Raw genomic sequence first — 54355 nt, forward strand, 5'->3', positions numbered from 1 at the left:
AAGGCATGAGCCAGGCCCTGGCGCTCGAAGCGGCCCCGCACGGCATCCGCGTCACCGTGATCGAACCGGGCATGTTCGCCACCCGCTACGGCACGTCGATGACCGAGGCGCGCCAGCGCGTCCCCGCCTACGACGGGACCAACCGGGAGATGCTCGAAGGGGCCCGGGGCCTCGCGGACAACCCCGGGACCGGCCGCCCCGGGGACTTCGCGGCGCGGGTCCTCGACATCGTCGGCGCCGAGGCCCCCACGCCCCTGCGGATCCCGGTCGGCGACGACGCGTACGGCTACCTGGACGTGGCCGAGCAGGCGTCCCGGGAGGAGTACGCCGCCGCCCGGCTCCTCGCGCAGGGCCCGCCCCCGGCTTCGCAGGGGTCCGGGACGGGCCAGTAGACCTCACGGACGTAACGCTTGTCGCCGGCCTTCCGCCTGACGTACGCGGCAGCCGACTCCGCGTCCATACCGCCGTGCGCGGCCACGATCGCGTGCGGGGCCCCGTCCACGTCCTTGGCCATCCGGCCGGCGTCGCCGCAGACGGAGAAGTGGGCGCCGTCCTGCAACCACCGCCACGGGCGCGGCCCGTGCTGTCTCCCGTCAGCGGGCCGCCAGCGTCTTCTGGAGCCAGTCGAAGACGACCTCGCAGTGCAACTGCGGGGCCATCGGGGAGCAGTGGAGCTGCGCGCCCTGCGCCGCCGTCAGCTTCACATAGTCCTTGGGCGAGGTGAGCTGGTCGTACAGCCGGCGCGCCTGGCCCGGGTAGAACTGCTCGTCCTCGTAGTCCAGGACCAGGGTGGGCGCCTTGATACGGCCGACGACGGAGGTGATCGTCAGCGCCTGGATGCGGGTCGCGGGGGTGTAGAAGTCGGTGAAGAGCTTGCCCTGGCGGGCTTCGAGCATGGCCGGGACGGAGAAGGGCTCGAAGCGCTTCTTCATGACGGCGGCGGCCTCGGCGGGCAGGTGCGGTGCGACTTCCTTGTTCCAGATGGTGTTCGTCTCCTCCTTGGTGGGAGTGAGGATCTGGCGGATCTCGGGCGGGAAGCCGAGCCAGGGTTCGACGCAGCCGGGCATGGCGACCAGTGCGGCGATCCGCGGCTCGAAGGCGCCGGCCCGGGGCACGAGGTCGCCCGCCATGCTCAGCCCGGTCAGGGCGATCTTTCCGGTGTCCACCTCGGGGCGGGCGGACAGCCAGTCGATGAGGGGAGCGACGACCTTCTCCCAGGTGGGAGTGAAGACGACCCGGTCGACGAAGAGCAGCTGGCCCTGGCCCGGACCGTCGTAGACGAGGGCGTTCCAGCCGCGTTCCAGTGCGGCCGGGACGCCATAGGTCCACATGTCGACGTTCTGGCCGTCACTGCCGTTGGTCAGGATCACGGTGGGCCGGGGCGTGTTCGACTCGTCGGGGCGGAAGAACCACACCGGCAACGGCGTCGTGCCGTAGGGGACGGTGGCCTTGACCGCGGCGGGCTCGCACAGGTCGCAGAAGGTGTCCCAGGCGCCGCGTCCGGCCTTGTACAGCTGCTCCTCGCTGCCCGGGGTGTCGGAGCCGAGGACGAAGAACAGCGCCTGACCGTAGTACTGGGCGGCGCGCAGCGACCGGAACCGCTTGGTCTGGTCGTCGGCCTGTGGGCCCGGGGGCGGCTTCAGGAGCTGGTCGCCGAGGTTCCGGAAGGTCTCGACGTACGTCTGCGCGGAGAGACCGGCCTTGTTGATCGCGTTCACGGCCGTGAGTACTTCGCCGACCTCGGCGGCGCCTGCGCCGGCGGCGCCGAGCGCGAGGAGGGCGTTGAAGTTGTAGCCCGGGTTCTTGAAGAGCGTCATGGCGCCGGGCGTGGGGTCGCCCGCGGCCTGGCTGGACGAGGCGGAGCCGCTGGCGGTGGGCGCGGGCGCGGCGGGCACTGCGGCGGGAGCGCAGCCAGAGGCGAGCGCCGCCCCCGCACCGGCGACGAGCAGGGCGCGGCGGCTGGGGCCGGACTCGGGGTCGTTCGGTACGCACGTCATACCGGTCGAAGCTAGCCCCGGCCCGGTACGTCGACATCTCGGCTGCTCCGAACGGCCTACGCGCCCCTCGCGTGCGCGGGTGGATCAGGGGTGCAGCAGGCGCGTCCAGTCCTGCGGGACCCGGCCGGCCGGTCCCGGCGTCGGCTGGTCCGCCGGGTGGTCGCCCGGAGGGGCCAGCTCGGGTCCGGAGTCGAGGAGCTCGCCGGTGCCGTAGTGCCAGAACCATTCCTCGCCCGGTTCGAAGCTCTGGACCACGGGGTGGCCGGTGGCCTTCCAGTGGGCGGTGGCGTGCTGGGCGGGCGAGGAGTCGCAGCAGCCGATGTGGCCGCACTGGGCGCAGCGTCGCAGGTGGAACCACCAGCCGCCCGACGCGTCGCAACCGGCGCAGCCGGTGCCGGTGGGCGGGGCGCTCGGGTCGATGCCGTCGATCTCGGTCATACGGACTCCTCGGTGGTCTCGGTTCCGGGTGCGGTCCCGCTTCCCGGCGCGCTTTCGGGTGCGGTGTCGGTCCCGGGTGCGGTGTCGGTCCCGGGTCCGGACCCGGCGTCGGATTCCGGGGCCGTCAGGGGCAGCAGCACCTGGAAGCGGGTGTCGCCCGGTACGGACTCGACCTGGAGGGTGCCGTGGTGCTTGTTGACGATGATCCGCCAGGAGATGTCCAGGCCGAGCCCGGTGCCCTCGCCGACCGGCTTGGTGGTGAAGAAGGGATCGAAGATGCGGCCGCGGATGTCCTCCGGGACGCCGGGTCCGGTGTCCCGGAACTCCACCAGAAGCCGGTCCCCCTGGCGTGCCGTGCGGACCGTCAGCGTGCCGTCGTGGCCGGTGCTCCCGATGGCGGAGACGGCGTTGTCGATGAGGTTGGTCCACACCTGGTTGAGTTCCGCCGGGTAGGCGGGCACGTCCGGCACGGAGCGGTCGTAGTCCTTGACCACCCGGATGCGGGAACCGGTCTTGCCGGACAGCATCAGCAGGGTGCTGTCGAGCAGTTCGTGGACGTCGACGACGCGGAAGGAGGCGCGGTCGAGCTGCGAGTACTGCTTGGCGGCGTCGACGAGGTGGGAGATGCGGGTGGTGGAGTCGCCGATCTCGTCCATCAGCAGCTCGGTCTCGACCGTGTAGTTCAGCCAGCCGATCGCCCCCGGCAGTACGTCCTCGGCCACGACCGCCGCGACGTGCTCCAGCCAGTCCGTGTCCAGTCCGGCCTGCACGAAGGTCGGTGCGATCCGCCAGCCCTCCGGGATGCCGTGGCCGTCGAGCCAGTCGGCGAGCTCGTCCTCGCGGTCGGAGGCCTCCAGGGGACTGAGCACCGGCGCCTTGGCGACGCGTTCGGCGGTGCGCTCCTGGATCTCGATGAGGTCGGCGAGTGCCTCGCGGGAGTAGGGGCCCCGGGTGATGACGGCGAGCTTGTGCCGCATCTTGCCCACCCGCTCCCGCAGCGTGGCGGTGGCCCGGACGGCCGCCGCGGCCGGGTTGTTGAGCTCGTGGGTGAGACCGGCGGACAGTGATCCGAGGGCGAGGAGCCGTTCGCGCTGTCCGATGGCCTGCTGGGCGTTCTTCGAGCCGAAGAAAAGCCCTTCCAGCAGGTGCGCCGCCATCGGGAACCATTCCTGCATGACGTCGGCGAAGGACTGCGCGGGCAGGACGAAGAACCGGGTCGGCTCGGTGACGCGCATGGAGTTGTTGTACACCTGCGGCACCCGGTCGCCCAGGTACGCCTGCATGGCCCCGGAGTACACCCCGCGCTGCGAGGTCCGGCTCACCTCCACGTCGTCGCCGCCGACGCGGCGGGACAGCACGACGGTGCCCTCGATCATCACGTAGAAGCAGGTGGCCGGTTCGCCCTCGGTGTAGACGGGGCCGGGCTCGAACCGTTCGACCCGTCCTTCGCCGCACAGCCGTCCGAGCTGCTCGGGCGAAAGCTTCTCGAACAGGAACAGCGAGGCGACCTCCTGCGGGCTGCAGGGCATGGTCCGCCCGCTCACGACTGCTCCAGGTACCGGTGGACGAGCATGACGGCCATGGCTCCCTCTCCTACGGCGGACGCGACGCGCTTCGCGGACTGGGCGCGTGCGTCGCCCGCCACGAACACGCCGGGAACGTTGGTCTCCAGGTGGTAGGGCGCCCGGTCCAGCTCCCACTCGGCCGGCGGTCGCCCGTCCGGCGTGAGGTCCGGTCCCGCCAGGATGAAGCCGTGCTCGTCGCGCAGTACCGTGCCGTCCAGCCAGTCGGTCAGCGGGGCCGCCCCGATGAACACGAACATCCACTGGGCGTCGACGAGTTCGGTGGCGCCGCTGTCCACGTCCCGCAGCGTCAGCTGTTCGAGGTGCCCCTGGCCGTGCGCCGCCTCGACGGCCGTCCGGGTCCGGACCGTGATGTTCGGCGCCTCCTCGATCTGCTGGACCAGGTAGTGCGACATCGACGCCGTCAGGGACGCGCCGCGCACCAGCAGGGTCACCGACTTGGCGCCCCGCGCCAGGTACATGGCGGCCTGCCCGGCGGAGTTGGCGCCGCCCACGATGTAGACGTCCTGCTCCAGGCAGGAGGACGCCTCGGTGAGCGAGGAGCCGTAGTAGACCCCGCAGCCGGTCAGGTCGTCGCAGCCCGGGGCCTGGAGCTGCCGGTAGGACACGCCGGTCGCCAGGATGACGCTGTGCGCGGCGACCGCCGAGCCGTCGGAGAAGCGGACGACGCGCGCCGCGCCGTTGACCTCCAGCCCCGTCACCTCGCGCGCGGTGAGGATCTCGGCCCCGAACCTGCCGGCCTGGCGGCGGGCCCGGTCCGTGAGCTGCGCGCCGGACACGCCGTCGGGGAAGCCGAGGTAGTTCTCGATGCGGGAGCTCTGACCGGCCTGCCCGCCGGTCGCCGACCGCTCGACCAGTACGGTACGCAGCCCCTCGGAGGCGCCGTACACGGCCGCGCCGAGCCCGGCCGGGCCGCCGCCGATGACGACCAGGTCGTAGAAGTCGGCGGTCGGTGTCGTGGCGAGCCCCACGTGGGCGGCGAGTTCGGTCGCCTCGGGCTCGATCAGTACGGTGCCCTCCGGAGTGATCACCAGGGGCAGCCGCTGCCCGTCGGCCCCGGCGGCCTCCAGGAGTCGTCGCCCTTCGGGCTCGTCGCAGGAGTACCAGCGGTAGGGCACCTGGTTGCGGGCCAGGAACTCCCGGACCTTCGATGAGCGTGCCGACCAGCGGTGCCCGACGACCTTGGTGGCGGGCACCGGCCGGTGGTCGCTGGAACGCCAGGCCGTCAGCAGGTCGTCCACGACCGGGTAGAGCTTCTCCTCCGGCGGGTCCCAGGGTTTGAGCAGGTAGTGGTCGAGGTCGACGACGTTGATCGCGTCGATGGCCGCGTTGGTGTCGGCGTACGCGGTCAGCAGCACGCGCCGCGCGCCCGGATACACGGCCAGGGCCTGTTCGAGGAATTCGATGCCGTTCATCAGGGGCATCCGGTAGTCGGCCAGGATCACGGCCACCAGGTCGCCCCGCAGCTTCAGCTCGCGCAGGGCCTCCAGCGCCGACTCGCCTGACTCGGCGCGCACGATCCGGTAGGTGGCCCCGTAGCGGCGCCGCAGGTCGCGGGCGATGGCACGGGAGACTCCCGGATCGTCGTCCACGGTCAGGATGACGGTCCGCGATGCCTCGGCGACCTCTGCCATACCTCTCCCGCCCCGAGTGGCCCGGCCTGCCGCGCGGCAGGCCGCCCGCACCGGTTACCGCCCATCGTATGTTCGATCCCCCGGCTTCGCTCCGGGGCGCCGCGGAGGCCGCCGGCGAGCAGGTCACCGACGGGCCTGCCCTGCGCTGACCGGACCCGGGCGCCCGGTCGCGGGCCGGGCTGATCGTTGGCCACCTGCTGGGGCCGGGCGCCTGCTCGGTTCTGCTGTGCAGTACAGGGCAGGGCACTGCAGTCGTGTGCAGCGATCCGCTCAGCGCGGGCCGGGGCATCACTGGGCATTGCGTGCGTTTTGTCCCGTCTATGGCGTTCGCTGTCGCTGTTCTCGGGGTAGGGCGCCAGGATGAGCTACGTGAGCGCAGGCAAGGGGTACTCCCGCGACAGCCGGTACCTCACCACCCGGATCACCGCCGACGGGCGCGACGGTTTCCCGGTGGAGGCCGGACGCTACCGCCTGGTGGTGAGCCGCGCCTGCCCCTGGGCCGGCCGCGCCGTCATCGTGCGACGCCTCCTCGGACTGGAGCGGGCCCTGCCCATGGCGGTCGCCGGACCGACGCACGACGAGCGCAGCTGGAGATTCGACCTCGATCCGCAGGGCCGCGATCCGGTACTCGGGATCGAGCGGCTCCAGGAGGCGTACTTCGCCCGCGAACCCGGCTACGACCGGGGGATCACCGTCCCGGCCATCGTGGACGTGCCCACCGGCAAGGTGGTGACCAACGACTTCCCGCAGATGACGATCGACATGTCGCTGGAGTGGACGGCCCACCACCGCGACGGTGCGCCCGCGCTGTACCCTCCCGCCCTGCGGTCGGAGATCGACGCGGTGGACGAGGTGGTCTACAAGGACGTGAACAACGGCGTGTACCGCGCCGGGTTCGCGGGGTCGCAGGAGGCGTACGGGGAGGCCTACGGCCGCCTGTTCGCCCGGCTCGATTGGCTCTCCGAACGGCTCGAGCGGTCCCGTTACCTCGTCGGCGACACCGTCACCGAGGCGGATGTGCGGCTGTTCACCACGCTCGTGCGCTTCGACGCCGTCTACCACGGGCACTTCAAGTGCAACCGGCAGAAGCTCTCGGAGATGCCCGTGCTGTGGGCCTACGCCCGGGACCTCTTCCAGACCCCCGGCTTCGGCGACACGGTGGACTTCGAGCACATCAAGAGGCACTACTACCTCGTGCACGACGACATCAACCCGACGGGGATCGTCCCCGCCGGCCCGGACCTGTCGGGCTGGCTCGAACCGCACGGGCGCGAGGCCCTGGGCGGCCGCCCCTTCGGCGACGGCACGCCGCCCGGGCCCGTCAGCCAGGCGGAGACCGTCCCGCCCGGCCACACGCCGCCGACCCGCTGAGACGTGGTGGTCCGGGCCGGGCGAGGTGTGCTCCTCGGCCCACGCCGGTGAGGTGGCGGGCGGGAGCTCAACCGGAGACGAGTGTGTCCCACTGATCCCGGGTCGGTCCGTCGTGCTGTGGTGAGAAGTCCGGGTGGGCCGCCAGCCAGGCGATGAGGTGTCGGTCCACTTCGTCGGTGCCGTAGGCGTCGTGGGCCGGCCGCAGGAGATGGCGTACCTGTGCTCGGGCCCTCATGATGACGGGATCGTCGAAGGCGCAGGCGGCCAGGGCGGCAGCCCGCCGGTCCGAGAGCGGTGAACTCTCCGCAAGCCGCTGCTCGTTGGTGCGGTCGGCCGTCACCTGTGCGTCGAACCAGGGGCGGAGGGCGTGTGCAGTCCAGGCGTGGTAACCGCTGGGGTCCGCGGCGATCTGGTCGACATGGGCGGCGAGGTACTGGGCGGCGCGCAGACCGAGGGCGGCCCCGTGGCCCAGGGTGGGGTTGGTGTGGATGAGGCTGTCCCCGGCGTTGACCAGGCCGGTGACGACGGGTCCGGCGCCGTCGGCGAGGGCGGTCCAGCGGTTGTCCAGTCCGGCCATCGCCAGCACGGCTGACTGCGGTTCGGGCGCCAGGTCGAGCCAGGCGGCGGTGGCGGGGAAGCGGCGGGCGGCGGCCTCGAACACGGCGGGGTCGGTGAGCGCGCCACGGGTCGGATCACCCGTGGAGAGCACCAGGTTCACCGCGAAGGCGTCGTTGTCGGAAGGGAAGACGCCGGCGAGCGCGAAGGGTGCGGCCGAGCCGGTCTTCACCCGTCCTGGGTCCCGGGGCCCGTCGGCGCGCAAGCGGTACCAGCGGCACAGATAGGCGAGCCCGGTGCGATGGCTGTCGACCACGGGCGGGCGGCAGCCGGCCGCGATCAGCCACGCGGGAACCGGCGAGCGCCGGCCGGACGCATCGATGACGAGGTCCGCCCGGTGCGTGTCCGCGCCCACCTGCACGCCGGTGACCCGGGCGGGGCTGACCCGGGCGGGCCGGCCCTTCTCCATGCCGAGGGCGCGCACCCGGCAGCCTCGCCGTACATTCACGGTGCGTTCCCGCCGCACGGCAGCGACCAGGGCGGCCTCCAGCACGATGCGGCGGGTGCGCAGGGTCACCAGGTCCTCATCGCCGGCCCGGTGCGTCGGATGTTCCCCGAACCAGTCGAACTCGTGGTACTCCCGGGCTCCGCGCGCCAGCAGGTCCGCGTAGACATCGGGGGTCTCGGCGCGCAGCACGGTGCGCACGGGCGCGAGGAGCGAGTGGGGCTGGACGGCCTGCGGGACCCGGGCCCTGCCCCAGTGGTAGAAGTCCCGGTCCAGGTCCTCCCCGGCCTGCCGCGCCTCCTGCTCGAACAACGTGACCGTGTGGCCCCGCCGGCCCAGCATGAGCGCCGTCCCGAGCCCGCTGATACCCCCGCCGATGACCGCAACCCGCGCCACTGTGCTCCCCTTCGCGTCGTGTTGCGGGACGAGCCTACTGCTTGGCGATCTCCGGTCGAGATGCGGCATCGCCGTCGGCCGTCGCCTTGCGCGGTGTCACCGCGAACGCCGTCACGGCCTCGGCGGGCAACACCGTCAGCCGCGCGGCGGTGTTCCCTTCGTCCCGCCGGGGCTCGACGTCGCGCCGTGGGCCAGGCGGCTGGGCCACCATGCGCGGGGGCCGATGTCGATCACTGCGGCGGGGACGAGCAGGGAGCGGACGACGAGCGTGTCGAGGAGCACGCCGAAGGCCACGATGAAGGCGATCTGGACGAGGAAGGCGAGGGGGATCACCATCAGGGCGGCGAAGGTGGCCGCGAGGACGATGCCGGCCGAGGTGATGACGCCGCCGGTGGTGGTGAGCCCGCGCAGGACGCCTGCGCGGACGCCGTGTCCGGCGGTCTCCTCGCGCACCCGTGACATGAGGAAGATGTTGTAGTCGACGCCGAGCGCGACGAGGAACACGAACCCGTAGAGCGGGACCGAGGCGTCCGTTCCGCTGAAGCCGAGCAGGTGCTCGAAGACCAGGGCCGAAACGCCCAGCGTCGCCAGGTAGTTCAGCCCCACCGTCACCACGAGCAGGACCGGCAGCAGGACCGAGCGCAGGAGGAGGACGAGGATCAGCAGGATGATGCCGAGCACGATGGGCACGATCAGGGCCCGGTCACGTGCCGCGGTCTGCTGGGTGTCGTACTGCTGGGCCGTGTAGCCGCCGACCAGCGCATCGGCTCCCGGTACCGCGTGGACGCGTTCCCGCAGGTGCTTGATCGCATCCTTGGCGGCGTCGCTGTCGGCGGCCGCGTCGAGGGTGGCGTCGATACGGACACGGCCCCCGATCTCCAGCGGGGGCCCGCCGCCCGGCCGCCCTGAGGCGGTCCTGGCCGCGGCGGACGCCACGCCGTCGGTGTCCTCGGCCGCTGCCCGCACCTCGTCGGCCCGCCGGGCGTCGGTGATGATCACCGCGGGCTGGCCGGAACCTCCGGGAAAGTGCCGGCCGAGGGTCTGCTGCGCGCTGACGGAGGGGGCGTCGTTGACGAAGATCTCGTCGAGCGGCACACCCGTGGAGGAGAGTGCCGGTGAGAACCCGGCCAGGACCAGCAGCAGGAGGGAAGTGGAGACCCACACCCGCCGGGGGGCCCGGTCGATCAGTGCCGCGACCCGGTGCCACACCCCGCGGTCCTGCGCCGGGTCCGCCGGCTTCGGCGCGGCGGGCCAGAACGCGGTCCGGCCGAGCAGGGCGAGGACGGCAGGCAGGAACGTCAGGGTACTCAGCACCGCGCAGACGATGCCGATCGCACCGACGGGCCCCAGCGCCCGGTTGTTGGTCAGGTCACTGGCCAGGAGGGCGAGCAGTCCCAGTGCCACCGTGGCGGCGCTCGCCGTGATGGCTCCGGCCGAGCGGCGTGCGGCCGCCACGGCCGCGCCCCGGCGATCGCCGCGAGCGGCGAGCTCCTCCCGGAAACGCGAGGTGAGCAGCAGGGCGTAGTCGGTGGCCGCGCCGATCACCAGGATCGACAGGATGCCCTGGACCTGGCCGTCGACGCGCACGAGATCGTGTTCCGCCAGCGCGTACACCACCGCGCACGCGAGTCCCAGGGCGAACACCGCGCTGATGATGATCACCAGCGGGAGGAGCAGGCTGCGGTAGACCAGGAGCAGGATGAGCAGGACCGCGCCCAGCGCGACGCCGAGCAGCAGCCCGTCGATACCGGAGAAGGCGTCGGAAAGATCGGCCTGCGTGGCCGCCGGCCCGGCGATCCGTACCGCCATACCGGGCAGCCGGGCTGCCCCGCGCACCTCGTCCAAGACGGCCGGCAGTTCGTCCCCCAGGTCGGGTGCGAGGGGTACGACGGCCTGCAGAGCGAGGCCGTCGTCCGAGACCAGGACCGCGGACGGCGGTTGGGCCGCCGTGCCCGGGCGGCCCGAGAGCCCGGCGACGGCCCTCGTGGCGGCCTCCTGCTGCGCGCTCGTCACACGGCCCGCGGGCTCGGCCGTCCAGATGACGATCGCCGGTACGGACTTCGACCGGTCGAACGCCGCTCCGGCCTCCAGGGCCTTGGTGGACTCCGCGCGCTGCGGAAGGAACGCGGCCCGGTCGTTCGTGGCCACCTCGCCCAGTTTGCCGGCATACGGGCCGAGGATGCCCCCGATGGCCAGCCAGACCACCACGAGCGCCAGCGGCAGCAGCGAACGCGCCCAGCGCGATGTGTTTCTCATGTCCGATCCCTTGCCCGTTCCCATTCACTCAACGCTGAAGTATCTCAATCATCGAGAGATATTACGATGGGGCCATGCGCAGCAACGGCACCCCCCAACCGACCCCGTCGGCCGACGACCCGATCGGGCTCCCGTCCTTCGCCGTGCTGCTGCGCCGGATGAACGCGGAGTTCAACCGCATCGCCCAGGAGTTCGCGCAGGCTCAGGGTCTGCACCTCACCGACGTCCAGGCGCTCATCGCGGTGCTGGACGCCGACCACGACGAGGCGGGCCCCATGACACCGGGCCGCCTCCGCGCGCGGATGAACCTGACGTCCGGGGCGGTCACCGCGTGCCTCGACCGGCTGGAGAAGGCCGGACACATCCGGCGGGTCAGGGCGCTCGACGACCGCCGTGTCGTGCACCTCCACTACGCAGCGGGGGCCAGGAAGCTGGCACGTGAGTACTTCCAGCCCCTCGCCCGCGGCACGGACGCCGCACGCGCCCGCTTCACCCCCGACGAACTGCACGTCGTGGTCCGCTTCCTGAGCGAAATGAACCAGGAGCTCTCACAACTCCGCCGCTGACCGGGCCGCCGCTCCGCATGCCACCGCCGGGGGCTTGCCTCCGGGACGACGGCGGGGCGGGGGCGGGATGATCCGGCCGGCTAGTCGGGATCGGTGACGGTGGGGTAGGAGAGGCCGGCGTAGACCTGGTTCAGGACGGTGGGCAGCAGGGCGATGGCCGTGGCCTTCGCGTCGAGGGAGACCGTCAGGTTCGTCCAGATGACGAGGGTGACGTCGTTCTGCGGATCGTGGCCGATGAAGCTGTTGAAGCCGGGGAGTTCACCGCCGTGGTAGTACATGGCGGCTTTCGGGGTGAACCGCTGGTGGGCGATGCCGTACCCGTACTTCTGGGCTTCGGGGGCGGCCGGGTCCTCGGCCTGCGGGCTGCGCAGCCACTGCTGCTGCCAGGCGGATCCCAGGACCTTGCCCGTCACCAGGGCCTTGATCCAGGTGGCCATGTCGTCCGCGGTGGAGACGACGCCTCCGGCGGCGGTGGCGTAGGACGGGTTCTGGTGGGTGTAGTCCAGCGGCTTGAGCTTCCCCGTGCGGGCCGCGGCCCGTACGCCCGCGGGGTAGGGCTCGTCGACCATCGCGTGGGCCGTTCCGCCGTACATGTAGCCGTGTGCATAGGGGGTGGGAAGGGACACGTCGTGGATGCCGGGCAGGGAGGTCCCGGCCAGAGCGGCCGGAGTGAACAGCCGGTCGCGGAACTGCTCGGCCAGCGGGCGGCCGCCCGCCTTCTCGGCGACGAGCCCCAGCAGCACGTAATTGGTGTTGCAGTACTCGTAGGAGGCGCCGGGCGCGAAGTTCGGCGGTCGCCGGAAGGCGATGTCGAGCATCTCCTGCGGTGTCCGCGCCTTGGCGGGTTCGGCGTCCAGGGATGCGGAGAATTCGGGAGCGTCGGTGTAGTTGTACAGACCGCTGCGCATCTTCAGCAGCTGGGCGATGGTGATGCCCGCACCGTTGGGTACGCCGGGGACGTAGTCGGAGACCGGGTCCCCGAGCCGGAGCTTGCCGTCCTGGGCGAGGAGCATGATCAGCGCCGAGGTCATGGTCTTGGTGTTGGAGGCGATCCTGAAGTGGTCGGCCGTGGTGGGTGCGTCGGCCGTGCCCAGCTCGGCCGTGCCGACGGTCGTACGGAAGGTTCCCTGCGGGGTGCGCAGGAGGACCACCGCGCCGGGCACCATCAGCTTCTGCACGGCCCGCTCCACCGCGGACCGCAGAGCGGCAGGGTCGATGGGCTTCAGGGCGGAAGTCGACGCCGAGGCCGACGGCGACGCCGACGGACCCTCCGGGGACGGGCTGGGGTCGGCGGCCTTCGCGGCTGCGGTGGGCGTGGCCGACGCGGCGGGGGCCACGAGGGGCGTGCCGCAGACCGCGATCAGCAGCGCCGCGCCCGGGGCCAGCGCCGCGGTCCGACTGCGGCTCCTGCGTGGGCGGTCTTCGCGAGCGGGGGTGGTCCTCATGCCGGCATCACAGCCCTCGTGCTCGGCGGCCTGCGCCGCGCCACGAGTGACGGGGAGGTGGCGCGGCACGGCCGAAGAGGTCGAAGCGACAGGGTCGCCACAAACCATACGATTTTACCATTCACTCTTCGGGTGTGACCGGCTCCGGGTCGGCGCGGTCGGCTCAGCTCCCCGTCTGCCACCGGTGCCCGGGCAGGTAGCGGACGTCGAAGGCCTCCTCGGCGGCGCGGAACTTCTCGGGCGTGGGGACGACCGGCTGCCGGGGCAGGCCGACTTCCTCGGTGGGGGCGCCGAGGTTCTCGAAGAACCGCTCGAAAGTGGCCCCGGGGCCTGCGGCCACCCCGACCACACGGCTGTGATGGCGCTCGATGCGGTAGGCGTGCGGGCAGTTCTTCGGTACGAAGCCGAAGTCGCCGCTGGTGAGCAGCCGTTCGTGCCGACCGCCCCGGAGGTCCTCGACGAAGAGGCGCACCGCGCCGTCGGTGACGTAGAAGACCTCGTAGGTGTCCGCATGGACGTGGGTCGGGATGATCTCGCCCTTCGGGCCCTCGACGGTGAAGAAGTTGAAGGTGTTCTCGGTCTGCTCGCCGCCGGCGTAGACCGTGACGAGGTCGGTGATCAGGTGGGCGCGGTCACCCATGCCCTTCTCCACGAAGTACGGCACGCCCGGTTCGGCGGGGATGTGCGAGCGCGAGCGGTAGGGGGTGGCGAACTCCATGGTCACGGGAAACCTCCGGGGCGGGGGACGAGTCTATCGTCAGGCTACCTGACGATAGGCGGTCCGGTGGCCCGGCTCGGCCGGTGGCTATGCTCAAGGCCCCCTGATCCCCGAGGAACCATGAGCCAGCCCGTTGTGAGCCAGCCCGCCCCGAACCTTCCCCAGTTGCTCACCCAGGCCAAGCGCTGGTTCGAGGACGCGCTCCTCGCCGGCATGCGGTCCGCGGACGAACAACCGGTGAGCGCCGCCCAGGCGGCCGTCTTCGCCACGCTCGACGATGGGGGCACCTCGATCGCCGAGCTCGCCCGCCGGATCGGCGTCACCCGGCAGACCGCCCACCAGGCCGTGCACAGCCTGGTGGGCCTGGGCCTGCTGGAGCAGGTGCCGGACCCGGCTTCCGCGCGCAGCACACTGGTCCGCGTCACCGTCGAGGGGGCGCGCGTCCATCGGCGCGCACTGGCGACGATCACCGTCATCGAGGACGTGCTCGCCGACCGCATCGGCGCCGCCGCCACCGAGGCCCTGCGGAGCGCACTGACCCAGCCCTGGGGGGAGCCGCCACTGGTCACCGCGCCCGACGTCAGGCCCGACGCCACGCCGGGCGTCAGGCCCGACATCGCGCCGGGCGTCAGACCCGACGCCACGCCCGGCGTCAGGCCCGACGCCACGCCCGGCGTCACGCCCGGCGTCGCTCCGGCCGAAGACCCCCGGTAGGCGCCGGCCCCCGGGGCGTGCCGGCCGCCTCGACGGAGCCGCCGGTGTCCTGGGTCACCAGGAGCACGCGGGGCCGGGCGGCCTCACTTCCACGGGTCGCTGAACGAGCGGCCCGGTACCGGCTTGGCGATGAGCGCCACCGCGATGAAGAAGTTGACCTGCCCGATGGCAAACATCAAGGTGGCGAGCGCCTTGGACTCGTAGTGCTCCGCCGCCTCGGCGTACAGCTCGTCGGGAACCCGCTCCCCCCGGGTGGACGGCTGGAGCACGGCTTCCACGAGTGCGAGCGCGGCGCGCTCGGCGCCGGAAAAATAGGGCGAGTCCTGCCAGGAAGCCACCGAGGTGATGCGTTCCTGCGACTCCCCCGCCTTGCGCAGGAAGCCCGTGTGCAGAACGGTCAGGTACGTGCTGCCGACGATCTGTCCCGCACGCAGTTGCAGCAGGCTGATCGTGGAGCGCGGAACCGACCGGTTGCCGGTGACCTTGAACAGCGCCGCCGACACCGCCGCCAGCTCGGGCACCAGCTCGGCCGGGTCCTCGGTCATCCGCGGAACCATCGGGACCTCGGCCGTGATCGAACGCGTTCCCATGACTGTCTCCTCAAGACGTGCTCGTTGCTGTCACCGACCTGACGGATCGCGACGCGGAAATGTGACCGGTGGGAGGAAGTCGTTCACGTCCGACCGGCGGAAGGTCCGGGGCCGCCTCGCCGCTACCGCGTCGCACGCCGTCCGTCCGGCGGACGTTTGGAACTGCCGCGACCGCGCATACGAGCCTTGACACAAGCCTTATATCGAGAGGTAGGAGACGCATCATGGGCATCATCGCCTGGATCCTCATCGGGTTGCTGGCCGGCCTCATCGCGAAGGCTCTGATGCCGGGCAAGGACCCGGGCGGCATCATCATCACCATGCTCATCGGCATCGCGGGCGGCCTGCTCGGCGGCTGGCTCGGCAAGGTCATCTTCGGCGTCGACTCCATCGACGGCTTCTTCGACCTCTCCACCTGGATCGCCGCCATCATCGGCTCCATGATCCTGCTCGCCGTCTACCGACTGGTCACCGGCAACAAGCGTCACCACCGCCACGCCTGACCGCGGCCCCGGCCGCCGCGCAGGACGCGGCGCAAAACGAACGGCTCCCTCCAGCTGGGGGAGCCGTTCGTTTTGCGTTCCCGTCACCCGGGAACCGCCATGGGGGGTCCGAGCCACGGAGCAGACGTCCCCGGCCACCCGCCGGCGGACCCGTCACGGCGACCGGGGCGGCTGCGGGGCTCGCGCGCCCTCGGCGCCGACGCCGCGTCGTGCGCACGGTGGCTCTCGCCGGCCGGGGAGCCGACGGGAGACGCGCGGGCCCGCGTCAACGGCCCCCGCGTCTCCCCGGTGTCAGCCGAGCGGCTTGTCCAGAACCGCCTTGAGGTGACTGAAGGTCGCCAGCGAGTAACGGCCGTGGTAGTTGCCCGTGCCGCTCTCCCCCACGCCGCCGAACGGCAGGTCGCTGACGGTCAGATGGGCCACCGGCAGCCCGAACGCGAGACCGCCCGAGGACGTCTCCCGCGTGAGGCGCTCGCGCGTGGTGTCCGATTCCGTGAAGGCGTAGAGGGCCAGCGGCTTGTCCCGGTCGTTGATGAAGGCGATCGCCTCGTCCAGCCCGGCCACCTCGACCACGGGCAGGATGGGGCCGAAGATCTCCTCGCGCATCACCGGAGAGTCCGGCGCCACCTCGGCGAGCACCGTGGGGGCCACATAGCGCCGGGCGCGGTCGTGAGCGCCTCCGACCACCGTGCGGCCGGAGTCGAGCAGCCCGGTGAGGCGGTCGAAGTGCCGTGTGTTGATGATGCGCCCGTACGAGGGGGACGTCGCCGGGTCGTCGCCGTACAGCCCGTGCACCGCCTCGGCCAGCGCCTTCTCCAGCTCGCGGGCGGTCTCGGGGTCGGTCAGGACGTAGTCGGGAGCGACGCAGGTCTGGCCCGCGTTCATGAACTTGGTCGACGCCAGCCGGGCGGCCACGACGGCCAGATCGGTGCCGCGGTCGACGAAAGCGGGCGACTTGCCGCCCAGTTCCAGCGTCACGGGAGTGAGGTGCTCGGCGGCGGCCTGCATGACGACGCGGCCGACCGTGCCGTTCCCGGTGTAGAAGATGTGGTCGAAGCGCTGGGCCAGGAGCTCGGTCGTCTCCGGGACGCCGCCCTCGACGACGACGACGGCGTCCGTGTCCAGGTACACGGGCAGGAGGTCCGCCACGGTCTTGGAGGTGGCGGGTGCCATCTCGCTCGGCTTGGCGACGACGCAGTTCCCCGCGGCGAGCGCGCCGACCACCGGAGCCAGCAGCAGCTGGAGCGGGTAATTCCAGGGGGCGATGACCAGCACCACGCCCAGCGGGTCCAGCACGGTGTGGGCGGTCGCCGGGCTCAGGCGCTCCGGGACCTCGGCCGGCTGCGGGCGGAGCCACTCGGCGAGGTTCTCCAGGGTGTGGTCGATCTCGCGCACCACGAAGTCGATCTCCGTGCGGTAGGCCTCGTCGCGGTTCTTGCCGAGGTCGGTGTCGAGCGCGGCGGCCAGTTCGTCACCCCGCTCGGTCAGCAGCGACCGCACGGCGTGCAGCTGCTGCGTGCGCCAGGAGAGCGGCTTGGTGCGGCCGGTCGCGAAGGTGGCGCGCAGCCGGGCGACGGCGTCCGCGGGCTGTTCCGAGGGGTGGTGCGACATGTGTACTCCAGAGGGGAACGACGGGGCGCCGACAGCAGTGCACCCCCGTCGAGAACGGCGGGGCGGGCCACTGCCGCGGCATTCGATGTATATAGCAACCAGTCTGGCCGGATTATTCCGCCCCAAACGCATCGACCGGCACGGCGCCCTGTGCGAAGACGGCGTCGTGGCCCACCGGGTCGAGCCGGCATGGGGTCAGGCGGAGCCGGCGGCGCCCGGCCCGCCCGCCGTGGCCGCGGTGGCCGCGTCGAGATCCGGGTGGATGGTGAAGACCTGGTCCAGGCCGACGATGTGGAGGATGCGGGCGGTGTTCTCGGGGACCGCGGCCAGGGCGAGCTCGGCGCGGGCGGCGAGGGCGCGGTTGCGGGCCAGGATGAGGGCGGTGATGCCGCTGGAGTCGCAGAACTGGATGCCGGAGAGGTCGAGCACGAGCCGCTGGCCCGGTTCCAGGCTGAGGGCTTCCAGGTACTGGCGGAGCCTGGGGGCCTGGTCGTAGTCGAGGTCGCCGGCGATCGTCAGTACGGGACCGGTGAGGGCGTCCCGGGCGGTGATCGTCAGGGTGTTCATGTCAGATCGTGCTCTCGCGGAGCAAGGAGGGACCGGGGCACGCCGAGGGCGAGAAGCGCGGTGTCGTCGTCCAGACCGTCGCCGAAGCTGTCGAGGAGTTCGGTCAGGGAAGTGACCAGTTCGTGCGCTCCGCGATGGGTGAGTCCGGCGGCGAAGGAGCGCAGGGCGTCATCGCCGTAGAGCTCGCGCTCGGCGCCGATACGGGCCTCGGTCAGGCCGTCGGTGTAGAGCAGGAGGGTGTCCCCCGGCCCGAGCGTGGTCTCGGCGGCGGTGAAATGGGGATCCGGCAGGACCCCGACGAGGAGACCGCCGGGGGTCGGGAGGTAGTCGGCGGCGCCGTCGGCGCGCACGATCAGGGCGGGGGGATGGCCGCCGGACGCCACGCGCACGGTGACCGTGCCGGCGTCGGTGCCGGGCTCCATGACACCGAAGATCGTGGTGCAGTAGCGCGGATCGCCGCTCGTGAACCGCTCGTGCAGCACGGTGTTCAGGGTGGTCAGCGCGGCGACGGGGTTCGGATCGTGGAGCGCGGCGGCGCGCAGGGTGTGGCGGGTCAGTGAGGTCACGGCGGCGGCCTGGGGGCCCTTGCCGCAGACGTCGCCGAGGAAGAACGCCCAGCGTGTGTCGTCGAGCGGGAACAGGTCGTAGAAGTCTCCGCCGAGCCGGTCGACGGAGGCCGTGTGGTAGTACGAGGCCGCCTCCATGCCCGGCACGGTCGGCAGGGCCGGGGGCAGCAGGCTCTGCTGGAGCACCGCGAGTGCCTCCCGCAGCCGCTCCCGGTCGGCCTCGGCCTGTCGGCGGGCCTCCTCCGCGACCCGGCGCTCGCGGAGCAGTTCGCCTTCGTAGGCGCGGCGCTGACGGGCGTCGAAGACGGTGGTGCGGATCAGCATCGGCTCGCCGTCGCCGCTGGTCTTCAGGGTGGAGGAGACGAGGACCGGGAGCCGTCTGCCGTCCGACGCCTTCAGTTCCAGCGCGATCTCGCCGATCTTGCCCTGCATCCGCAGCAGCGGCGCGAAGTGGGTCTCGTGGTAGAGCTTGCCGCCGACGGTGAGCAGGTCGGTGAAGCGCCTGCGGCCCACGACCTGCTCGCGGGTGAGGCCGAGCCAGTCCAGCAGCGTCCCGTTGATCTTGGCGATGGTGCCGTCCATCAGGGTGGACAGGTAGCCGCACGGCGCCGATTCGTAGAGTTCCTCGGCGGTGTCCTCCAGCAAGGAGGAGAACACCGCGTCGGTCACCGCCTCTTCACCCTCGGGCCGCTCGGGGTTCTGGGCGGTGCGGCACATCACCGCAGTTCCCGCAGGAACGTGCGGATGGCCGATGTGGTGGCTTCGGGGGCGCTGAGCTGGGGGCAGTGCCCCGTCGCGTCCAGGGTGACCAGCCGGCTTCCGGGGATGGCGGCGTGGACGTAGGCGCCGACCTCCCGCGGGGCGATGACGTCCTGGGAGCATTCGAGCACCAGCGTCGGCACGCCCACCGACTTCAGGTCGTCGCGGCTGTCCGAGAGGAAGGTGGTGCGGGCGAAGACGCGGGCCATGGCCGGGTCGGTGGCGCAGAAGCTGTTGGTCAGCTCGTCCCCCAGCTCCGGGCGGTCCGGGTTGCCCATGATCACCGGGGCCATGGCGGCCGACCAGCCGAGGTAGTTGGATTCGAGCGACTCGAGCAGTTCCTCGATGTCCTCGGAGCTGAAGCCGCCGCGGTAGGTGGCGTCGTCGATGTAGCACGGCGAGGGCCCGACCATGACCAGGGAGGAAATCCGGTCGGGGGCGGCCGCCGCCGCGAGGACACCGATCATCGCGCTGACGGAGTGCCCGATGAAGGCCACGTCCCGCAGGTCCAGGGCCTCGCAGACCTCGACGACGTCGCGGGCGTACCCCTCCAGCGACGCGTACCGCTCGTCGCTCCAGGCGGACGGATCGGAGCCGCCCGATCCGACGTAGTCGAACAGGACGACCTGGAATTCACCGGCCAGTGCGGGAACCGCGAGGCGCCACATGTTCTGGTCGCAGCCGAAGCCGTGCGCCAGCATGACCACGGGCTTGCCGGGCGTACCGGTGACGTTCACGTTGTTCCTGCGCAGGATGTCCATCCGGCCATCCTGCCACCTGCCCGGAGGCGCTCACGCCGCCGTGGGCCGCGGCCGTCCGGGGCCGGGTGCCCGCGCCCGGCCGGCGCCGCGCGCCTCCGAGCCGGGCGGGGACGGCGGATCCGGCGGACGGGGGCATGCCGGTGCCCGGCCGCCGCGCGGATCGCGGGACGAACCCGAATGTGACAGAAAACATGGTCACGCCGTCCAGCACTATCTCACCTGGCCGGCATAGATTTCCGTCTTCCTCTCGGTAATATTCCGGGGTCCGCGGGTTGACGGGTGGTGAACCGGGGCACAACGCCCGGGTCGAACAGGGACGGGAATGACGAGCGAGGAACCAGGAGCGGGCGGATGGACATGATGAGCGCCGAGGTCCCGCCCCTCCGTCCGGCCCCTTCCCTCGCCGACGCGCGCCGGACCACCCGGGCCTTCCTCGCCGCGCTCTCGCGGCCGGCGGTCACCCCGGAGCAGGCCGACACCGTCGTCCTGGTCGTGTCGGAACTCGTCACCAACGCCTTGCGGCACGGTGGCGGCGCCTACACGCTCCACCTGGCCGCGCATCCCGGCACCATCGAGGTCGCGGTCGAGGACCCCAGCCCGGACGCGCCCCGGCTGCGCACCCCGGACCTCACCGGCGGCACCGGAGGGTTCGGCTGGCAGATGGTCAACGACCTCGCCCGCGCCACCATCGTCACGCCGGGGCTCGGAGGCGGCAAGACCGTACGCGCCCTGCTCCCCCGGTAGCCCCGCGCTGTCGGTTCACGGCCTCGGGCTTCCCTGCTCCGGGTCGTCCGCCGGCGTCTGCCAGGAGTCCTGTCGCGGCTGCGGCCGGTCGGCGGGGGTCGCGGACGGCCGGCGGCGGCGGGACACACGGCGGCTCCCCCACCAGAATCCACCGAGGAGGAGGGCCGCGACGACCACCCCCACGATGATCAGAAACATCGGCCCGGTCTCCTTGTCGCCGGCCGCCAGGATATTGAAGATCATGCGATGTCCACCATTCCCGATCATGTCTTTCTCGTCCATCTGCCCCGCCCGGCGGGGATGGTGATGAACCGGCTGTGCCGCGGATACCCCGCGCCCTCGCGGCCACCCCGCCGGCCTGGATCTTCGGAGGATCAGACAAACCCCTTTCGGCGGCGCCGGCCACCGCCCGGCGACGCGGTGCCGCGCGCCTTCCCGGGGGCCGGGACACGGGGGGGGCACGCCCCGAGCACCGTGCGGTGCGCGCCGCCCGACGGGCGCCGCCCGACGTGCGCGTACCGGCGACCGTCGTGAGACTGGAGCGGCACAGGGCGCCGTGCCGGGCCGCCCTTCGTATGGGAGGAGACGGGCATGGAGGGGCAGACAGCTCAGCGGGCCTCCGCGGACCCGGCGGGCCGCAGCGCCGCCGTACGCGTGGCGTCCGTGCCCGCCGGGCACGTGTACGTCCGGCACTGCTCGGCGCCCGGCGCCGACGACGGGATCGTCCGGCTCACCGACCCGCGCCCCCTCGGTGCGCCCAGCACCTCCCAGCGCTGGTGGCCCCCGGTCATGCTCGACCCCGACTGGGTGAACTCCCACCACCGGGACTTCGACGTCTTCCACCTGCACTTCGGCTTCGACGCCGAGCACCCGCGCCGGCTGGGCGCGCTGACGGCCGCGCTGCGACGCCACGGCAAACCGCTGGTCTACACCGTCCACGACCTGCGCAACCCGCACCAGCCCGACCCCGCCGTCCACGAGGCCGCGCTCGACGTGCTGGTCCCCGCCGCCGACGAGCTCATCACGCTCACCCCCGGCGCCGCCCGGCTCATCGCCGAACGCTGGAACCGCACGGCCACCGTGCTGCCCCACCCCCACGTCGTGGAACTGTCCGGACTCGAACGGCCCCGCCCCGGCCGCGGCCGCTTCACGGTGGGCGTGCACGCCAAGAGCCTGCGGCCGAACATGGCCGTCCTGCCGGTCGTGGGCGTGCTGGCCGAGACCGTCGCCGACCTGCCGGATGCCGAACTGCTCGTCAACGTGCACCGCGAGGTCTTCGACCCCCGGGCTTCCGCGTACGCGCCCGAGCTGGTGGCCGCTCTGGAGGAACTGGCCTCCCGGGGCCGGCTGCGCCTGTCGGTCCACGACTACTTCAACGACGGCGCGTTGTGGGACTACCTGGCCGGCCTGGACCTCTCGGTGCTGCCCTACACCTTCGGTACGCACTCCGGGTGGCTGGAGGCCTGCCACGACCTCGGCACCGCGGTCGCGGCCCCCAGCTGCGGTTTCTACGCCGAGCAGCGGCCGTGCCTGACCTATGGGCACACGCAGGAGGCCGGGCTGGACGAAGACTCGCTGCGCGCCGCGGTGCTCACCGCCCACCGGGAGCGGCCCGCCCCTCGTGCGACGGCGCGGGCCCGCACCTCGGAACGCAGGGCGGTGGCCGCGGCGCACCGCAGGCTCTACACCGGCCTGTTGCGGTGATGAGGCCGCTGCGGGTCGCGCTGCTCGCTTCCAGCCGCTTTCCGATCCGGGAGCCGTTCGCGGGCGGGCTCGAAGCGCACACCTGGGCGCTCACGCACGCCCTGCGACGGCGCGGGTACGAGGTCGAACTGTTCGCGGCGCCCGGCTCCGACCCCGCCCTCGGAGCCCGTGAGCTGCCGGTGAGCCGCCCGAACCTGAGCAGCGCGGCCCGCTCGGACGTCAGCATGCCCGATGCGCGCTGGATGGACGAGCACCACGCCTACCTGCGGCTGATGCTGGATCTGGCCCGTGACGGCGAGCACCGCTTCGACGTGGTGCACAACAACAGCCTCCACTACCTGCCGGTGGCCATGGCCTCCGCCGTGCGCGTGCCGGTCGTGACCACGCTGCACACGCCGCCCACGCCCTGGCTCGAATCGGCCATCCAGGCGCAGGACTCCTGCCCCGTCACCTTCACGGCCGTCAGCCGGTTCACGGCTGCCGCCTGGCGGCCGACCGTGCCTGCCGCCCGGGTCGTGCGCAACGGCATCGACACCCGCCTGTGGCCCGTCGGGCCCGGCGGGGACACCCTCGTCTGGTCGGGCCGTCTCGTGCCGGAGAAGGGGCCTCACCTGGCGATCGCCGCGGCCCGGGCAGCGGGCGTCCCCCTCAGGCTGGCGGGCCCGATCGGGGACCGGGAGTACTTCGAGGACGAGGTCGTGCCCCTGCTGTGCGACGACGCCGTGTACGTCGGCCATCTCGGCCGGCGCGAACTCGCCGGGCTGCTCGGTGCGGCCGGGGCGGCACTGGTCACCCCGACCTGGGGGGAACCGTACGGCCTGGTCGTCGCCGAGGCCCTCGCCTGCGGCACCCCGGTCTGCGGTTTCGACCGCGGTGCGCTGGCGGAGATCGTCACCTCCGAGTGCGGGCTGCTCGCACCGGCCGGAGACGTGGGGGCGCTCGCCGAGCTCGTCCCCCTGGCCATGCGCCTTGACCGGCGGGCAGCCCGTGCCAGAGCGGAGACGTTCTGCTCCCTCGACGTCATGGCCGACGGTTACACCGCCCTCTACGAGGAGGTGGCCCGGTGATCGGCTACTACGTCCACCACCAGGGCAAGGGCCACCTGCACCGCGCGCGGTGCATCGCCGCCCACCTGACGACGCCCGTCACCGTCCTGTCCTCCCTCACGCGCCCCGACTCCTGGGACGGGCCGTGGATCGACCTGCCCCTGGACACGACGGCCCGGCCCACGGACGCCACCGCCGGGGGGCGCCTGCACTGGGCTCCGGTGCACCACGCGGGACTGCGCGACCGGATGGGACTGATCGCCGACTGGATCAGGCGCGAGGCCCCGGCGCTGTTCGTCAGCGACGTCTCCGTGGAAGCGGCGACCCTGGCCCGGCTGATGGGCACCCCCGTGGTGGTCGCCGCCATGCGGGGCGACCGGCGGGACGCGGCGCACCGCCTCGCCTACGACCTGGCGGACGCGCTGTTCGCCCCGTGGCCCCGCAGCGCACCCGAGCCGGGCTGGCCCGGGCACTGGCGGGACAAGGTCCACCACACCGGCGCGATCTCCCGCTACGACGCGAGGCAGCGGCCCGGGCGGCCCCCGGACGGGAGGGAAGTGGTGGTGATGCTCGGCGGCGGCGGCGCCGATGTGACCGGCCAGGACCTCGCCGATGCGGCGGCCGCGACGCCGGACTGGAAGTGGACCGTCCTCGGAGGGCCGGGCGCCGGGTGGACCGAGGATCCCTGGCCGGTGCTGTGCCGGGCGCGGGTGGTCGTCACCCATGCCGGGCAGAACGCGATCGCGGAATGTGCCGCCGCCCGGGTGCCGGCGGTCGTCATCCCGCAGAGCCGGCCCCACGGGGAGCAGCACGCCACGGCCCGCGCCCTGCGCGCGGCGGGGCTGGCCACGGTCTGCGACACCTGGCCGTCCGCCCGGGCCTGGCCCGGGGTGCTGGCGCGCGCCGCCGCCGTGGACGGGGAGCGCTGGGGCCTGTGGTCGAGCGGGGACGGAGCCTTGCGGGCAGCGCACCTGCTCACCGGTCTGGCGGCTCGCGGCACGGAACGGGAGGCGGCGTGCGGACCGCGGTGATCACGCTGGTCGCGGGCAGGCACGGCCATCTGCGCCTCCAGCAGGAGGCGCTGGCCGCCGGTAGCCGCCTGCCCGACCACTACGTCGTCGTGTCCATGGGAGACCCGGAGGTCCGGAAGGTGACCGCGGCCGGTGCACTGCCCTCCCGGGTCATCGACGTGCCCCTGCACGAGGGACGGCTGCCGCTGGCCGCAGCCCGCAATGCCGGAGCCCGCACGGCCGTCGCGGCCGGAGCCGAACTCCTCGTCTTCCTCGACGTGGACTGCGTACCCGCGGCGACGCTGGTGGACCGCTACGCCCGCGCGGCCCGGCCCGGCGCCCTGCTGTGCGGATCGGTGTCCTACCTGCCGCCCGCGCCGCCCGGCGGTTACCGCCTCGGCACCCTCGCAACCCTCGCCTCACCTCATCCGGCGCGGCCGGCGCCGGCCGACGGGCAGATCCTGCGGGGAGGCGACCACGACCTCTTCTGGTCCCTCTCCTTCGCCCTGGCCACGCCCACGTGGGAGCGCATCGGGGGCTTCTGCGAGCGGTACACCGGCTACGGCGGCGAGGACACCGATTTCGCCGCCACGGCCGCTGACCGCGGCGTGGACCTGTGGTGGGTCGGCGGGGCGCCCGCCTACCACCAGTACCACCCCGTGCAGGTGCCGCCGGTCGGGCACCTCGACGACATCCTGCGCAACGGGGCCCTCTACAAGCACCGTTGGGGCTCGTGGCCGATGACCGGGTGGCTCCGGGACTTCGCCCGCATGGGCCTCGTCACCTACGACGCGGCGGCCGACCACTGGCACAAGCCGGCCTGACCGGGCCCATCAGTACGCGGTCAACAGCACCGAGACCCGGGGCGGTGTCACCCTGACCGTCGACCGCGACGCCTGGGACGCCCCGGTGGCGGTCATCGCCAGGTAGGTCCGTGCGCCGCCGGTCTCAGCCGACGCGCTGGGTCTCGGTTCGGGCCTGGGCCGGCACGGCGGGCAGCTCGACGGTGCAGGACGCGCAGCGGCGGGCCAGGGCGGGCACGGGGCTGAGGCATTCGGGGCAGTCACGCTTGGGTGCCTGGACGTCCTGGTGGGGGGCGAGCCGCTCGTGGAGCTTGTTGATGGGCAGGACCACCAGGAAGTACAGGGCGCCTGCGAGGAGCAGGAAGCTGATCGCCGCGTTGACGAAGGCCCCGTACGGGAACTGCGTGCCCCCGATCGTGAAGGTCTTGCGGCTCACGTCGCCGGTCACTCCGGTGGCGAGCCCGACCAGCGGGGTCAGGAACGCACCGACGAAGCCGTTGACCACGGCGGTGAACGCCGCTCCGATGACGATGCCGACCGCCAGGTCGACGACGTTGCCGCGCAGAATGAAGCTGCGGAAGCCTTTCACGGGTGTCCTTCCTGGGCGGGCCACGCGGTGGGGCGTGGACGGGGGACGGCCCGGGGCGGCCGTCCCTTCCCACTCGGGTGCCCGGCGTCCGGCCGTCGATGCGGCCTGACGGCGGGCGGGTGCGCGACGCGGTCACGGGGACGAGCAGCGTCGATGCGCGCCCGGCGGATCCCGACCATGCTGGGGGGAGGAAGGTACAGCGGTCCGACCGGGAGGTGAGCGCGTCATGCCGGTACTCGTCGGCACTTCCGGCTGGCAGTACCGCGACTGGGCCGGGATCCTCTATCCGCAGGGCCGGCCGCAGCGGCTCTGGCTGGAGGAGTACGCGCAGCACTTCCCCACGGTCGAGAGCAACAACGCCTTCTACCGCCTGCCCACCCCGGAGACCTTCGCCGCGTGGCGCGCGCGCACTCCGCCCGGCTTCGTGATGGCGGTGAAGGCGAGCCGCTTCCTGACCCACATCAAGCGCCTGCGGGACCCGCAGGAGCCGGTGCACCGGCTGATGGAACACGCCGGCGCACTGGGCGACCGGCTGGGACCGGTACTGCTCCAGCTGCCGCCGACCCTGAAGGCGGATGCGCGGAGCTTGGACGCCTGCCTCGCCTGCTTCCCCTGCGGTACGCGCGTGGCCGTCGAACCGCGGCACGAGTCGTGGTGGATCCCCGAGGTGCGCGAGGTGCTGGCCGCGCGCGGGGCCGCCCTGTGCTGGGCCGACCGGGGTTCGCGGCCCGTGACTCCGCTGTGGCGGACGACCGACTGGGGATACGTCCGCTTCCACGAGGGGCGGGCCCGGCCCGCGCCCCGGTACGGCCGGACGGCCCTGGCGTCCTGGGTCCGGCGCATCACCGAGGCGTGGCCGCCGGCCGGCTGCGACGTCTACGCCTACTTCAACAACGATCACGGCGGGGCCGCCGTCGTCGACGCCCGGACGTTCCGACGTCTCCTCGGGGACGACGCCGGCGCCGCTCCCCCGGACGGCCGGGACCGCCCGCTCCCGTAGGCCCACCGGCCCGCATGTCCGTAGGGGGCGCCCCCTACGGCTTCACGGCCGGGCGGCGCAGGACACGCATGCTGCGGGCCGCCAGCACCGTCGCCGCCGTCGCCTTGAGCTCGCTCTCGTCGTCCGCGTCGTCACCTTCCGGGGAGGTGTCCAGGGCCACCGTCCAGCGCTCACCGTAGGCGGCGGGCGGCAGACGGAAGACGGTGTCCTCGTCGGCGGCGTTGTACATCAGCAGCAGGGAGTCCGGGCGCGCGTCCCGGGCGGTGCCGTCGGTGTCCCGGTCCCCGCACAGGTAGACGGTGATGCTGCGGGCGTCGGGGCGGTCCCAGTCCTCCTGCGTCATGCAGTCGCCGTCGGGCCGCAGCCACACGATGTCGGCCTCGGGTGCGGCCGCGTCCGTGGGCGCTCCCTGCGGGAAGCGGCGCCGGCGCAGCACGGGCTGGTCTCGGCGCAGGGCGAGGGCCCGCCGGGCGAAGGCCAGGAGCTCGGTGCCGGCGGGGTCGAGGTCCCAGTCGATCCAGGAGAGTTCGTTGTCCTGGCAGTACACGTTGTTGTTGCCCTGCTGCGTGCGGCCCAGCTCGTCGCCGTGGGAGATCATCGGCACCCCCAGCGAGAGGCACAGGGTGGCCAGCATGTTGCGCTGCTGGCGGGCGCGCAGGGCCAGGACGCCCTGGTCGTCGGTGGGGCCTTCCGCGCCGCAGTTCCAGGAGCGGTTGTCGCTCTCGCCGTCGCGTCCGCCCTCGCCGTTGGCCTCGTTGCGGCGGTCGTTGTACGAGACCAGGTCCCGCAGGGTGAAGCCGTCGTGCGCGGTGATGAAGTTGATGCCCGCGCGGGGGCGGCGGCGGTCGGACTGGTAGAGGTCGGCGGATCCGGCGATCCGGGCCGCGAACTCGGGTAGGGAGGAGGGGTCGCCGCGCCAGAAGGACCGCACGGCGTCCCGGTAGCGGCCGTTCCACTCGCTCCACAGGGCGGGGAAGTTGCCCACCTGGTAGCCGCCTTCGCCGATGTCCCAGGGTTCCGCGATGAGCTTGACGCGGCTGATGACAGGATCCTGGTGGACGATGTCGAAGAAGGCGGACAGCTTGTCCACCTCGTGGAACTGGCGCGCGAGGGTGGCGGCGAGGTCGAACCGGAATCCGTCCACGTGCATCTCGGTGACCCAGTACCGCAGTGAGTCCATGATCAGCTGGAGGACGGCCGGATGCCGCATCAGCAGACTGTTGCCGGTTCCGGTGGTGTCGAAGTAGTGGGCCGGGCTGTCGTCGGCCAGGCGGTAGTAGGAGGGGTTGTCGATGCCCCGGAAGGACAGGGTGGGGCCCTTGTCGTTGCCCTCGGCCGTGTGGTTGTAGACGACGTCGAGGATGACCTCGATGCCCGCCCGGTGCAGGGCCTTGACCATGGCCTTGAACTCGGTGACCTGGCCGCCGGGGCTGCCCGTGGAGGCGTAGGCGTTGTGCGGGGCGAAGTAGCCGATGGTGTTGTAGCCCCAGTAGTTCGACAGGCCCTGGTCGGTGAGGAAGCCGTCCTGGGTGAACTGGTGCACCGGCATCAGCTCGATCGCCGTGACGCCCAGTTCCTTCAGGTGCTCCACGACGGCCGGGTGCGCGACCCCGGCGTAGGTGCCGCGCAGTTCCGCCGGCACATCGGGATGGCGGCTCGTCAGGCCCTTGACGTGGGCCTCGTAGATGACCGAGTCGTGGAAGGCGTGGCCGGGATGTGTGTCACCCTCCCAGTCGAACTCGCCGCCCGTGACGACGCCGAGCGGTACGTGGCCGAGGCTGTCGCGGCCGTCGGGGCGGTCCGGGTCCTCGGCGTCGTGCCCCGTCAGGGCGGGATCCCCGTCGATCTGGCCGTCGACGGCCCGCGCGTAGGGGTCGAGCAGGAGCTTGGCCGGGTTGCAGCGCAGCCCCTCCGCCGGGTTCCAGGGGCCGTGGACGCGGTAGCCGTAGCGCTGCCCGGGGCCGATGCCGGTGACGCGGCCGTGCCACACGCCGCCGTCCACCTCGGGCAGCGCGATCCGCTGCTCGGTACCGGCCTCGCCGATCAGGCAGAGCTCGACCTTCTCGGCGCAGTCGGAGAACAGGGCGAAGTTCGTGCCCGAACAACCGTCGTACGTCGCGCCGAGGGGATAGGGGCGTCCTGCGGAGATCTCCATGCAGGAAGGTAAGCACGGGAGGGGGCGCCCCGCCGGGTATCCGCACCCTCCCGTGCGCCGCCGCGCCGCTGCGTCGTGCGGCGCGCCGGGGCGTCGCGTCACCGCCCGCGGAGGCGACGTGCACCGCGGCACCAGGTGCGGCGGGCGCCGGGCGGGAACGGGGGCGCGAAAACGCCCCGGCGCCGGTCGCGCGCGCCCGCGCGCCCACGCGCCCGCCGTAGCGACCGGATCCGCCCCGCGCTGCCCAGTGGGCTGACGTGGGGGCCCTGTGAGTGCCACGATGGTCCGTGCTTCAACAGTGTGCCGGTCCGGACGCGATGAGAGCGGCGCCAGCGCGTCCCGGAGACCAGCCCCACCCCACGAAAGGGCGGACATCCCATGCGCGTCACACCACTCGTGTCGTCCTTAGGCCGCGACCGGGGCTCGACAGCGGACGATCCCGTGCGCCTCTACTACAGCCGCAAGACACAGGAGATCCTCCACAAGTACGGCCCGGGCCCGCGCGTGCACTTCCACGTGGGGCTGTATCCCGACGGCCCACCGCCTCCCACCACCGTCGCCCAGGGCGTGCTGCAGCAGCGGCTGCTGGACGCGCAGGAGCGGATAGTCGGGCACGCGGCCCGGTCGTGGGGCGCCTGCGAGGCGCCGCCCCGCCGGGTCCTGGACATCGGCTGCGGACTGGGCGGCACCTCGCTCTACTGGGCGCAGGAGCACGGGTCGTCGGTCACCGGCCTCACCGTCGCGGCGCAGCACCTGCCGATCGTCCGGCACTTCGCCCGCCAGGCAGGGGTCGGTGACCGGGTGGAACCCGTCCTGGCCGATGTGCACGACCTGGACGAGATCCGTGCCTACGACGCCGCCTACGCCAACGAGAGCAGCGGCTACACCGACCGAGCCCGCCTCTTCGAGGTCGTCGGCCGGGCGCTGGAGCCCGGCGGATGGTTCGGGATCCAGGAACACTTCCTGTGCCGCACCGAATGGTCCGACTTCATCGACGGCTACTACAGGACGCGGCTGGCCACCCGTGACGACTACCTCGTCGCGGCCGAGGCGGCCGGCTTCGAGCTGGTGCAGGACGAGGACGTGACCGGCTCGGTGGCGGAGTTCTGGGTGCAGTCCATGGCGTGGAACACCGCGGAGCTCGACCGGATCCGGGCGGGAGCCGGCGGTGAACCGGGTGCCTGGAGCGCCGAACGGCTGGAGCAGTCGACGATCGCGCACAGCACGTTCTTCCGGCTCTGGCGCGACCACGCGGTGGAGACGCGGCTGCTGCGCTTCCGGCTCCGGGGCGGCCGGTGACCGCGCACGCCGCCGCTTCCCTGGGGGGCGCGCGTCCCTCCCCGCCCGGCGTGCGTCCCTCCCCGCCCGGCCTGCGTCCCTCCCGGCTCGGTGCGCGGCTGCCCGCCTTCTACTGCCCCTTGGAGCGCGGCCTCGTCCATCCCGCGGCGAAGGAGGTGGAGGCCCGGGCGGTCGAGTGGCTGGACGGCTTCGGCCTGTACCCCGATCCGGTGGAGCGCGCGTGGGGTCTCGCCACCCGCAGCGCCGACTTCTCCTCCCGCATCATCCCGAGCGGGAACGCGGAGGCCCTGCTGCTGTTCACCCAGTGGAACTACTGGGCCAACGCCGTCGACGACTGGCAGGATTCCGGCTCCGACGAGGTGGGGACCGATGCCGTCGTCGAGCACGGCGTACGGCTCCTGCGGACCATCGAGGACCCGGGGGTGTCCGTCCTGCCCGACGGTCCCATGACGCGCGCGCTGGTGGACCTGGTGCACCGCACCCATGCCGCGCTCGGCCCCTTCGAACTGCGCAGGTTCACCGAGGGGACACGGGACTGGCTGCTCGGGGCGGCATGGCGGGCCGCGCAGGCGGGGACGGGCACCATGCCCGCGCTGAACGACTTCGTCGCCATGGGACCGCTGGCGAACGGTACGCGCTTCTCGCTCACCTGGTCCGACGTCGTCCGCGGGAACCGGCTGCCGCCGGACGTGCTCTGCTCGCCGCCCCTGACGGCGCTGACGGATGCGGCCGGTTTCGTCGTCAGCGCGGACAACGACCTGTTCTCCTACGACAAGGACGACCACCTGGAGCCGCGCGAGGTGAACCTCGTCAATGTCCTCGCCGCACAGGAGGACTGCTCCCCCGCCGAGGCGGTGCCGCTCGCCGTGGGCCTGCGCGACCGGGTGATGGTCCTGTTCACCGCGCTGCGGACGAGGCTGGAGCAGGGCGCGGACGAGGAACTGCGCTGCCATCTCTCGGCGTTGGGGCACTACGTCGCCGGCTGCATCGCATGGCAGAGCCGGGCCCCCCGTTACGCCAGTCCGCGCAACCGGTTCGAACTCCCGCAAGCCCAGGCCCGGTTCGCCATCCGGTTCACCGACGTGCCCAGTGACACCCGGACCGGGCCGCCGGATCTGCCGGCCCTCGCCTCCTGGTGGCGCTGGGTGCGCAACTGACCGGCACGACATGCCTCCGAGGGCCCCTGGAACCGCCGTGCGGCCGGGGCCCTCGGAGCGGGAGGCCCGCGTCAGCGGCGGCCGAGCAGGCGGCGCCACCAGCTGACGCCGCGCCGGTGGCCGGCGACCGTGGGGGCCTGCGTCGGCTGCGGCGGGATCAGGGCGTGCCGCGGCGGGGCAGACGGCTGCACGGGGTGCCCGGCCGTCTCGGGCGGCTGGGGTGGTGCTTGTGGCACCGGTCGCGGAGCGAACCGTACCGGCAGCGACAGCAGGTGGCGCGACATGAGGGTGCCGCGCCACTGGAGTTCGCCCGCGTCGACCGCCAGCTGGAGGTCGGGCAGCCGGTCCAGCAGGACCTCGATCCCGGTGTCGGCGATCGCCCGGCCGACGTCCTGGCCGGGGCACTCGTGCGGTCCGCTGCCGAAGGCCAGGTGGGAGCGGTTGCCGAGGACGGAGGCGGCGGGATCGGGCCGGATCTGCGGATCGACGTTGCCCGCGGCCAGGCCGAGCAGGAGCATGTCGCCGGCCTTCACCTGCTGGTCGCCGAGCAGGGTGTCTCCGGTGGCCCACCGTCCGATGATCGTGTTGATGGGCGGGTCGTCCCACAGGACCTGCTCCAGGGCGTCGGGCAGGGTCATGTGGCCGCCGGAGAGGCTCGCGCGGAAGCGCGGGTCCGTCAGTACGGTCCGCAGTGTGTTGGCGATGAGGTTGGCAGTGGTCTCGTAGGCCGCGATCAGGACGACGCGCAGGTGCATCAGCACTTCGGTGTCGCTCAGGTTCGCGGGGTGTTCGAGCAGCCAGGAGGCCAGGTCACGAGCCGGCTGGGCCTTGCGCTCCACGACCAGCTGCTCCAGCGTCGTGGTGACGTAGCGGTCGCTCTGGAGGGCCGTCGCGGTTCCCTGGAGCATGTCGCGTGCCGCGTTGACCAGCATGGGTCCGTGTTCGTCGGGCGCTCCGACGAGCTGCGTCATGACCAGCATGGGGAGCTGGTCGGAGAAGGCGGCGACCAGATCGGCGTACCCGTCGGCCGCGATCCGGTCGACGAGCTGGTTGGCGAAGCGGGTCACGTAGCGGCGGATGCCGCGCTTGTCGAAGCGCTCCAGGGACTCCACCACGGCTCCGCGCAGCCGCTCGTGGACGGGCCCGTCGGTGAAGTTGCACACGGGCCCCCAGGTGACCATGGGGCCGAGCGGGGTGTCGGGCGGTACCCGGCCCTCCTTCATGTCGCGCCAGCCCCGGGGGTCGCGGGCGAAGCGCGACGGGGTGCGCGCCACCTCCAGGTTCTCCCGGTGGCCGAGGACCAGCCACGCCCGGAGGTCGCCGCTGACCAGCACGGGGGCAACCGGCCCGTGCTCGGCCCGCAGCTTCTCGTACAGCCCCAGGGGGTCGGTCTGCGCCTCCGGGCCGTGGAGGCGGTACAGGCCGCCCCAGGCTCCCGCCGTGTGGGCGGGGCACTCGGGCGGAGGGGTGGGGTGGGTGCTCACATTGCCTCCTGGGTCGCTGCCTGGGAGTGCAGGTAGCGCATGAGGGTCAGCAGGACATCGCGGGAGGAGTCCCGTCGTCTGGCGTCGCAGACGACGATCGGTACGGCGGGGGGCAGATCGAGCGCCTCGCGCAGGTCCTCCAGCGGGTGATCGGGGGCGCCGGGGAAAGAATTGACGGCGACGACGAAGGGGACGCCCCGCTCCTCCAGCCGTCCGATGACGTCGAAGCTGATCTCCAGCCGGCGGGTGTCGAGGAGGACGACCGCGCCGAGCGCGCCTTCGAAGAGCCCGCGCCAGAGGAACCAGAAGCGCTCCTGCCCGGGTGTCCCGAACAGGTACAGGACCAGTTCGTCGTTGACGCTGATGCGGCCGAAGTCCATGGCCACGGTCGTGGTGGTCTTGCGTGCCACGCCCCGGGTGTCGTCGACGCCTATGCCGGCCTGGGTCATCGTCTCCTCGGTGGTCAGCGGTTTGATCTCGCTGACCGCGCCCACCATCGTCGTCTTGCCCACGCCGAAGCCGCCGACGACGACGACCTTGACGGCGGCCGCCGCCGTCTGCGGCAGTATGTCCGCATCGCGCGGCCCGGCGGGCGCGTCAGAGTTTCTGAAGTCCATCGATCACTGCCTCGATCAGAGCAAGGTCGGGTAGCTGTGCGGCGGGAACGGGCGGGCGGACCTGCACGCGCCGAGCGGCCATCAGGTCACCGACCAGCACGGTGACGGCGCTCACGGGCAGACCGGCGTACGCGGCGATCTCGGCCACCGACAGCGGTGACTGGCACATCCGCAGGATGGCCGCCTGTTCGGGCTGCATCCCGGACCGGGCGGCCGCCTTGGCCACGACCAGGGTCACGAGATCCAGGTGGACGGCGGTGGAAGGCCCGCTGCGTCCGCCGGTGATGACGTAGAGCCGTTCCGGACTGCTGTCCTCCCAGCTTGCGGGCGGTTCACTCACGCGGGTTGCCCGTCATGTCGCGGTGGGCTGCTCAGGTGGTCCCCCATCCGGGACACCAGGTTGCGCATCTGTGCACCCATCAGGCCCGCGTCGACTCCCTCGTCGGCGAGGACCGCGAGGTAGGAGCCGTCGCCGGCGGCCATCAGGTAGAAGAAGCCGCCGTCCATCTCGATCACGACCAGGCGCATCCTGCCCTCGGAGCGGGGCAGTTCGGCGGCGACCGCTCCGGCGAGGCTCTGCAGGCCCGCGCAGGCCGCCGCCAGGCGGTCGGCGGTGTCGGTCTCGGCCCCGTACTGCGCCACGCAGAGGCCGTCCGCGGACAGTACGATCACGTGCCGCGTCTGCGGCACTCCGGCGGCCAGGTCCTTGAGCATCCAGTCCATGCTGCTTCGCTGAGTCATCATCGTTTACGCCCCTTTGGTCGCTGAACCCGACGCGTCCTGGGCGTCCTGGGCGTCTTGGCCGGGTGCGCCGGACAGTCCGCTGTGGAACGCCTCCAGCCACATGCCGGGGCCGGGGTCCTGGGCCGAGTACGGCTGTACGGCCGGCCGGGCGTCGGAGGTGGTGGCACGGTCCTTGCGGCGGCGCTGCGGCAGCCCGTTCGCGCTGCGATCGGCGGCCGGCCCGCCGGTGACGGGCACCGGCCTGGGGGCGGGGGCCGCGACCGGCCGGGGCACGGGCACGCCGGCCCCCGAGCGGTCGCCGGGCTGCTCGCGCGGCGCCGGGGCCACGGCCCTGGGCCCCGAGGAGGAGCCGATGCCGTGGGCGAGGCCCGTCGCGGCGGACGCCATGGTGATCAGGTGCTGCGGCACGATGACGACCGCGCGGACACCGCCGTACGCGGAGGAGCGCAGGGAGACCTGGAACCCGTAGGCCTGCGCCAGCCGGCCGACGACCGCGAGACCGAGCCTCGGGGTCTCGCCCAGGTCGTTGAGGTCGATGCCGGACTGCGCCTGCGCCAGCATCCGCTCGGCCCGTCTGCGGGCCTCTTCGCTCATGCTCAGCCCGCCGTCCTCGATCTCCACGGCGATGCCCGACTGCACCTCGACGGCCGTGAGGTGGACCCGTGTGTGCGGCGGCGAGTACCGGGTGGCGTTGTCCAGCAGTTCCGCGAGGGTGTGGATCAGCGGTTCCACGATCGGGCCGACGACGGCGACCTCGGACACCGAGTGGAGCTCCACCCGCTGGTAGTCGATGATCCTCGACATGGCGCCGCGCAGCACGCTGTACAGGGTGACGGCGCGACTCCACTGCCGGCCGGGCCGCGCGCCGCCGAGGACCGAGATGGAGTCGGCGAGCCGGCCGATCAGGGCGGTGCCGTGGTCCAGGCGCAGGAGGTCGCCGAAGACGTCGGGGTTGTGGCCGTGCCGGTCCTCCATCTCGCGCATCTCGTGCGCCTGCTGGTGGACGATCGCCTGCACGCGGCGGGCGATGTTGACGAAGGCCCGCTGGGCCGAGTCGCGCAGGCTCTCCTCGTTGTCGACCGCGTCGATGACGTGGGCCAGCACGGCCTGGAGGGCGCCCCTGAAGCGCGGGGTCAGCGCACCGTCGTCGCCCCAGCGGGTGCCCTGTCCGCCGCGCCCGCCCAGTGAGGTGAGGACGTCTTCGGGCAGCTCACCCCTGCGCAGCCGCTCGATGGCCTCGGTGAGCACCACCTGGGACAGGCGCACCGCCTCGGTCTCCTGCCGGGCCAGGGTGTGCTTGAGCGCCGCCAGCTCGGCGAGCCGGGCGGTGAGGGCGCGGCCGCGCCGCACCGCTTCGACGAAGAGCACGGCGGTGCAGGCGGCCCCGACGGCGATCCAGGCGGTGCGGAACGGTTCCGAGGAGGACGCGAGCGCCCCGGCCACGCAGGCGGCGGCGACGGCCGCGGCGGCGGCCGGCATCCGGCTCGTCCCCACCCCCGGGCGAGCGGCTTCGGGTGGAATATCTTTTTGCTCCATCGGCGTCCTCGAACCATCGAAAGAAGAGATCTTCTGACCGGTGGGCGGGAGCTTAACTACGGCCAACTGCCCGCACGCGGGCTTTCGTCGGAGTTCATCGGACCGGAGGACCTGTTACGCGCCATTGCCAACGCGGAATTCCGGAGCCGGCGGGGATCCGCGCACGGTGGGCCGCGGAGTAGTGGGAGGTGGACCGCGTGCCGGACCGTATGCGACAGGGAAATTCGAACTTTTATTCCGTCTAATTCCAGCCGCAATTGATGTGTTCGGAAGTGGTGTACCGGCCGCAAGTGCGCTATAAGCGCGCCGGCGGGCGCCCCGCAGGATGCCCGTGAGGATGCCGGGTCGCAGGTCAGCGTGGCGGGGGTCAGTGTGGCGGGGGCGACCCAGTGGCGGCCGGGGCGCGGCGCAGCGGCGGCGGACGGGCTCCCCAAGGCTTCGCGGGCCTCAGGTCTTGACGCCCTGCGCGGGTCGGTGGGCGGCCGGTCCCGCCCGGAAGCCATCGCGTCCGGCCCGGCGCGCGAGGGCTCCCACCGGCACCGCCGACAGGACGAACAGGCCGGCCAGGATCATCCAGCCGGCCTCGCTGAGACCGGTGACCAGCGAGGTGACCAGGGCGGGGCCCAGTGCCACGACGGCCGCCTCGGTGCTGGCGGTGACCCCTTGGTACTGCCCCTCGGCGTTGGTGGCCATCAGCCCGAGGGACAGCCCCCACCGGGAGGAGACGTAGTAGAGCTCCGCCACCACGTGCGCACCCATCCCCGCGATGATCACGCCGGTGGCGAGGAGGGGCGAGCGGGTCCAGGCGGCGGCCGCGAAGATCACGCAGCAGGCGGCGAGCGCCACGGCGGAGATCCGGCTCGCCCGGACGGCTTCGGGGATCCCCACCGCGCGTCGGCTGACCCGCACCTGGAAGACGGCGATCGACACCGAACTCACCACCACGGCCAGGCCGGCCGTCCACAGGGGGGCGCGGGTGTCCTGCGCGATCCACAGCGGGAGCCCGGTGGCCAGCAGGGCCCAGCACAGGGACAGCAGGGCCGTGCTGCTCATGATGGCCACGTACGGCAGGTCCCGCAGCGCCTGGGTCCCGGAGCGCCGCCGCTCCCGCGGCACCGGCGGGACCGAGGGGACGATCATCGTCAGGGCGGCGGTGAGCAGGAGCGCGACCGCGTCGACCAGGACGGCCGCGACGAAGACCGCCGGCTCCTCGCTGGCGAGGACCAGCATGGCGCCGCCGGCACCGGCGGCGTAGGCGATGTGCTGGACCACGCGTCCCTGTGCCAGCACCCTGACCCGGTCCTCGGCCGGCATCAGCCCGTAGACCAGGGTGACGCGGACGCCGACGCCGGAACTCTGCACCGAGGAGAAGAACGTGGTCACCAGGAGCAGGGACCAGAATCCGCCGACGAAGACGTAGGCGACCATCGCCAGACCGCGCAGGACGATGACCGTGCACAGCACCTCGCGCGGGCCCCGGCGTTCGGCCGCCACGCCGATGGGGACGGCGGCGAACAGGCCGAGGAGACCGCCGATGCCCATCGCCAGACCCATGTTCCCGGCCGGGATGTGCCGGATCTGGGTGAGATAGATCGCCCAGATGCTGAACCACAGCCCGTCGCCGAACCCGTTCACCCCCTGGCCGGTCAGGAGCCGTCGCACGATGCGTCCCTTGTCCACGCCATGTCCCTCTGTCGATGTCCGCGTCACGCCCTCGCGACTCCGGTGATCCGTTTCCCGTTCCGCGCCGGCGGAATCAGCCCTGCGGCAGGGCCTTTGCCGCCGGACCGCCCGGGACGCGGCCCCACGCCTGAAACAGGATGGGGTGCACGACGACGGTGTCGGGCCGCGCCAGGTGGTCGCGCAGTTCCCCGGTCAGGCGGTCGAGTTCGGCGTGTCCGGTCAGCCCGCGCTCCACCAGGGCGTCGCGGCACAGTTCGGCCCGGTCCACCAGGAGCGTCTGGTAGGGGTGGTCGTGCTGGAAGACCCTGATGCCCGCGTCGACGCCGATGTCGGTGAGCCCGGCCCCGCGCAACAGGCGCGGCAGGCGCCGGCCCAGGTGGACATCCATGCCGCTGAGCCGCCACAGTTCGGCGATGAGGTCGACGAGCCCGGTCCAGGCGGGGTGGGGCGGGTCGCACACGCGGGAGACCCAGTCGACGTCCTGCACCGCGACGGTTCCGCCGGGACGGGCCAGGGCCACCATGGCGGACAGCACGTCGGTGGAGTGCGGCACGTTCATGAGCACCAGCCGGGTGTGGACGAAGTCGAAGGCGCCCCTCTCCTCCGGGGCGGCGGCGGCGTCGCCCTCCACCAGCCGGACGTTGTCCAGTGCGCGCTCGGTGACGAGCCGGCGCGCGAGGTCGAGCATCTCGGGCTGCACGTCGAGCCCGACCACTTCGCCGCCGGGTCCCACCCGTTCCGAGAGCATGTCCAGGATGCCCAGCGGCCCGCAGCCGATGTCGACGGCGCGTCCGCCCGGGCCGGGTCCGCAGCGGTCCAGGAGCCGCTCGGCCTCCGGCCGGAACATCTCGCCCTGGAAGAGCATGCGGTCCAGCTCGCTGGTGGCGGCTCCCATCAGGTACTTGTCTGCCATGGTCATGCGGGGCTCCTTGGATGTCCGCGTGCTGCGGGACGTTCGGGGGCGGCCTGTCGGCGGGGAACGGTGCGGGGAGGGCGGCGGGCCCGGTGTCGGCCGGCAGCTCATCCGGCGGGGCGGGTGGCGGCCGCCGCCTGTTCCAGGACGGCGCCCGCGGCGCGGGCTTCCTCTGCCGTCACGGTCAGCGGCGGGGCGATGCGCAGGCAGTTGCCGTGCGGCCCGCCCATCCCGATCAGCAGCCCCAGGTCACGGCACGCGGAGACGAACGCGCGCGCCGTCCCGGGGGCCGGTTCGCCGCTGCCGGGTTCGACCAGGTCGACGGCCAGCATCAGACCGTGGCCCCGCGCGGAGGTGACGTGGGGTTCGCGGTCTTCGAGGGCGCGCAGCCCGGACAGCAGGAGCGCTCCGATCCGGTCGGCGTTGCGCAGGAGGTCGCGGTCGCGGATGACGTCGAGCGTGACGAGGGCGGCGGTGCAGGAGAGGGGGTTGCCCCCGAAGGTGGAGATGGACTTGCCGGTCAGGCTGTCCATCAGCGCGCGGTCGGCGACGAGGCCGCCCATGGGCAGGCCTCCCGCGATGCCCTTGGCGAAGGTGAGGGCGTCGGGGCGCAGTCCGTGGAGCTCGTATCCCCACCAGCCCCGTCCGGTCCGGCCCCAGGCGGTCTGCACCTCGTCGCTGATCAGAACGCCTCCGCCGTCGCGTACCAGTTCCTCATAGCGGCGCAGCAGGGCCGAGGGCGGCGTGTGGAACCCGCCGAGCCCCTGGACGGGTTCCACGATGAGGGCGGCGGCAGCACCTTCGCTCTCCAGGGCGGCGCGCACCGCCTCGACGGCGCTCTCGTCGTCGGCGGCGGTACGGGTCTGCCCGGGGCGGACGGCGCCGTTGTCGGCCGGCGTCACCCGCAGCGGCGAGTAGGGGCTGGGGCGCCAGCCGGGCAGGCCCGTGACCGCGGTGGTGGTAAGGGAGCGGCCGTGGTAGCCGTCGCGGAGGGCGACGACGTGGTTGTTCCCGGCCCGGCAGAGCGCCGCGAGCAACGCCGCGTCGTTGGCCTCGGTGCCGGAACTGACGAGGAAGACGGCGGGATCGGAGAGTCCGGACAGCTCTGCCAGCCGTTCCGCGAGCCGGACCTGCGCCTCGATGAGGTAGAGGGTGGAGGTGTGGGTCAGCCCGGTGGCGAGCTGCCGCTGGAGGGCTTCGCGGAATTCGGGCAGGTCGTAGCCGAGCGAATTGGTGAGGATGCCCGCGAAGAAGTCGAGGTAGGTGTGGCCTTCGGTGTCGGTGACGTGGCGTCCGCTGCCGTGGGCGAGGGCCAGGGGGTGGTCGTAGTAGGGGGTGACCCAGCCCGGCATGACGCGGCGGTGACGCGCGGACAGCGTGTCCGGCCCCGGGCCGGCGGCGCTGTCGGCGCCGGCCCGGTCGCCGATGTGAGGGCCGGCGCCGCTGTCGCTGGGGGTGCCGGGCCCGCTGGCGCCGTCGGCCGTGGTGCTGTCGGCGCCGTCAGTGCGGTGTCGTACGGAGGGTCGCGGGGCGGGGGCGTCGCGGGTCGGTTTGCTCGAGATCATGGTGGTGGGTGCTTTCTGCGGGCGGGAGGGCGGGCAGGGTCCGCAGGCGGCCGCGCAGGCGCAGCAGCCGGTCGCGTACGGAGTCCAGGTCGCGGGGGCCGTAGGTGCGGGGGGCGTCGGGCCAGTGGGCCCGCAGGGCTGCCAGGGCCGCGGGCATCGCCCAGACGGTGCCGTCCACCCCGACGACCACGCCGTCGAGTTCGGCGCGGCGCAGGTTCCAGGCCACCGCCCGCTCGCGCGGGAGGCCGTCGGGCAGGCGCAGCCGCACCTCGCGGTGGCCGACCGTCACCGGATAGCCGCCGGGGAGTCCGTTCGGGCCCGGGAGGTGGCCGGCGTGGTCGGGGCCGGCGCCGGCCAGCGCCGCGACGACGGCGGCGCCCGCGGCGGCGCCGACCTCGTTGAGGTGGGGGCGCGGCCGGGAGCGTACCGGGCCGAGCAGGGACGGCAGGTCCGCGATCGGGCTCCCGTCGAGCCAGCCGCGGGCGTCGTCGGCCGGCTCGGCGGGGGCGTGCAGGTGGGCGTGGTGGGCGAGCAGGTGCAGGCGCTGCTGGTCGGACAGGGCCAGCCGGGCGGACAGTGCGGCGGCCAGAGTGGCGACGTTGCCCAGTCCGCACGTCACGGGCAGTCCGGCGGAGTGCAGGAGGGGGTTGACGGCGTCGGGGAAGCACGCGTTGACGACGGTGGCGGCGGGACTCCCCTCGGCGCAGGCGGCGGCCAGGGTCCGGGCCGCCCCGGCCTGCAGGGGCAGGGTGAGGCCGAAGCCGGCCCGGGCCAGCAGGTCCGTCCAGGCGGAGGGCGCGGCCCGTCCCTCGGCCGGCGACTGTTCGGAGCCGGCCACGACGAGGACATCGGGGCGCAGTGCGGCCAGCAGGCGCCGCGGTCGGTCGGGATCGCGCAGGTCCAGGAGGCCGGCGGTGCACACGGCGGGAGTCCCGGCCAGGAAGGCGTGGTCGCGCGCGAGGTCGGCCAGGTCCCGGGCGCGGTCCGCGTCCCGGCTCAGTACGTGCAGGCGCAGCGGGTGGGGATGGCGGGCCAGGGCGCGGACCAGGGCGGCCGAGAACGCCCCGGTGCCGGTGACGGCGACGAGCGGGGGGCTCATGTCCGTGTCCCGGGCGGTGTGGCCAGGGGGGCGAGGAAGGCGTCGAGGTCGACGAGGCGGGGCTCGGGCAGTCCCGGGCAGCGGGCGCTGATGTCCGACCGGGGCGGCCTGGTGGAGTCGGTGAAGTAGGTGGGGACCAACAGGGGCCCGTGGGGCCCGTGGGGGCCGGGTTCGATGCCGAGGAGCGGGTTGGCGACGAGGAAGTCGCGGGTCGGGGGCGTGTCCCGGCGGACGTAGAGCCGGATGCGCTTGTCGGAGAAGTGGTTGGGGGGCAGGGTCACGCGGGGGCCGAACTTGCGCTTCCACTGGAAGATGCCCTTGCTGAGGAAGGCTTCGGTGCCGAAGAAGTCGACGTGTTCGACCCGGTTCTCGGCGGCCCACCGCAGGAGCAGGTGGTAGACGGCCTTGAACGCGCCCTCGTCGTAGTGCTTCTGGGCGCCGTCGCGGACGCCGAGCAGCCGGGTGGTCAGGGTGCGCCGGTCCCGGGACCAGTGGCACAGGACGCCCGCGACGCGCACTCCGCCGGACGTGACGAACATCAGGGTGCCCTGGCGGAGGATGGCGTGCCGGGCCACGGCCGGGTTCTCGCTACGGCTGCGGTCGCCGTGACGGCGGCGCATCGTCGGTGCGTGCATGGTCCGGTAGAAGAAGTCGAAGGCCTCGGGGGAGGCGTCCTCCTCCAGGACCCAGTCGTGCTCGCGCTGGTTGCGCCGGAACTCCCAGCGTTCGCGGCGCGATGTCCGGCGGTCGAGTTCTTCGGCGCAGGGCGGTACGTCCACCACGAGGTGGACGCGGAACGGTGCCGTGAGGGCGGCCGCGGTCGGCAGCCGTTCCAGCTGCCGGGCCTGGGCGCCGACCACGACGATGTCCGCGTCGGGCCAGTGGCCGGCGGCGAGGTCCCGCAGACTGGTGCGGCCGCTCTCGCGGCGGAGGGGCCCGTCCGCCGTGCGGGACCGCTGGTGTTCGAGCAGCTGGAGGATGTTCGCCTCGCCCTGGGGCAGTCCCAGGTAGGCGATGGCGGGGCCCGATCCCGCCCGGGACACCGTCACGGGCACGGTCCGCGGGGCGCTGTCGTACAGGCCCCGCAGCGTGCGCCAGCCGGGTCCGGGGCTGTTGTTCCACGCGTACGCCAGGCGGGCGCGGGCGGCGGCGGGCCCGGGGGCCGCCCCGCCGGCCGCGCGGGGCGGGGGCGGGGTGGCGGCACGGGGTGACTTCGTCGGAGCGGGTGCAGCGGACACAGGGGACTCCCGGGCATGGAGGGGCGGTGCCGGCGTCGGCGCGGACTCAGGCCGCGGCGGCGCGGACCACCTGGCGCAGGTCGTCCAGGGACGCGATGTGGCGCAGGTGGCGCGGGTCGGCGGCGCGGAAGTCCTCGGCGCCGTAGGAGCCCGAGCCGTGGACGAGGATCTCCTCGGTGGCGATCAGGCCGCGGTCGATGCCGTTCAGGACTCCGGTGAGGGCCATCACCAGGGACCATTCGCGCAGGTCCCGGGGGTCGGCGGGCAGGTGGACGCCGTGCGGTGCCAGCATGTGGCGGATGCGCGGGTAGCGCTGCAGGCACTCCATGAGGGAGACGACCACTCCCCCGCCCCCCTGCCGGGCGATGATCTCGTTCATCCGCGGGGAGGTGGCCGGGGTGTGCGTGTAGAAGGTGGCGTCCAGTTGCTCGCCGGGGTCGTGGGCGACCTGCGGGAAGTGCGGGTCCTGGTCCTGGTGGAACAGTCCGTCGCGGGACACCCAGCTGGGGCGGTGGTCAAAACGGCCGTGGTACAGGCTGGCGACCATGTCCGGCGTGCCCAGGTGCTGCACCAGGAAGTACTGGCCTCCGACGCCCGGCCATTGCCTGCCGGTGTGCCACTGCTGGCCGTGGAAGTGTCCCAGCAGGCCGAAGGCGCTGGAGACGGAATGGGCGTGGGTGCGTGCCCCGGCGGGCAGGAAGTCGCGTTCGAACAGGGCGCGTACGGCATCGGCCACCATGTAGTTGCGCAGGTCCAGCGAGTGCCACAGGCGGATGCCCGTGTCCGCGAACAGCGCCTGGGCGTCCTGGTCGACCACCGCGCGGGCGAGTTGTTTGACGTCGCCCGGCTGCTCGGTGCGCAGGACCGCCAGCGGGTTCGCCGCGCGGGAGGCGTCGTCGACGGCCAGGCCGCCGTGCCAGAGCTTGGCGGTGGAGCCGGAGGGGACCACGCAGACGATGCGCAGCTGTTCGGGGGTGACCAGTGCGGACTCGTGGGCGCGCAGGACCGCGTCGCGCAGGGCCGTGGCCTTGTTGGCGCTGGACGGCGTGACGATCATGACGGGTTCGCCCGTGCGCCGGATGTGCGCCACGGCCCGGGTGACGATGACGAGGGAGGCGAACGTCTTGGTGGTCCGGGTGCGCGGGTTGTGCATGAGGTTGAGGAGGCCGATCCGCCGGCCGCCGTCGTCGTCCAGGACGTGGGCGCTGATGCCGGAGGGGGCGAAGAAGCGTTCCAGGTCGGCGCCGGGCGCCGGGAGTTCCCAGGCGGGGGCGAAGCCGCCGATGTGTGCGCCGCCGGGGGCCGGGGCGTCCGCCGCCGCCGCGAGGACCGCGCGTAACTCCTCGTCGTAGTGGGTCAGGGCCTGGGGGCACTGGGTGCCGGTGGTCGCGGGGGTCTGCGCCGGGGGCAGGACGGTGGTGGTCATCGGCGGGCTCCTTCCACCACGTCGCCGCGCACCAGCCGGGCGGCCTCCGCGAAGTCCGGTACGTCGGCGGGGTCGTGGCCGATGGAGAGCGGGCGGTTGCGCTCGTCGACGAAGACCACGTGCTGGGAGGCCGTACGGGCCTCTTCGTCCGCCACCACCTGGTACCCGATGATGATGACGAGGTCGCCGGGGGAGATCAGCCGTGCGGCCGCCCCGTTGATGCCGATGACGCCGCTGTCGCGCTCGCCCTCGATCACGTAGGTCGTGAGCCGGTTCCCGTTGTCGATGTCGACGATGTCGACCTGCTCACCGGGCAGGAGGTCGGCGGCGTCCATGAGGGTGCGGTCGATGGTGACCGAGCCGACGTAGTGCAGTTCGGCCTGGGTGACCGTGGCGCGGTGGATCTTGCTGTGGAGCATCGTGCGCTGCATGGGTGACTCCTCGTGGGGCCGGTCAGCCGGCGATCTGTATGCGGCGCAGGTGACGGCTGCGGTCGCTGAAAGCGTTGCGGGCGTGCAGGAGGCGCCAGTTGTCCCAGACGAGCATGTCCCGCTCGTGGTAGGCGACGGCGACGTGGTCGCGGTCGAAGGCAGCGTGCCAGCGGTCCTGCAGTCCGGCCGCGAAATCGTCGTCCTCACGGATCAGGTTGTTGCAGCTGAACCGGACGATGTCGCGTCCGGCGCGCTCTTCGAGGATCGGGTGGCGGGTCTTCAGGTCGAGTCCGAGCCGCTGGACTCCCTCCGTGGTCTTCCACGCGTAGTCCGTCTCGAGCAACTGCTTGCGCTCGACGTCGGTGAGGGCGGCCACCAGCGGACGGGTGTCCATCAGGGTCGTCTCGCCGCCGGGTCCCGAGGCGGGCGTGATGCACCACAGGGCGATGTAGCGGGGCGGGGTCACGGCGAAGTCGTAGCCCTCGGAGTGCGGGGTCAGCGGGCGGGTGTTGCCCGCGTGGTAGACGTCGTCCATGCCGGGCTCGGGCCGGACGTCACCGACGACCGCGCCCGTGTAGTTCGGTACGAAACTCCCGAGGGCCCGGCAGAAGCGGACGGGATCGAAGTCCTCGGGGACATTGCACATGAGCACGTAACCGTGCTCGTCCATGAGCTGGTGGAAAGTTCTCGACAGGAGTTCTTCGGTCAGCGGCTGCCCATTGAAATCGACCTGGGACAGAATGCTGATGGGCGAATGAGCCACACTTCCTCCACACCGTACGGATTCCCTGGAGGTACACCTCATCCAGGGGATTGCGTGCGAAATTCGGGCGCACTGTTCCTCGGTGGTACGGGCCGGTGTCATATCCGGCGAGCACCACTCTAGGGAGGGAAGGGTGGCCGGTGTCAAGCGCGGCCGGACGACTACTCTGCGCGCCCGAACCAGGAGATTCCGGACCACAAATGCCCCGCCAGCGTGGCTTTTCGGCCGCCGGACACGAGATGTCGGCCAACCTGCCGAAAAGGCCACTACACGGCGTGAGCTTCTGTTTGCGTCCGATTATCGCGGGCACTCGCGACAGTTGGCGGCACACGCATTTCGCACCGACAATCGGCGAGATGTTTCCACCGGATTCATTTGCCGCCGGGCGCGGGGAGACGCCGTTTGCAGGGCTGACCGACGGCCGTCATCGGGCGCGTCGCAGACGGTGCGGAAGTTCCCCGTGCCGGCGCTGACGTCATCAACGACCGCACGCCGGCGCGCCCCTGCGCACCGTCACATCCCGTCCGGTCCGGTCCGGTCAGACGTCAAGGGGCCGCCAGGCCGGGCCGGCTCCGTCCCGCCGGACGTGTCCGAAGACGACGTCGGCGAAGTGCACGCCGAAGCCGATCGTGCCGGGCTCTGCCAGCTCGGCGACGAGACGGCGTCGGTGAGCGGCGGTCCGGGCGGGGTCGTGGTCGAATGCCGAGGACCACTCGGGATGGTCGATCTGGATCGGCGAGTGCACGGCGTCGCCGAAGGCGATCAGACGCCGCCCGCCCCCGGTGATCACGTACTCGGCGTGGCCGACGGTGTGACCGGGGCTGATCCGCACGCGCACACCGGGAAAGACCTCCTGTCCGTCCGAGACCGTACGCACGCGCGGTGCCAGCGTCGCGACCTGCTCGCCCATCCCCTGGTCCTCCAGCAGGTCGCGCCGTTCCCACTCCGTCTCGGATATCAGGTGCTCGGCGTGGGCGAAGAGGAGCCCGTCAGTACCGGGGGCGGGGTGGCAGGCCCAGCCGAGATGATCGGAGTGGAGGTGGGTGAAGGCCACCGCTTCGACGTCCTCGGGGTTACGGCCGAGTGCGGCCAGGCTCCGCGGGAGGGCGCCTCCGTGGATCGCGCCGAGGGGGCCGGCGGACATGTCGAGCGCCTGCGGGCCGAAGCCCGCGTCGATCAGCAGGGCGCGGCCGCCGTGTTCCACCAGCAGACCGCCGACGCTTCCGACGAGGTGGCCGGTGGAGTCCAGGTACTCCGGGTGGGCGGCCCACACCTCGTCGGTGGTGTCCTGGAGCAGCTCCAGCGGCCGCAGGCGCACATCGCCGTCCGGCACGTACGACACCTTCGTGTCGCCCAGCCATATCGAGCGGATGCCCGCCGGCCGGCGCAGTCGTTCGTCCCGGCGCACCGTCAGATCGGCCATGGGTTCACTCCCGTGATGTGTCATCAGGTCAAGTCGTCGCGGGCTCCTCCCGGCGACGACGCCCCACCATAAGCATCAAGCTCGAATCATTCAAGCTGTAAATGTTTCTCCTTGACGAACTTGCTACCGTGGTGGCATGACGACGTCCCCCGAGCCGCAGGCCATCGCCGAGCGACAGCTGTGCGGCCTCGTGAACGGGCTGGCCCAGCAGATCGCCGAGCACGTACGGGTACGGGCCGCCACCTTGGGCCTGACCGCTCCCCAGGCGACCGCGCTGCGGGAGTTGAGCGGGCCGATGACCATGCGGGAGCTCGCCGAGCGCATGAGCTGCGAGCCCTCCAACACGACTTTCGTCATCGACAGGCTGGAGAAGCAGGGCTTGGTCGGGCGCCACCCGCACCCCACCGACAGGCGCGCCAAGCACCTCGTCCTCACCGCTGAGGGCGCCGCCTTGCGCCGGCGCCTCCTCGACCTCCTCGCGGCGGGTTCCCCGCTGTCCGGCCTCACCCCGCAGGAGCAGCGCGTCCTGCACGGCCTGCTGGAGCAGGCCATCACCGGTCCGTGAGCCGGCAGCTCACCCCATGAGCGGTAGACCGCTCACCACCGAAGCCGGTGGAAGGCCCGCGCGCCGGTCACAGGACGAGCACGACCCATGCGGTGGCCGTGGCCGAGCCCGCGGGTCGCATCACCGGGGCGGCGTGGGTGAGCGGGAGTCCGGCACCGGCACTGACGGGCCGCTGCAGCGCGGTGGGCCTGGACCGCACTTGTCTTCGCTGCCGGACTGTATCCGCTCACCCGGTGTCGGCTATCCCCTGACGTCGTGCAGCATCGACATCAGCAGTGCGTGCGTCTCGGCGTCAGCCGCCGCCACGAGGCCGCGTCCGGCGGGTCCGAGCGGGGCGCCGTCGATCCCCGTGACGACGCAGCCCGCGGCCCGGCACAGGGCGATGCCGGCGGCGAAGTGCACGCTGCCGGACAGGTCGGCGCCGTCGGTGACGTACGCGGCGCGTTTGCCCGCCGCTACCCAGGCCAGCGCCAGCGTCGTGGACACGACCCGCGGCCGGAAGCGCTCGACGAACCCGGCATGGGCCAGCAGGTCCACGGCCCGTACCGCGGGCGCGCTCGGGAACGGCGGGTCCAGATTGACGTCCACGAGACGAGTGGCGGGGGTGGGCGCCGCCGGGGCGTCCGCGCCGTCGTGTCGCACCCAGGCACTCTCGCCGTCGGTGAAGAAGACCTCGCCGCTGAACGGGTCGGCCACCGCCGCCGCACCTGCGCGCAGGGCCACGTTGACGGCGACGAGCATGTTGCCGACGGCGTAGTTGAGGGTGCCGCACAGGGGGTCGACCAACCACTGGCGCTCGGCCCGCGCGGCGCCCTGCTGACCGCCCTCCTCACCGAGTACGGCGTCCTTGGGACGGGCGGCGCGGATGACGTCGAGGATCGCCTTCTCGGCCTCCACGTCGGCGGCGGTGGCGAAGTCCCCGGCACCCTTGTCGACGCGGGTCAGCAGTCGGCCGTACATGCCGCGCACCACTTCCGCGCCGGCGCGTGCCGCGGCTATCGCGACGTCGGAGTCATCGGGATCCGCGGGTGAACTGATCATGCTGCGCAGGATACGGCCGGGGCGAGGGCCCCGGTACCCCCGCCGTGAGCGCCCGGATGCAGCCCGGCGCGCGCCTCTCCGCGGCCGACGCCAAATGGATACCGGGCCGACCCGCTACCGGCCCACTGTTCCGGCGGGCCGGCGCGAGAGGGTTACGAGGCACACCGGGCCGGTGCCCCTGCCTCGCCCAGACGGTGCGGGTAGGCGCAGAAAACAGCGCCGGCCCGCCCGGACCGGCACCGGGGGGCCCGCAGACAGGCAAGTACGCGCACCGACGGGTGCGCGCAGGGATGGTGCCGGCGAGTGCGCGCGCCGGGTCGGCAGCGGCCGATCAGCGCCACCCGGGGCCTGCACCGCGATGCCGCGCGACCCCGGCCCGGCGGCCCCGGGCAGACCGGGGCCGCCCCGCGCACCCGCACCACGGCCGGTCAACCCGGCCGGTCAACCCGGCCGGTCAGCCCGGCCAGACGCCCGTCAGGCGCCGCGTCGCCACCGCGCCCGAGCGGTCCACGGCCGCCTTGACCACGGCGAAGATCGCGCCCTGGATGGCCGCGGCGAGCAGGATCTCCTGCCAGGAGCGGTCCTCGTCCGTGGCGTTGGGGGCGTCGCCGTCGCCCTCGACGACCTTCCACGCCTGTTTGAAGACGGCGCCCGCGATCAGGCCGCTGACCGCACCCAAGGTCAGCCCGACCGGCTTGTAGGCGATCTTGGATGCCTTCATCGGCACCGCCCGCGATTGCGGCGGACCAGCAGGAAGAGAGCGAGGAGCGCCCCGGCCGCGAGCAGCGGGGTGCGGTTGGCGCGTGCCAGCGACGCGGCCCGAGCGGCCTTGTCGACCAGCGGGTCGGGGGCCTTCTCCGTCGCGTACTGTCCCGCGCGGGCCGCGCTCTCGCGCACCTGGGCCGCGGCCTGGGCCGTCTTCTCCAGGAGGGGGTCGGGCGTCTTGTCCTTCACCAGCTGCGCCGCCTGCTCCGCTTTCGCGCGGAGCTGCCCTGCGACCACGGCGGTCTTCTGGGCGGCCTGTTCCTTCACGGCGGCCGTTTTCTCCTTCGCCTGGGCCTTCACGTCGGCCTTGGCCGCCAGCGCCTCGACGGTCTGCCCGAGCTCGTCGCGCGTGTGCTCGATCTGCTCGCGCAGCTCCTCGGGGGTGGGCGTGCCGATGTTGGTTCGTGTTTCGTCGGTCATCGGTGTGCCTTCTCCTTGATCTCGGCCACGTCGGCCTTGACGCTGTCGATGGTGCGCTCGGGGGCGGGGGAGCCGGCCTTCGCGATCTGCTTCTTCCCGGCCAGGGCCATGACGGCCGCCACCGCGGCCAGTACCGCCGCGATGATGAGGGCTGCCGCCCACACCGGCAGGACCAGCGCGAGAGCGGCGATGCACGCCGCGACCAGGGCCTGGAGCGCCAGCATGCCGACGAGGCCCGCCCCTCCGAAGAGGCCGCCGCCCTTGCCGAAGCGTTTGCCCTTCTGGCTCATCTCCGCGCGGGCCAGCTGCATCTCTTCACGGACCAGTTCCGAGATCTGCTGTGAGGCGCGCGAGACCAGCACGCCCACCGAGTCATCAGCGGCGGCGCGGGCCGGTCGCTCTACCGTGGTCATGGGAGGTCACCTTGCCTTCCTCTGCGATGTGCATGCCGTTGTCAGGGCCCGCCTACCCAGCCTGTGACCGGGCACTCGGGGACGCGGGCACCCTTTGGATCAGTGCTCCAGGCGGCGCTTGTCGTCGTCGCTCCACGCGCGGGTGTCCCGCGGCTGGACGTACGGCTCCTCGTCCTCGGGCAGTCCTCCGGCGATCGCGCGCTGGCGGACCATCTCCGCGTCGAACTCCAGCCCGAGGAGGATCGCCAGGTTGGTGATCCACAGCCACACCAGGAAGACGATGACGCCCGCGAGGGTGCCGTAGGTCTTGTTGTAGGAGGCGAAGTTCGCGACGTAGAACGCGAAGCCGGCCGAGGCCGCCAGCCAGATCAGCAGGGCCAGGAAACTGCCCGGAGTCACCCACTTGAACCCGCGGCCCTTGGCGTTCGGCGCGGCCCAGTAGAGGATCGCGATCATGATCGTGACGAGCAGGACCAGCACCGGCCATTTCGCGATCGACCACACGGTCAGCGCGGTGTCGCCGATCCCCAGCGCGCCCCCGGCCTGCCGGGCCAGACCGCCCGTGAAGACCACGATCAGCGCGCTGACGCACGCGAGGACCATCAGGGTGACGGTCAGGGCGACCCGCAGCGGCAGCACCTTCCACACCGGCCGCCCTTCGGGCATGTCGTACACCGCGTTCGAGCAGCGGATGAAGGCGGCGATGTAGCCGGAGGCCGACCACACCGCGACGACCAGACCGATGATCGCCACGAGCGAGCCGACACCGCTGTGCCCCTGCAACTGCTGCACGGCGTCGGTGATCACGTCCCGTGCGGAGCCGGGCGCCAGCTTCTGCACGTTGTCCAGGACCCGCTGGGTCGTGGACTTGCCCGCGAGGCCCAGGAGGGAGACCAGGACCAGGAGGGCCGGGAAGAGGGCCAGGATCCCGTAGTAGGTGAGCGCGGCCGCGCGGTCGGCCAGTTCGTCGTCCTTGAACTCCTTGAACGTGCCGCGCAGGACCGCTTTCCAGGATCGTCCGGGCAGCTGCGAGAGCTGGTCCGGTGCCCGCTCCTCGACCTGCTCGTCCGGGCCCGCGGTGGGGGTCCGCCCGTCGTCCGGACGGGTGCGGGCGCTGTTGTCGCCCGGATGTGATGTGGGTGTCATGTCCTGCGGCTTTCCACCGCGGGGCCACTCATGCCCCCGTGCCCGCCCGACCTGGCGACGACGGCCACGGCGACCTGGCCGAACGTTTGTGGCACACCTGTGGGGCATACGGGACCGGGGAGGTGGTCGATCATGCCCAAGTGGGGCGAAGTCCCGGAGCGGACGAGGGGGACGATCGCGGAGCGGGTCGGCTACCTGCGGCGCGCCGTGCGGGAGCCGGGGGCCGAGCGGGACGATCTGATCCTGAGCGCCAAGTCCGTGGTCGCGGCCATGGCCGCGTGGATCCTGGCGCGGTACCTGCTGCCGCCGGCCGTCTCGACGTTCGCCCCGTTCACCGCGCTGGTGGCCCTGCAGGCGACCGTCTACCGCTCGGTGCGCGACTGCGTCCAGTACCTGCTGGCGATGGCGGCGGGGGCCTCGCTCGCCGCCACCCTGGCGGCTGCCGCGGGTATCCACGGCTGGACGTTCGGCCTGCTCACGCTGATCGCGCTCTGTGTCGGGCGGATCCGGCGGTTCGGGCAGCAGGGCACCCAGGTGGCCATCGTCGGCTTCTTCGCGTTCTCGTCCGGACAGGGGCGGATCGACTACATCGGCTACCTGACCGCCTCCGTGGCCATCGGCGCGCTCTGCGGGCTGGCCGCCCACCTCGTCCTCGCCCCCGCCCGGCACACCGACCACCGCCGGCAGGCCGTCGCCGATCTGTACACCGGCATGAGCCGGCGCCTCGAGGGCCTGGCGGACACCTGCGAGGCGGACGAGCCCGACGCCGAGCGCGTCGGGCAGTGGCGCCGGGACTGGCTCGGGCTGTCCGCGGACTGCGAGCACATCCGGCAGGGCATCGAAGCGGAGATGGAGAACGGCCGCCTCAACCCGCGCCCCACCACCGCCGACGCGGACGAGGCGCTGCGGCGTGCCCGCGAGGCGGTCACCGTCGCCGAACGCTGTCTGGACCACCTGCGCTCCATGACGCGGGCCATGGACTACGCCCTCGACAGCGAGGAGATCCGGAACCTGCCCGCCGCTTTCCGGCCCGGCTTCGGCTCGCTGCTGCGGATGACGGCCGCCGCGATGGAGGAGATCGGTCAGACCTCCCCCACCGACCCCGAACGGCTCTCCGAGATGATCGGGGAAGCGGCCCGGGAACTGGAGCGGGTCCAGCAGGAGGCGCGGGCCGGTGCCGACACGCCCTCGGCGGCGCACACCCTGCAGGGCACTCTGCTCACCGACGCCGGGCGTTTGCTGGACGAACTCCAGGCGGGCCGCCGCGACCTCACCCCGGCGTCCTGACGGGCGGCGGCCGTCGTCAGGCGGGCGCGGGGCGGTCGGCGGCGAGCGGAGCGGTTGCCTTGCCCTCGCCCCGCCGCAGCCCGGTCAGGAACTCCTCGAAAGCCTCCACGGAGGTGTGGGCGGGCGTCCAGAGCAGTTCCCTCCGCGCGCGTGAGGCGTCCATCAGGGGGACGCGCAGGACGGCGTCGAGGAGGTCCGCGGACGCGGGCACCAGTCGCAGCCTCCAGGCCGCGGCCAGCGCGGCACGAACCGGCCCCGCGGGCACGGGCACGCGCCGCGCCCCGAGGATGCGGGCGAGGACGGCCGCGTCGATCGGCGGATCGGCCGCCAGGTTGAACGCCCCGGACACCGGCAGGACCGCGGCCGCGCGGTAGGCGGCGGCCGCGTCGTCGGTGTGCAGGACCTGGAAGCGCAGGCCGGGCAGATCGGGCACGACGGGGATCAGGGCCGGGCGCACGATGCGCCCGGGCAGGAGCCGGCCGGCGAAGATCCTGCGCTGCTCGGAGGCGGCTTCCCGTTTGAAGAGGAAGCCGGGCCGCATGCGGACCACGCGCACCTCACGGTGGATGCGCTCGTACGCGTCGAGGACCCGTTCGAGGTAGGCCTTCTCCCGGGTGTACGCGGCTTGCGGCCAGCCGTGGGTGGGCCAGGACTCGTCCACCGGGCGGTCTTTGGGCCCGGGTGAGTAGGCGCCGACGGAGGAGGCATGGACCAGCGCCGGCACACCCGCCTCGGCCACGGCGTCGAAGATCCGGATGCTGCCCAGCACGTTGGTGCGCCAGGTCTCGACGGGACGGTGGGTGGGCTGGAACTTCCAGGCCAGCTGGATCACGACGTCCGCGCCGGCGAAGATCGGGGCGAGTGGGGCGCCGCCCGGTTCGATGTCCACGGCATGCCAGCGGGTCTTCGGCGGTTGCCACGTGGGGAGGCGGCGGGCGAGGCCCAGGACGGAGGCGACCCGGGGGTCCTCGGCCAGGGCCTGGACCACGCTGGTGCCGACGTTTCCGGTGGCTCCGGCCACCACGACGCGGATGCCGTGAGCGCCGGACGCCGAGGGGGGAGGCAGGGTGCTGGACGGGCTCATGACGGGCGGCTCCTGACGGTGGGGGCTCGCGGGCAGCTCGTCGCCGTGGGCCGGCGCGAGCCTGCCGGGCGCCTACCCGCGCGCGGGCGGCGCACCCCTGCCCGCCCGCGGGGCTCCCGCGACGCGGGCGGGGATCGCAGCGGGGGCCGCCGCGACGCGGGAGGGACCGCAGCGGGGGCCGCCTGGCCTTTTGCCACGGAGCACCCATAGGGTTCACACCAGTCAGAGATCACCGCATCGAAGGGCGGACCCCGTGCACGCAGACGCAGAACAGCCCGCCGCCGGCTCCGAACCCCTCCGCGCCGCGCGGGCAGGTGATCACGTGGTGGTCCGCGTGTCCGGCGAGCTGGACATCGACCGTGCCCCCCAGCTGCGCACGACGCTCCGCGGCGCGCTCACCGACACCGACGGCGGCGACATCGTGGTGGACCTGAGCGGTGTGGAATTCTGCGACTCCACCGGCCTCAACGTGCTCCTGCAGGCCCGCCTGGAAGCCGAGGAGAAGGGGAGAGCGGTGTGCCTGGCCGGACCGAGACCGCAGATGCGCCAGCTGCTGGAGCTCACCGGCGCCCACGTCCTCTTCCCCGTGGTACCCCTCCCCGGCCGGGAATAGCCCGCGGTCCGGGCCGGCCGTGCACCTCGGACCACAGCCCCGGGCCGCGGCGGTGCGGCGGCGCGGCGCGGCTTGCCCATGACAGAGCCCGACCGGGTGCGCTTCCCGCCGGTCGGGCTCTGCGTGCGTGGGGGTGCGGGTGGGTCAGAAGTCGTCCCGGTGCAGGTCTTCCTCGCGCAGCAGGTCTTCCTCGCGAGGACGCGACGGCTCGTCGACGCCCGGCCGGAGCGGCAACCGGCTCGCTCCGGGGTGCACCGGGTCCTGTCCGGGGTTCGAGGGCTGCGGCTCCTCGCGGCCCTTGCTCGGCTCTCGGCGCTTGTCCTGCTTACCAGCCATGACGGCGACTCCTCTTGCTGCGGGTCTCGCTGCGGGACAATTCCCCCCCAGACTGACACGCACAGTGACAGTACGCATCTCGACCGTCACCCACCGTGCCGGATCGCCGTGCGGGGGGGGCGTCAGAAGGCGTAGCGGATGCGCAGCCACGGCGCGTGGGTGGCGATCAGGCGGCGCATCGTCTCGACGGCTTCGGCCTTGACGCTGTTGCGGTAGCGGACGTTCCAGCTGCCGTTCTCGGACCGCTTGGGCTGCTGGATGTCCGGGCGCCACAGGGCGTCCTCGGCGCGCGGGTGCCAGGCCAGGTTCAGCCGGTGCAGGTCCTCGTTGTGCGTCAGCATGATCACTTCCGCGGCCGCCTGGTCCTTCACCCGGCGGGGCAGGACGTCGTCCATCTGGCGCAGCAGAAGGGACCAGTCCTGCTCCCAGCCCGGCCGGATGACGACGGGCGAGAGGTTGAAGTGGACCTCGTAGCCCGCTTCCAGGAAGTCCCCGGCCGCGGCGATGCGGCTCTCGACCCGGCTGGTGCGGATGTCCAGCAGCGTGGAGTCCTCCTGCGGCATGACGGAGAAGCGCACCCGGGTGCGGCCGCGCGGGTCGAGCAGCAGGAGGTCCGGGTTGACGAACTTGGTCGCGAAGGATGCCTTGGCGGCGGGCCACCGGGCGAAGGCGCCGACCAGGTCGGCGACGTTGTCGCTGATCAGGTCGTCCACGGAGCAGT

54 protein-coding genes and 2 pseudogenes (2 of these 56 running past the window's edge) are annotated in these 54355 nt (G+C 72.6%); 17 read left to right on the forward strand and 39 right to left on the reverse strand.

All coding sequences use genetic code 11. From position 1 onward, the window contains the following. Positions 1-392, forward strand: the final stretch of a protein-coding gene (locus AMK16_RS01560; protein ID WP_073907494.1) for an SDR family oxidoreductase. It extends 466 nt beyond the left edge of the window; only the last 392 of its 858 coding nucleotides appear in the window; its start codon lies off the left edge, out of view; its stop codon occupies positions 390-392. Here AMK16_RS01560 and AMK16_RS38460 read toward each other — a convergent pair. From AMK16_RS38460 to AMK16_RS01580, 5 genes and pseudogenes are all read right to left on the reverse strand, one after another. Continuing rightward, a pseudogene (locus AMK16_RS38460) lies at positions 389-589 on the reverse strand (hypothetical protein); the annotation flags it as partial. The gene AMK16_RS01560 and the pseudogene AMK16_RS38460 overlap by 4 nt on opposite strands. Before the next feature lie 4 nt (positions 590-593). Further along, positions 594-1997 carry an alpha/beta hydrolase family protein gene (locus AMK16_RS01565; protein ID WP_073907496.1) on the reverse strand — a complete coding sequence of 468 codons (1404 nt, stop codon included), beginning with the start codon at positions 1995-1997 and terminating at the stop codon, positions 594-596. An 84-nt stretch (positions 1998-2081) separates the two neighbouring features. After that, positions 2082-2435 carry a UBP-type zinc finger domain-containing protein gene (locus AMK16_RS01570; RefSeq protein WP_073907499.1) on the reverse strand — a complete coding sequence of 118 codons (354 nt, stop codon included), beginning with the start codon at positions 2433-2435 and terminating at the stop codon, positions 2082-2084. Beyond that, complete coding sequence (locus AMK16_RS01575; RefSeq protein ID WP_199885360.1) at positions 2432-3964, reverse strand: ATP-binding protein; 1533 nt, start codon at positions 3962-3964, stop codon at positions 2432-2434. Before AMK16_RS01575 ends, AMK16_RS01570 begins: the two co-directional genes overlap by 4 nt. An 11-nt stretch (positions 3965-3975) precedes the next feature. Next, entirely contained in the window at positions 3976-5652 is a 1677-nt protein-coding gene (locus AMK16_RS01580; RefSeq protein WP_073907505.1) for an FAD-dependent oxidoreductase, read from the reverse strand. 360 nt (positions 5653-6012) lie between these two features. Between AMK16_RS01580 and AMK16_RS01585 the strand changes: the two genes are divergently transcribed. Continuing rightward, entirely contained in the window at positions 6013-7023 is a 1011-nt protein-coding gene (locus tag AMK16_RS01585; RefSeq protein ID WP_199885324.1) for a glutathione S-transferase family protein, read from the forward strand. Between the two features lie 67 nt (positions 7024-7090). Here AMK16_RS01585 and AMK16_RS01590 read toward each other — a convergent pair whose 3' ends face one another. Together AMK16_RS01590 and AMK16_RS01595 are read right to left on the reverse strand one after the other, a co-directional pair. Then, a complete protein-coding gene (locus AMK16_RS01590; RefSeq protein ID WP_073907511.1) occupies positions 7091-8479 on the reverse strand; it encodes an FAD-dependent oxidoreductase in 1389 nt (462 codons plus the stop codon). A 135-nt stretch (positions 8480-8614) separates the two neighbouring features. Continuing rightward, on the reverse strand, positions 8615-10735 hold the full coding sequence (locus tag AMK16_RS01595; protein WP_073907515.1) for an MMPL family transporter: 2121 nt from the start codon (positions 10733-10735) through the stop codon (positions 8615-8617). A gap of 74 nt (positions 10736-10809) precedes the next feature. Here AMK16_RS01595 and AMK16_RS01600 point away from each other — a divergent pair, with 74 nt between their 5' ends. Next, entirely contained in the window at positions 10810-11301 is a 492-nt protein-coding gene (locus AMK16_RS01600) for a MarR family winged helix-turn-helix transcriptional regulator (RefSeq protein ID WP_073907519.1), read from the forward strand. Between the two features lie 80 nt (positions 11302-11381). Here AMK16_RS01600 and AMK16_RS01605 read toward each other — a convergent pair whose 3' ends face one another. Together AMK16_RS01605 and AMK16_RS01610 are read right to left on the reverse strand one after the other, a co-directional pair. Next, positions 11382-12746: a serine hydrolase domain-containing protein gene (locus AMK16_RS01605; RefSeq protein WP_079191247.1), complete on the reverse strand. Its 1365-nt coding sequence runs from the start codon at positions 12744-12746 to the stop codon at positions 11382-11384. A gap of 163 nt (positions 12747-12909) precedes the next feature. Then, positions 12910-13470: a quercetin 2,3-dioxygenase gene (locus AMK16_RS01610; RefSeq protein WP_073907523.1), complete on the reverse strand. Its 561-nt coding sequence runs from the start codon at positions 13468-13470 to the stop codon at positions 12910-12912. Between the two features lie 114 nt (positions 13471-13584). Between AMK16_RS01610 and AMK16_RS01615 the strand changes: the two genes are divergently transcribed. Further along, entirely contained in the window at positions 13585-14178 is a 594-nt protein-coding gene (locus AMK16_RS01615; RefSeq protein ID WP_079191248.1) for a MarR family transcriptional regulator, read from the forward strand. Positions 14179-14261: 83 nt separating this feature from the next. Here the strand turns inward: AMK16_RS01615 and AMK16_RS01620 are convergent, their stop codons facing one another. Then, positions 14262-14768, reverse strand: a complete 507-nt coding sequence (locus AMK16_RS01620) for a carboxymuconolactone decarboxylase family protein (RefSeq protein WP_073907526.1) — start codon at positions 14766-14768, stop codon at positions 14262-14264. Between the two features lie 224 nt (positions 14769-14992). Between AMK16_RS01620 and AMK16_RS01625 the strand changes: the two genes are divergently transcribed. Further along, the gene (locus AMK16_RS01625) at positions 14993-15271 is read left to right on the forward strand and encodes a GlsB/YeaQ/YmgE family stress response membrane protein (protein WP_073907529.1); all 279 of its coding nucleotides are present in this window, start codon (positions 14993-14995) and stop codon (positions 15269-15271) included. Between the two features lie 291 nt (positions 15272-15562). On the opposite strand, the gene AMK16_RS01630 is transcribed toward AMK16_RS01625, so the two are convergent. The 4 genes from AMK16_RS01630 to AMK16_RS01645 all read right to left on the reverse strand — a co-directional run bounded on the left by AMK16_RS01630 (position 15563) and on the right by AMK16_RS01645 (position 19535). Next, the gene (locus AMK16_RS01630; RefSeq protein WP_073907532.1) at positions 15563-16882 is read right to left on the reverse strand and encodes an aldehyde dehydrogenase family protein; all 1320 of its coding nucleotides are present in this window, start codon (positions 16880-16882) and stop codon (positions 15563-15565) included. Between the two features lie 195 nt (positions 16883-17077). After that, complete coding sequence (locus AMK16_RS01635; RefSeq protein ID WP_073907535.1) at positions 17078-17449, reverse strand: STAS domain-containing protein; 372 nt, start codon at positions 17447-17449, stop codon at positions 17078-17080. Beyond that, entirely contained in the window at positions 17446-18732 is a 1287-nt protein-coding gene (locus tag AMK16_RS01640; protein ID WP_199885325.1) for a PP2C family protein-serine/threonine phosphatase, read from the reverse strand. Before AMK16_RS01640 ends, AMK16_RS01635 begins: the two co-directional genes overlap by 4 nt. Then, positions 18732-19535 carry an alpha/beta fold hydrolase gene (locus tag AMK16_RS01645; protein ID WP_073907541.1) on the reverse strand — a complete coding sequence of 268 codons (804 nt, stop codon included), beginning with the start codon at positions 19533-19535 and terminating at the stop codon, positions 18732-18734. The genes AMK16_RS01640 and AMK16_RS01645 overlap by 1 nt, the downstream gene beginning before the upstream one ends. 351 nt (positions 19536-19886) lie before the next feature. Between AMK16_RS01645 and AMK16_RS01650 the strand changes: the two genes are divergently transcribed. Next, positions 19887-20279 (forward strand): ATP-binding protein, encoded by a 393-nt coding sequence (locus AMK16_RS01650; protein WP_073907544.1) that lies wholly within the window; start codon positions 19887-19889, stop codon positions 20277-20279. A 15-nt stretch (positions 20280-20294) separates the two neighbouring features. Here AMK16_RS01650 and AMK16_RS01655 read toward each other — a convergent pair whose 3' ends face one another. Beyond that, on the reverse strand, positions 20295-20522 hold the full coding sequence (locus tag AMK16_RS01655) for a DUF6479 family protein (protein WP_073907547.1): 228 nt from the start codon (positions 20520-20522) through the stop codon (positions 20295-20297). Between the two features lie 348 nt (positions 20523-20870). Here AMK16_RS01655 and AMK16_RS01660 point away from each other — a divergent pair, with 348 nt between their 5' ends. The 5 genes and pseudogenes from AMK16_RS01660 to AMK16_RS36920 all read left to right on the forward strand — a co-directional run. Next, positions 20871-21983, forward strand: a complete 1113-nt coding sequence (locus tag AMK16_RS01660; protein WP_073907550.1) for a glycosyltransferase — start codon at positions 20871-20873, stop codon at positions 21981-21983. Then, positions 21983-23050, forward strand: a complete 1068-nt coding sequence (locus tag AMK16_RS01665; protein ID WP_073907553.1) for a glycosyltransferase — start codon at positions 21983-21985, stop codon at positions 23048-23050. The genes AMK16_RS01660 and AMK16_RS01665 overlap by 1 nt, the downstream gene beginning before the upstream one ends. Continuing rightward, the gene (locus AMK16_RS01670; protein WP_073907556.1) at positions 23047-24060 is read left to right on the forward strand and encodes a glycosyltransferase; all 1014 of its coding nucleotides are present in this window, start codon (positions 23047-23049) and stop codon (positions 24058-24060) included. The genes AMK16_RS01665 and AMK16_RS01670 overlap by 4 nt, the downstream gene beginning before the upstream one ends. Further along, positions 24045-24863: a glycosyltransferase family 2 protein gene (locus AMK16_RS01675; protein WP_073907559.1), complete on the forward strand. Its 819-nt coding sequence runs from the start codon at positions 24045-24047 to the stop codon at positions 24861-24863. The genes AMK16_RS01670 and AMK16_RS01675 overlap by 16 nt, the downstream gene beginning before the upstream one ends. 1 nt (position 24864) lies before the next feature. Beyond that, a pseudogene (locus AMK16_RS36920) lies at positions 24865-24969 on the forward strand (glycoside hydrolase domain-containing protein); the annotation flags it as partial. 18 nt (positions 24970-24987) lie between these two features. Here the strand turns inward: AMK16_RS36920 and mscL are convergent. Beyond that, positions 24988-25431, reverse strand: a complete 444-nt coding sequence (mscL, locus tag AMK16_RS01680; RefSeq protein ID WP_073907563.1) for a large conductance mechanosensitive channel protein MscL — start codon at positions 25429-25431, stop codon at positions 24988-24990. A gap of 226 nt (positions 25432-25657) precedes the next feature. Here mscL and AMK16_RS01685 point away from each other — a divergent pair, with 226 nt between their 5' ends. Next, positions 25658-26431, forward strand: coding sequence for a DUF72 domain-containing protein (locus AMK16_RS01685; RefSeq protein ID WP_073907566.1), 774 nt, complete (start codon positions 25658-25660; stop codon positions 26429-26431). A gap of 34 nt (positions 26432-26465) precedes the next feature. Here AMK16_RS01685 and glgX read toward each other — a convergent pair whose 3' ends face one another. After that, positions 26466-28586 (reverse strand): glycogen debranching protein GlgX, encoded by a 2121-nt coding sequence (gene glgX, locus AMK16_RS01690; RefSeq protein WP_073907569.1) that lies wholly within the window; start codon positions 28584-28586, stop codon positions 26466-26468. 441 nt (positions 28587-29027) lie between these two features. Here glgX and AMK16_RS01695 point away from each other — a divergent pair, with 441 nt between their 5' ends. After that, on the forward strand, positions 29028-29885 hold the full coding sequence (locus AMK16_RS01695; protein ID WP_073907572.1) for an SAM-dependent methyltransferase: 858 nt from the start codon (positions 29028-29030) through the stop codon (positions 29883-29885). Further along, positions 29882-31042, forward strand: a complete 1161-nt coding sequence (locus AMK16_RS01700; RefSeq protein WP_242438516.1) for a terpene synthase family protein — start codon at positions 29882-29884, stop codon at positions 31040-31042. The genes AMK16_RS01695 and AMK16_RS01700 overlap by 4 nt, the downstream gene beginning before the upstream one ends. A 71-nt stretch (positions 31043-31113) precedes the next feature. On the opposite strand, the gene AMK16_RS01705 is transcribed toward AMK16_RS01700, so the two are convergent. The 14 genes from AMK16_RS01705 to AMK16_RS01770 all read right to left on the reverse strand — a co-directional run bounded on the left by AMK16_RS01705 (position 31114) and on the right by AMK16_RS01770 (position 45964). Continuing rightward, the gene (locus tag AMK16_RS01705) at positions 31114-32526 is read right to left on the reverse strand and encodes a cytochrome P450 (RefSeq protein WP_073907575.1); all 1413 of its coding nucleotides are present in this window, start codon (positions 32524-32526) and stop codon (positions 31114-31116) included. Then, the gene (locus tag AMK16_RS01710; RefSeq protein ID WP_073907578.1) at positions 32523-33143 is read right to left on the reverse strand and encodes a GTP-binding protein; all 621 of its coding nucleotides are present in this window, start codon (positions 33141-33143) and stop codon (positions 32523-32525) included. The genes AMK16_RS01705 and AMK16_RS01710 overlap by 4 nt, the downstream gene beginning before the upstream one ends. Further along, positions 33124-33483 carry a DUF742 domain-containing protein gene (locus AMK16_RS01715; RefSeq protein WP_073907581.1) on the reverse strand — a complete coding sequence of 120 codons (360 nt, stop codon included), beginning with the start codon at positions 33481-33483 and terminating at the stop codon, positions 33124-33126. Before AMK16_RS01715 ends, AMK16_RS01710 begins: the two co-directional genes overlap by 20 nt. Beyond that, positions 33480-33887, reverse strand: a complete 408-nt coding sequence (locus AMK16_RS01720) for a roadblock/LC7 domain-containing protein (RefSeq protein ID WP_073907584.1) — start codon at positions 33885-33887, stop codon at positions 33480-33482. Before AMK16_RS01720 ends, AMK16_RS01715 begins: the two co-directional genes overlap by 4 nt. Before the next feature lie 3 nt (positions 33888-33890). Continuing rightward, entirely contained in the window at positions 33891-35366 is a 1476-nt protein-coding gene (locus tag AMK16_RS01725; protein WP_242438517.1) for an ATP-binding protein, read from the reverse strand. Between the two features lie 504 nt (positions 35367-35870). Beyond that, positions 35871-37103 (reverse strand): MFS transporter, encoded by a 1233-nt coding sequence (locus tag AMK16_RS01730; RefSeq protein WP_158071195.1) that lies wholly within the window; start codon positions 37101-37103, stop codon positions 35871-35873. Between the two features lie 76 nt (positions 37104-37179). Then, positions 37180-38025: a methyltransferase domain-containing protein gene (locus tag AMK16_RS01735; protein WP_158071196.1), complete on the reverse strand. Its 846-nt coding sequence runs from the start codon at positions 38023-38025 to the stop codon at positions 37180-37182. A gap of 101 nt (positions 38026-38126) precedes the next feature. Then, complete coding sequence (locus tag AMK16_RS01740) at positions 38127-39584, reverse strand: aspartate aminotransferase family protein (RefSeq protein WP_242438518.1); 1458 nt, start codon at positions 39582-39584, stop codon at positions 38127-38129. Beyond that, positions 39520-40683, reverse strand: coding sequence for a hypothetical protein (locus AMK16_RS01745; RefSeq protein WP_073907590.1), 1164 nt, complete (start codon positions 40681-40683; stop codon positions 39520-39522). The genes AMK16_RS01740 and AMK16_RS01745 overlap by 65 nt, the downstream gene beginning before the upstream one ends. After that, complete coding sequence (locus tag AMK16_RS01750; protein ID WP_073907593.1) at positions 40680-41921, reverse strand: GNAT family N-acetyltransferase; 1242 nt, start codon at positions 41919-41921, stop codon at positions 40680-40682. Before AMK16_RS01750 ends, AMK16_RS01745 begins: the two co-directional genes overlap by 4 nt. Before the next feature lie 46 nt (positions 41922-41967). Next, positions 41968-43347, reverse strand: a complete 1380-nt coding sequence (locus tag AMK16_RS01755) for a DUF6002 family protein (protein ID WP_073907596.1) — start codon at positions 43345-43347, stop codon at positions 41968-41970. After that, positions 43344-43778, reverse strand: coding sequence for an aspartate 1-decarboxylase (gene panD, locus AMK16_RS01760; RefSeq protein WP_073907599.1), 435 nt, complete (start codon positions 43776-43778; stop codon positions 43344-43346). Before panD ends, AMK16_RS01755 begins: the two co-directional genes overlap by 4 nt. A gap of 22 nt (positions 43779-43800) precedes the next feature. After that, a complete protein-coding gene (locus tag AMK16_RS01765) occupies positions 43801-44541 on the reverse strand; it encodes a TauD/TfdA dioxygenase family protein (protein ID WP_073907602.1) in 741 nt (246 codons plus the stop codon). 538 nt (positions 44542-45079) lie between these two features. Beyond that, complete coding sequence (locus AMK16_RS01770; RefSeq protein ID WP_242438519.1) at positions 45080-45964, reverse strand: MBL fold metallo-hydrolase; 885 nt, start codon at positions 45962-45964, stop codon at positions 45080-45082. A 136-nt stretch (positions 45965-46100) separates the two neighbouring features. On the opposite strand from AMK16_RS01770, the gene AMK16_RS01775 reads away from it, so the two are divergent. Beyond that, positions 46101-46529, forward strand: coding sequence for a MarR family winged helix-turn-helix transcriptional regulator (locus AMK16_RS01775; protein ID WP_073907605.1), 429 nt, complete (start codon positions 46101-46103; stop codon positions 46527-46529). Positions 46530-46769: 240 nt separating this feature from the next. Here AMK16_RS01775 and AMK16_RS01780 read toward each other — a convergent pair whose 3' ends face one another. The 5 genes from AMK16_RS01780 to AMK16_RS01800 all read right to left on the reverse strand — a co-directional run bounded on the left by AMK16_RS01780 (position 46770) and on the right by AMK16_RS01800 (position 50314). Next, positions 46770-47570, reverse strand: a complete 801-nt coding sequence (locus tag AMK16_RS01780; protein WP_073907608.1) for an inositol monophosphatase family protein — start codon at positions 47568-47570, stop codon at positions 46770-46772. A gap of 454 nt (positions 47571-48024) precedes the next feature. Further along, positions 48025-48291, reverse strand: a complete 267-nt coding sequence (locus AMK16_RS01785; protein ID WP_073907611.1) for a DUF4235 domain-containing protein — start codon at positions 48289-48291, stop codon at positions 48025-48027. Then, a complete protein-coding gene (locus AMK16_RS01790) occupies positions 48288-48755 on the reverse strand; it encodes a DUF3618 domain-containing protein (RefSeq protein ID WP_073907613.1) in 468 nt (155 codons plus the stop codon). The genes AMK16_RS01785 and AMK16_RS01790 overlap by 4 nt, the downstream gene beginning before the upstream one ends. Next, positions 48752-49168: a phage holin family protein gene (locus AMK16_RS01795; RefSeq protein WP_073907615.1), complete on the reverse strand. Its 417-nt coding sequence runs from the start codon at positions 49166-49168 to the stop codon at positions 48752-48754. The genes AMK16_RS01790 and AMK16_RS01795 overlap by 4 nt, the downstream gene beginning before the upstream one ends. Before the next feature lie 99 nt (positions 49169-49267). Then, positions 49268-50314 (reverse strand): YihY/virulence factor BrkB family protein, encoded by a 1047-nt coding sequence (locus tag AMK16_RS01800; RefSeq protein ID WP_073907617.1) that lies wholly within the window; start codon positions 50312-50314, stop codon positions 49268-49270. A gap of 132 nt (positions 50315-50446) precedes the next feature. Here AMK16_RS01800 and AMK16_RS01805 point away from each other — a divergent pair, with 132 nt between their 5' ends. After that, positions 50447-51601 (forward strand): FUSC family protein, encoded by a 1155-nt coding sequence (locus AMK16_RS01805; protein WP_073907619.1) that lies wholly within the window; start codon positions 50447-50449, stop codon positions 51599-51601. A 16-nt stretch (positions 51602-51617) separates the two neighbouring features. On the opposite strand, the gene AMK16_RS01810 is transcribed toward AMK16_RS01805, so the two are convergent. Next, positions 51618-52685: an NAD-dependent epimerase/dehydratase family protein gene (locus AMK16_RS01810; RefSeq protein WP_073907621.1), complete on the reverse strand. Its 1068-nt coding sequence runs from the start codon at positions 52683-52685 to the stop codon at positions 51618-51620. A 253-nt stretch (positions 52686-52938) separates the two neighbouring features. Here AMK16_RS01810 and AMK16_RS01815 point away from each other — a divergent pair, with 253 nt between their 5' ends. Continuing rightward, entirely contained in the window at positions 52939-53298 is a 360-nt protein-coding gene (locus tag AMK16_RS01815; RefSeq protein ID WP_242438520.1) for an STAS domain-containing protein, read from the forward strand. A gap of 144 nt (positions 53299-53442) precedes the next feature. Here AMK16_RS01815 and AMK16_RS01820 read toward each other — a convergent pair whose 3' ends face one another. Both AMK16_RS01820 and AMK16_RS01825 read right to left on the reverse strand, forming a co-directional pair. Beyond that, entirely contained in the window at positions 53443-53634 is a 192-nt protein-coding gene (locus AMK16_RS01820) for a hypothetical protein (protein WP_073907625.1), read from the reverse strand. A 122-nt stretch (positions 53635-53756) separates the two neighbouring features. Then, positions 53757-54355: the 3' portion of a spore photoproduct lyase family protein gene (locus AMK16_RS01825; protein ID WP_073907627.1), read on the reverse strand. 592 nt of this gene lie beyond the right edge of the window; the window shows 599 of its 1191 coding nt (coding positions 593-1191); its start codon lies off the right edge, out of view — the gene reads right to left on this strand; it ends in the stop codon at positions 53757-53759.

Origin of the sequence: Streptomyces sp. CB00455, assembly GCF_001905445.1 — a bacterium.
GTDB lineage: Bacteria > Actinomycetota > Actinomycetes > Streptomycetales > Streptomycetaceae > Streptomyces.

What these genes read in the sequence shown, in the direction of transcription:
- AMK16_RS01820 (WP_073907625.1), bottom strand. Translation starts at nt 53,634, where the DNA reads ATGGCTGGTAAGCAGGACAAGCGCCGAGAGCCGAGCAAGGGCCGCGAG.
- AMK16_RS01795 (WP_073907615.1), bottom strand. Translation starts at nt 49,168, where the DNA reads ATGACCACGGTAGAGCGACCGGCCCGCGCCGCCGCTGATGACTCGGTG.
- AMK16_RS01735 (WP_158071196.1), bottom strand. Translation starts at nt 38,025, where the DNA reads ATGACCATGGCAGACAAGTACCTGATGGGAGCCGCCACCAGCGAGCTG.
- AMK16_RS01740 (WP_242438518.1), bottom strand. Translation starts at nt 39,584, where the DNA reads ATGATCTCGAGCAAACCGACCCGCGACGCCCCCGCCCCGCGACCCTCC.
- AMK16_RS01720 (WP_073907584.1), bottom strand. Translation starts at nt 33,887, where the DNA reads ATGATGACTCAGCGAAGCAGCATGGACTGGATGCTCAAGGACCTGGCC.
- AMK16_RS01585 (WP_199885324.1), top strand. Translation starts at nt 6,013, where the DNA reads ATGAGCTACGTGAGCGCAGGCAAGGGGTACTCCCGCGACAGCCGGTAC.
- AMK16_RS01575 (WP_199885360.1), bottom strand. Translation starts at nt 3,964, where the DNA reads ATGCCCTGCAGCCCGCAGGAGGTCGCCTCGCTGTTCCTGTTCGAGAAG.
- AMK16_RS01775 (WP_073907605.1), top strand. Translation starts at nt 46,101, where the DNA reads ATGACGACGTCCCCCGAGCCGCAGGCCATCGCCGAGCGACAGCTGTGC.
- AMK16_RS01770 (WP_242438519.1), bottom strand. Translation starts at nt 45,964, where the DNA reads ATGGCCGATCTGACGGTGCGCCGGGACGAACGACTGCGCCGGCCGGCG.
- AMK16_RS01630 (WP_073907532.1), bottom strand. Translation starts at nt 16,882, where the DNA reads ATGTCGCACCACCCCTCGGAACAGCCCGCGGACGCCGTCGCCCGGCTG.
- AMK16_RS01605 (WP_079191247.1), bottom strand. Translation starts at nt 12,746, where the DNA reads ATGAGGACCACCCCCGCTCGCGAAGACCGCCCACGCAGGAGCCGCAGT.
- AMK16_RS01580 (WP_073907505.1), bottom strand. Translation starts at nt 5,652, where the DNA reads ATGGCAGAGGTCGCCGAGGCATCGCGGACCGTCATCCTGACCGTGGAC.
- AMK16_RS01600 (WP_073907519.1), top strand. Translation starts at nt 10,810, where the DNA reads ATGCGCAGCAACGGCACCCCCCAACCGACCCCGTCGGCCGACGACCCG.
- AMK16_RS01800 (WP_073907617.1), bottom strand. Translation starts at nt 50,314, where the DNA reads ATGACACCCACATCACATCCGGGCGACAACAGCGCCCGCACCCGTCCG.
- AMK16_RS01640 (WP_199885325.1), bottom strand. Translation starts at nt 18,732, where the DNA reads ATGTGCCGCACCGCCCAGAACCCCGAGCGGCCCGAGGGTGAAGAGGCG.
- AMK16_RS01785 (WP_073907611.1), bottom strand. Translation starts at nt 48,291, where the DNA reads ATGAAGGCATCCAAGATCGCCTACAAGCCGGTCGGGCTGACCTTGGGT.
- AMK16_RS01570 (WP_073907499.1), bottom strand. Translation starts at nt 2,435, where the DNA reads ATGACCGAGATCGACGGCATCGACCCGAGCGCCCCGCCCACCGGCACC.
- AMK16_RS01595 (WP_073907515.1), bottom strand. Translation starts at nt 10,735, where the DNA reads ATGAGAAACACATCGCGCTGGGCGCGTTCGCTGCTGCCGCTGGCGCTC.
- AMK16_RS01635 (WP_073907535.1), bottom strand. Translation starts at nt 17,449, where the DNA reads ATGAACACCCTGACGATCACCGCCCGGGACGCCCTCACCGGTCCCGTA.
- AMK16_RS01660 (WP_073907550.1), top strand. Translation starts at nt 20,871, where the DNA reads ATGGAGGGGCAGACAGCTCAGCGGGCCTCCGCGGACCCGGCGGGCCGC.
- panD (WP_073907599.1), bottom strand. Translation starts at nt 43,778, where the DNA reads ATGCAGCGCACGATGCTCCACAGCAAGATCCACCGCGCCACGGTCACC.
- AMK16_RS01745 (WP_073907590.1), bottom strand. Translation starts at nt 40,683, where the DNA reads ATGAGCCCCCCGCTCGTCGCCGTCACCGGCACCGGGGCGTTCTCGGCC.
- AMK16_RS01755 (WP_073907596.1), bottom strand. Translation starts at nt 43,347, where the DNA reads ATGACCACCACCGTCCTGCCCCCGGCGCAGACCCCCGCGACCACCGGC.
- AMK16_RS01625 (WP_073907529.1), top strand. Translation starts at nt 14,993, where the DNA reads ATGGGCATCATCGCCTGGATCCTCATCGGGTTGCTGGCCGGCCTCATC.
- AMK16_RS01620 (WP_073907526.1), bottom strand. Translation starts at nt 14,768, where the DNA reads ATGGGAACGCGTTCGATCACGGCCGAGGTCCCGATGGTTCCGCGGATG.
- AMK16_RS01565 (WP_073907496.1), bottom strand. Translation starts at nt 1,997, where the DNA reads ATGACGTGCGTACCGAACGACCCCGAGTCCGGCCCCAGCCGCCGCGCC.
- AMK16_RS01805 (WP_073907619.1), top strand. Translation starts at nt 50,447, where the DNA reads ATGCCCAAGTGGGGCGAAGTCCCGGAGCGGACGAGGGGGACGATCGCG.
- AMK16_RS01645 (WP_073907541.1), bottom strand. Translation starts at nt 19,535, where the DNA reads ATGGACATCCTGCGCAGGAACAACGTGAACGTCACCGGTACGCCCGGC.
- AMK16_RS01780 (WP_073907608.1), bottom strand. Translation starts at nt 47,570, where the DNA reads ATGATCAGTTCACCCGCGGATCCCGATGACTCCGACGTCGCGATAGCC.
- AMK16_RS01685 (WP_073907566.1), top strand. Translation starts at nt 25,658, where the DNA reads ATGCCGGTACTCGTCGGCACTTCCGGCTGGCAGTACCGCGACTGGGCC.
- AMK16_RS01650 (WP_073907544.1), top strand. Translation starts at nt 19,887, where the DNA reads ATGGACATGATGAGCGCCGAGGTCCCGCCCCTCCGTCCGGCCCCTTCC.
- AMK16_RS01790 (WP_073907613.1), bottom strand. Translation starts at nt 48,755, where the DNA reads ATGACCGACGAAACACGAACCAACATCGGCACGCCCACCCCCGAGGAG.
- AMK16_RS01725 (WP_242438517.1), bottom strand. Translation starts at nt 35,366, where the DNA reads ATGCCGGCCGCCGCCGCGGCCGTCGCCGCCGCCTGCGTGGCCGGGGCG.
- AMK16_RS01655 (WP_073907547.1), bottom strand. Translation starts at nt 20,522, where the DNA reads ATGATCTTCAATATCCTGGCGGCCGGCGACAAGGAGACCGGGCCGATG.
- AMK16_RS01615 (WP_079191248.1), top strand. Translation starts at nt 13,585, where the DNA reads ATGAGCCAGCCCGTTGTGAGCCAGCCCGCCCCGAACCTTCCCCAGTTG.
- AMK16_RS01710 (WP_073907578.1), bottom strand. Translation starts at nt 33,143, where the DNA reads ATGGACTTCAGAAACTCTGACGCGCCCGCCGGGCCGCGCGATGCGGAC.
- AMK16_RS01665 (WP_073907553.1), top strand. Translation starts at nt 21,983, where the DNA reads ATGAGGCCGCTGCGGGTCGCGCTGCTCGCTTCCAGCCGCTTTCCGATC.
- glgX (WP_073907569.1), bottom strand. Translation starts at nt 28,586, where the DNA reads ATGGAGATCTCCGCAGGACGCCCCTATCCCCTCGGCGCGACGTACGAC.
- AMK16_RS01810 (WP_073907621.1), bottom strand. Translation starts at nt 52,685, where the DNA reads ATGAGCCCGTCCAGCACCCTGCCTCCCCCCTCGGCGTCCGGCGCTCAC.